The sequence below is a fragment of the Marinobacterium weihaiense genome (assembly GCF_019061305.1).
Lineage (GTDB): Bacteria > Pseudomonadota > Gammaproteobacteria > Pseudomonadales > Balneatricaceae > Marinobacterium > Marinobacterium weihaiense.
This window is the reverse complement of sequence record NZ_JAHQZT010000020.1, coordinates 1-50,908: the sequence shown is the minus strand read 5'-3', so window position 1 is coordinate 50,908 and position 50,908 is coordinate 1. Positions and strand designations below refer to the sequence as shown.

49 protein-coding genes are annotated in these 50,908 nt (G+C 60.4%); 26 read left to right on the top strand and 23 right to left on the bottom strand.

Going from position 1 to position 50,908, the window contains the following annotated elements:
* The 8 genes from KTN04_RS13370 to pilM form a co-directional block, all read right to left on the bottom strand.
* A partial coding sequence (locus KTN04_RS13370; RefSeq protein WP_217335736.1) for an AAA family ATPase occupies positions 1-1,082 on the bottom strand: 1,082 nt, incomplete at its 3' end.
* 14 nt (positions 1,083-1,096) lie between these two features.
* A complete protein-coding gene (aroB, locus tag KTN04_RS13365; RefSeq protein WP_217335735.1) occupies positions 1,097-2,185 on the bottom strand; it encodes a 3-dehydroquinate synthase in 1,089 nt (362 codons plus the stop codon).
* A gap of 19 nt (positions 2,186-2,204) precedes the next feature.
* Entirely contained in the window at positions 2,205-2,732 is a 528-nt protein-coding gene (gene aroK, locus KTN04_RS13360) for a shikimate kinase AroK (RefSeq protein WP_305799474.1), read from the bottom strand.
* A gap of 20 nt (positions 2,733-2,752) precedes the next feature.
* Positions 2,753-4,909, bottom strand: coding sequence for a type IV pilus secretin PilQ (gene pilQ / locus KTN04_RS13355; protein ID WP_217335734.1), 2,157 nt, complete (start codon positions 4,907-4,909; stop codon positions 2,753-2,755).
* Between the two features lie 5 nt (positions 4,910-4,914).
* Complete coding sequence (locus KTN04_RS13350; protein ID WP_217335733.1) at positions 4,915-5,457, bottom strand: pilus assembly protein PilP; 543 nt, start codon at positions 5,455-5,457, stop codon at positions 4,915-4,917.
* A 1-nt stretch (position 5,458) separates the two neighbouring features.
* Complete coding sequence (locus KTN04_RS13345; protein WP_217335732.1) at positions 5,459-6,064, bottom strand: type IV pilus inner membrane component PilO; 606 nt, start codon at positions 6,062-6,064, stop codon at positions 5,459-5,461.
* Complete coding sequence (locus tag KTN04_RS13340) at positions 6,064-6,612, bottom strand: PilN domain-containing protein (protein WP_217335731.1); 549 nt, start codon at positions 6,610-6,612, stop codon at positions 6,064-6,066. The genes KTN04_RS13345 and KTN04_RS13340 overlap by 1 nt, the downstream gene beginning before the upstream one ends.
* 18 nt (positions 6,613-6,630) lie before the next feature.
* Entirely contained in the window at positions 6,631-7,689 is a 1,059-nt protein-coding gene (gene pilM, locus KTN04_RS13335; RefSeq protein ID WP_217335730.1) for a type IV pilus assembly protein PilM, read from the bottom strand.
* A gap of 158 nt (positions 7,690-7,847) precedes the next feature.
* Between pilM and KTN04_RS13330 the strand changes: the two genes are divergently transcribed.
* Positions 7,848-10,331: a penicillin-binding protein 1A gene (locus KTN04_RS13330; RefSeq protein WP_217335729.1), complete on the top strand. Its 2,484-nt coding sequence runs from the start codon at positions 7,848-7,850 to the stop codon at positions 10,329-10,331.
* Between the two features lie 84 nt (positions 10,332-10,415).
* Here KTN04_RS13330 and KTN04_RS13325 read toward each other — a convergent pair whose 3' ends face one another.
* The 3 genes from KTN04_RS13325 to rpmE all read right to left on the bottom strand — a co-directional run bounded on the left by KTN04_RS13325 (position 10,416) and on the right by rpmE (position 12,786).
* Complete coding sequence (locus KTN04_RS13325; RefSeq protein ID WP_217335728.1) at positions 10,416-11,660, bottom strand: malic enzyme-like NAD(P)-binding protein; 1,245 nt, start codon at positions 11,658-11,660, stop codon at positions 10,416-10,418.
* A gap of 99 nt (positions 11,661-11,759) precedes the next feature.
* The gene (locus KTN04_RS13320) at positions 11,760-12,491 is read right to left on the bottom strand and encodes a thermonuclease family protein (protein ID WP_217335727.1); all 732 of its coding nucleotides are present in this window, start codon (positions 12,489-12,491) and stop codon (positions 11,760-11,762) included.
* Positions 12,492-12,570: 79 nt separating this feature from the next.
* Positions 12,571-12,786: a 50S ribosomal protein L31 gene (rpmE, locus tag KTN04_RS13315; RefSeq protein WP_217335726.1), complete on the bottom strand. Its 216-nt coding sequence runs from the start codon at positions 12,784-12,786 to the stop codon at positions 12,571-12,573.
* Positions 12,787-13,011: 225 nt separating this feature from the next.
* Between rpmE and KTN04_RS13310 the strand changes: the two genes are divergently transcribed.
* Positions 13,012-15,216, top strand: coding sequence for a primosomal protein N' (locus KTN04_RS13310; RefSeq protein ID WP_217335725.1), 2,205 nt, complete (start codon positions 13,012-13,014; stop codon positions 15,214-15,216).
* A 5-nt stretch (positions 15,217-15,221) separates the two neighbouring features.
* Here the strand turns inward: KTN04_RS13310 and KTN04_RS13305 are convergent, their stop codons facing one another.
* Positions 15,222-15,779: a cysteine hydrolase family protein gene (locus KTN04_RS13305; RefSeq protein WP_217335724.1), complete on the bottom strand. Its 558-nt coding sequence runs from the start codon at positions 15,777-15,779 to the stop codon at positions 15,222-15,224.
* 96 nt (positions 15,780-15,875) lie between these two features.
* Between KTN04_RS13305 and KTN04_RS13300 the strand changes: the two genes are divergently transcribed.
* The 8 genes from KTN04_RS13300 (at position 15,876) to KTN04_RS13265 (ending at position 23,318) form a co-directional block, all read left to right on the top strand.
* Complete coding sequence (locus KTN04_RS13300; RefSeq protein WP_217335723.1) at positions 15,876-16,829, top strand: GlxA family transcriptional regulator; 954 nt, start codon at positions 15,876-15,878, stop codon at positions 16,827-16,829.
* A 157-nt stretch (positions 16,830-16,986) separates the two neighbouring features.
* The gene (argS, locus tag KTN04_RS13295; protein ID WP_217335722.1) at positions 16,987-18,744 is read left to right on the top strand and encodes an arginine--tRNA ligase; all 1,758 of its coding nucleotides are present in this window, start codon (positions 16,987-16,989) and stop codon (positions 18,742-18,744) included.
* A gap of 3 nt (positions 18,745-18,747) precedes the next feature.
* Positions 18,748-19,371 (top strand): SPOR domain-containing protein, encoded by a 624-nt coding sequence (locus tag KTN04_RS13290; protein WP_217335721.1) that lies wholly within the window; start codon positions 18,748-18,750, stop codon positions 19,369-19,371.
* A gap of 126 nt (positions 19,372-19,497) precedes the next feature.
* Positions 19,498-20,040, top strand: a complete 543-nt coding sequence (gene hslV, locus KTN04_RS13285; protein WP_217335720.1) for an ATP-dependent protease subunit HslV — start codon at positions 19,498-19,500, stop codon at positions 20,038-20,040.
* A 2-nt stretch (positions 20,041-20,042) separates the two neighbouring features.
* Positions 20,043-21,383 (top strand): ATP-dependent protease ATPase subunit HslU, encoded by a 1,341-nt coding sequence (gene hslU, locus KTN04_RS13280; protein ID WP_217335719.1) that lies wholly within the window; start codon positions 20,043-20,045, stop codon positions 21,381-21,383.
* Between the two features lie 47 nt (positions 21,384-21,430).
* Positions 21,431-21,811, top strand: a complete 381-nt coding sequence (locus KTN04_RS13275) for a gamma-butyrobetaine hydroxylase-like domain-containing protein (RefSeq protein WP_217335718.1) — start codon at positions 21,431-21,433, stop codon at positions 21,809-21,811.
* Positions 21,812-21,876: 65 nt separating this feature from the next.
* Positions 21,877-22,635 (top strand): bifunctional demethylmenaquinone methyltransferase/2-methoxy-6-polyprenyl-1,4-benzoquinol methylase UbiE, encoded by a 759-nt coding sequence (gene ubiE / locus KTN04_RS13270; RefSeq protein ID WP_217335717.1) that lies wholly within the window; start codon positions 21,877-21,879, stop codon positions 22,633-22,635.
* A 47-nt stretch (positions 22,636-22,682) separates the two neighbouring features.
* Positions 22,683-23,318 (top strand): ubiquinone biosynthesis accessory factor UbiJ, encoded by a 636-nt coding sequence (locus KTN04_RS13265; protein ID WP_217335716.1) that lies wholly within the window; start codon positions 22,683-22,685, stop codon positions 23,316-23,318.
* Between the two features lie 416 nt (positions 23,319-23,734).
* On the opposite strand, the gene KTN04_RS13260 is transcribed toward KTN04_RS13265, so the two are convergent.
* Genes KTN04_RS13260 through KTN04_RS13250 form a run of 3 tightly spaced genes read right to left on the bottom strand, consistent with a single transcriptional unit; the run spans position 23,735 to position 26,110 of the window.
* On the bottom strand, positions 23,735-24,148 hold the full coding sequence (locus KTN04_RS13260) for a CopD family protein (protein ID WP_217335715.1): 414 nt from the start codon (positions 24,146-24,148) through the stop codon (positions 23,735-23,737).
* Between the two features lie 55 nt (positions 24,149-24,203).
* A complete protein-coding gene (locus tag KTN04_RS13255; protein ID WP_217335714.1) occupies positions 24,204-24,869 on the bottom strand; it encodes a fumarylacetoacetate hydrolase family protein in 666 nt (221 codons plus the stop codon).
* Between the two features lie 44 nt (positions 24,870-24,913).
* The gene (locus KTN04_RS13250; RefSeq protein WP_217335713.1) at positions 24,914-26,110 is read right to left on the bottom strand and encodes an MFS transporter; all 1,197 of its coding nucleotides are present in this window, start codon (positions 26,108-26,110) and stop codon (positions 24,914-24,916) included.
* Between the two features lie 107 nt (positions 26,111-26,217).
* Between KTN04_RS13250 and KTN04_RS13245 the strand changes: the two genes are divergently transcribed.
* The 3 genes from KTN04_RS13245 to serA all read left to right on the top strand — a co-directional run bounded on the left by KTN04_RS13245 (position 26,218) and on the right by serA (position 28,884).
* The gene (locus KTN04_RS13245) at positions 26,218-27,105 is read left to right on the top strand and encodes a LysR family transcriptional regulator (RefSeq protein WP_217335712.1); all 888 of its coding nucleotides are present in this window, start codon (positions 26,218-26,220) and stop codon (positions 27,103-27,105) included.
* Positions 27,106-27,178: 73 nt separating this feature from the next.
* The gene (gene ppnP / locus KTN04_RS13240) at positions 27,179-27,460 is read left to right on the top strand and encodes a pyrimidine/purine nucleoside phosphorylase (protein WP_217335711.1); all 282 of its coding nucleotides are present in this window, start codon (positions 27,179-27,181) and stop codon (positions 27,458-27,460) included.
* Positions 27,461-27,651: 191 nt separating this feature from the next.
* On the top strand, positions 27,652-28,884 hold the full coding sequence (gene serA, locus KTN04_RS13235) for a phosphoglycerate dehydrogenase (RefSeq protein ID WP_217335710.1): 1,233 nt from the start codon (positions 27,652-27,654) through the stop codon (positions 28,882-28,884).
* A 47-nt stretch (positions 28,885-28,931) separates the two neighbouring features.
* Here the strand turns inward: serA and KTN04_RS13230 are convergent, their stop codons facing one another.
* Positions 28,932-29,981: an alpha/beta hydrolase gene (locus KTN04_RS13230; protein ID WP_217335709.1), complete on the bottom strand. Its 1,050-nt coding sequence runs from the start codon at positions 29,979-29,981 to the stop codon at positions 28,932-28,934.
* Positions 29,982-30,054: 73 nt separating this feature from the next.
* Between KTN04_RS13230 and KTN04_RS13225 the strand changes: the two genes are divergently transcribed.
* From KTN04_RS13225 to KTN04_RS13185, 9 genes are all read left to right on the top strand, one after another.
* Positions 30,055-33,273: a mechanosensitive ion channel domain-containing protein gene (locus tag KTN04_RS13225; protein ID WP_217335708.1), complete on the top strand. Its 3,219-nt coding sequence runs from the start codon at positions 30,055-30,057 to the stop codon at positions 33,271-33,273.
* Positions 33,274-33,340: 67 nt separating this feature from the next.
* Positions 33,341-34,231, top strand: a complete 891-nt coding sequence (locus KTN04_RS13220) for a LysR family transcriptional regulator (RefSeq protein ID WP_217335707.1) — start codon at positions 33,341-33,343, stop codon at positions 34,229-34,231.
* A 116-nt stretch (positions 34,232-34,347) separates the two neighbouring features.
* Complete coding sequence (locus tag KTN04_RS13215) at positions 34,348-35,577, top strand: CaiB/BaiF CoA transferase family protein (protein WP_217335706.1); 1,230 nt, start codon at positions 34,348-34,350, stop codon at positions 35,575-35,577.
* Complete coding sequence (locus tag KTN04_RS13210) at positions 35,577-36,536, top strand: hydroxymethylglutaryl-CoA lyase (RefSeq protein WP_217335705.1); 960 nt, start codon at positions 35,577-35,579, stop codon at positions 36,534-36,536. The genes KTN04_RS13215 and KTN04_RS13210 overlap by 1 nt, the downstream gene beginning before the upstream one ends.
* Positions 36,537-36,576: 40 nt before the next feature.
* Positions 36,577-37,563, top strand: a complete 987-nt coding sequence (locus KTN04_RS13205; RefSeq protein WP_217335704.1) for a TRAP transporter substrate-binding protein — start codon at positions 36,577-36,579, stop codon at positions 37,561-37,563.
* 81 nt (positions 37,564-37,644) lie between these two features.
* A complete protein-coding gene (locus KTN04_RS13200; RefSeq protein ID WP_217335703.1) occupies positions 37,645-38,208 on the top strand; it encodes a TRAP transporter small permease in 564 nt (187 codons plus the stop codon).
* The gene (locus KTN04_RS13195) at positions 38,208-39,479 is read left to right on the top strand and encodes a TRAP transporter large permease (protein WP_217335702.1); all 1,272 of its coding nucleotides are present in this window, start codon (positions 38,208-38,210) and stop codon (positions 39,477-39,479) included. The genes KTN04_RS13200 and KTN04_RS13195 overlap by 1 nt, the downstream gene beginning before the upstream one ends.
* Before the next feature lie 201 nt (positions 39,480-39,680).
* Entirely contained in the window at positions 39,681-40,040 is a 360-nt protein-coding gene (locus tag KTN04_RS13190; protein ID WP_217335701.1) for a DUF4870 family protein, read from the top strand.
* A 283-nt stretch (positions 40,041-40,323) separates the two neighbouring features.
* Positions 40,324-42,501, top strand: a complete 2,178-nt coding sequence (locus KTN04_RS13185) for a malate synthase G (RefSeq protein WP_217335700.1) — start codon at positions 40,324-40,326, stop codon at positions 42,499-42,501.
* A gap of 80 nt (positions 42,502-42,581) precedes the next feature.
* Here KTN04_RS13185 and KTN04_RS13180 read toward each other — a convergent pair whose 3' ends face one another.
* The 3 genes from KTN04_RS13180 to KTN04_RS13170 are packed head-to-tail and all read right to left on the bottom strand — an operon-like array spanning position 42,582 to position 44,218.
* Positions 42,582-43,031 (bottom strand): c-type cytochrome, encoded by a 450-nt coding sequence (locus tag KTN04_RS13180; protein WP_217335699.1) that lies wholly within the window; start codon positions 43,029-43,031, stop codon positions 42,582-42,584.
* Positions 43,032-43,040: 9 nt separating this feature from the next.
* On the bottom strand, positions 43,041-43,697 hold the full coding sequence (gene grxB / locus KTN04_RS13175) for a glutaredoxin 2 (protein ID WP_217335698.1): 657 nt from the start codon (positions 43,695-43,697) through the stop codon (positions 43,041-43,043).
* An 11-nt stretch (positions 43,698-43,708) separates the two neighbouring features.
* The gene (locus KTN04_RS13170; protein WP_217335697.1) at positions 43,709-44,218 is read right to left on the bottom strand and encodes a CZB domain-containing protein; all 510 of its coding nucleotides are present in this window, start codon (positions 44,216-44,218) and stop codon (positions 43,709-43,711) included.
* Positions 44,219-44,475: 257 nt separating this feature from the next.
* Between KTN04_RS13170 and KTN04_RS13165 the strand changes: the two genes are divergently transcribed.
* On the top strand, positions 44,476-45,129 hold the full coding sequence (locus KTN04_RS13165) for an LON peptidase substrate-binding domain-containing protein (protein WP_217335696.1): 654 nt from the start codon (positions 44,476-44,478) through the stop codon (positions 45,127-45,129).
* Positions 45,130-45,141: 12 nt separating this feature from the next.
* Here KTN04_RS13165 and KTN04_RS13160 read toward each other — a convergent pair whose 3' ends face one another.
* The 4 genes from KTN04_RS13160 to KTN04_RS13145 form a co-directional block, all read right to left on the bottom strand.
* The gene (locus KTN04_RS13160; protein WP_254262552.1) at positions 45,142-45,771 is read right to left on the bottom strand and encodes a methyltransferase family protein; all 630 of its coding nucleotides are present in this window, start codon (positions 45,769-45,771) and stop codon (positions 45,142-45,144) included.
* A 113-nt stretch (positions 45,772-45,884) separates the two neighbouring features.
* The gene (locus tag KTN04_RS13155) at positions 45,885-46,286 is read right to left on the bottom strand and encodes a GFA family protein (RefSeq protein WP_217335695.1); all 402 of its coding nucleotides are present in this window, start codon (positions 46,284-46,286) and stop codon (positions 45,885-45,887) included.
* 14 nt (positions 46,287-46,300) lie between these two features.
* Positions 46,301-46,567, bottom strand: coding sequence for a hypothetical protein (locus KTN04_RS13150; RefSeq protein WP_217335694.1), 267 nt, complete (start codon positions 46,565-46,567; stop codon positions 46,301-46,303).
* 19 nt (positions 46,568-46,586) lie between these two features.
* Positions 46,587-47,132, bottom strand: a complete 546-nt coding sequence (locus KTN04_RS13145) for a DUF6624 domain-containing protein (protein WP_217335693.1) — start codon at positions 47,130-47,132, stop codon at positions 46,587-46,589.
* A gap of 113 nt (positions 47,133-47,245) precedes the next feature.
* Here KTN04_RS13145 and pgaD point away from each other — a divergent pair, with 113 nt between their 5' ends.
* The 3 genes from pgaD to KTN04_RS13130 all read left to right on the top strand — a co-directional run bounded on the left by pgaD (position 47,246) and on the right by KTN04_RS13130 (position 50,783).
* On the top strand, positions 47,246-47,737 hold the full coding sequence (gene pgaD / locus KTN04_RS13140; protein WP_217335692.1) for a poly-beta-1,6-N-acetyl-D-glucosamine biosynthesis protein PgaD: 492 nt from the start codon (positions 47,246-47,248) through the stop codon (positions 47,735-47,737).
* Between the two features lie 348 nt (positions 47,738-48,085).
* Positions 48,086-49,546 (top strand): cell division protein ZapE, encoded by a 1,461-nt coding sequence (gene zapE, locus KTN04_RS13135; protein ID WP_217335691.1) that lies wholly within the window; start codon positions 48,086-48,088, stop codon positions 49,544-49,546.
* 75 nt (positions 49,547-49,621) lie between these two features.
* Positions 49,622-50,783 (top strand): IS3 family transposase gene (locus KTN04_RS13130; RefSeq protein ID WP_217335690.1). Its coding sequence is split into 2 segments (ribosomal slippage): positions 49,622-49,884 and positions 49,883-50,783, totalling 1,164 coding nucleotides; the frame shifts between segments, so codons are not numbered across the junction.
* The last annotated feature ends 125 nt before the right edge of the window (positions 50,784-50,908 follow it).

Below are 50,908 nucleotides of genomic sequence, written 5' to 3'. Positions count from 1 at the left end.
TTGGGCTCTGGTTTGGGCTCTGGTTTGGGCTCTGGTTTGGGCTCTGGTTTGGGCTCTGGTTTGGGCTCTGGTTTGGGCTCTGGTTTGGGCTCTGGCTTGGGCTCTGGCTTGGGCTCTGGCTTGGGCTCTGGCTTGGGTTCCGGCTCGGTCACTGGCCGGGGCGTCGGCACAACATCAGCCGGAGTACTCTGGTATACGGGTGCCACACGAATCTCTTCCGCTTCAGGTCGCGCGGTCGCCACCGTATTGACGGCCAACGGCAGCGTCACACGCTCTGTCACCGCTGTATCAGCCTCATCCTCCGGCAGGTACTGCCAGAGCGCGATTGCAAACACCAGCAGCAGAATAACAAAGGCAGCGCTGATATGTTTCGGCGGCATGCTGAAGCGGGCAGCAGGGCGCTCGGGCTCCCCCTTGCGCAGCACGTCGGCCACCGCCTGACGCAGGCGTGCCGGCCGACCCGCCGACTGTTCGACCAGCAGGCGCAACTGGCGCTCTTTAAGCACCAGCCCGTCCGGCAACAGGGATTCGATGAACTCGGCTGACTCCTCTGCCGTAAAGGGCGCCAATGCCTCGATGTGCAGATGACCGTCCATGCGCTGATCCAGTTCCAGCGCCTTGAAACGCTCCTCAAACGCAGGCGTGCCCGCCAGAATGATACGCGGCGCCGCGGGCTCATCGATGGTGGCAAAATTGACCAGCAGCTCCAGGGCATTGTTGGTCAGGTAATCGGCATCATCCACCAGCAATACCAGTGAGCGCTCATCCTCGGACAGCTGGCGCGCCAGTGCATGCAGCAGCGACAGGCGATCCTGATTGTTGTCCGCATCCAGATCCAGCGCATGTGTCAGCGCCTGTAGCAGGCCGGTCACATCCGCCGTCGCCTCGAATCCAACCTGGGCTGCACGACCGCTGGCCGCAGCCCCTTCACTGGCCAGTTTGTGCAGCAGCGTACTCTTACCGCAGCCCTCCGTAGCGACGATCAACAGCAGAAAGTCGGAAAAGCGCACCAGGTGCTGCAGCTTTTCCGACAACTGCAACCGTGAGCCAGGCTCATGATAATAACTGGGTACACTTGTCACAACGAGGCCCTCGTTTAACCTTGTCCCAGCCGGGGGCCGGCCGTGAGCGTCGATTGCAGCTGCGCCATCGGGAAGTCAGCGGTCACCACCGCCTGTCCCAGCTGCTTGAGCAGTACCAGACGCAGGCTGCCGTCAATCACCTTCTTGTCGACCGCCATCAACTCAAGAAAACGGTCGGCACTCATGCTATCTGGCGGCAGAATCGGCAAGCCGGCTGCCTCCAGCACCCGGCGCACGCGATCAAGGTCAGCCTGGTCCAACCAGCCCAGGCGCGCCGATAGGTCAGCTGCCATCATGGTCCCCGCGCCCACGGCTTCGCCATGCAGCCACTGACCATAGCCCTGATCCGTTTCAATGGCATGACCGAAGGTGTGCCCCAGATTCAGCAGAGCGCGCACGCCGGACTCCCGCTCGTCCAGAGCGACCATCTCGGCCTTGATCTCACAGGATCGATAGATCGCACATGCCAGCGCCTCGGGATCACGCTGACGCAATGCCGGCATATTCTGTTCCAACCAGATCAGAAAATCGGCATCATGGATCAGACCATACTTGATCACTTCAGCCAACCCTGCCGACAACTCACGCTCGGGCAGCGTCGATAACACCGCCGTATCGGCCAGCACCAGCTGAGGCTGATGGAAGGCGCCGATCATGTTCTTGCCCAGGACGTGGTTGACCCCGGTTTTGCCACCCACGGACGAATCCACCTGTGACAGCAGCGTCGTCGGCACCTGAATGAAGGCAACCCCGCGCTGGTAACAGGCCGCGGCAAAACCGGTCATGTCACCCACTACGCCGCCCCCCAGCGCCACTAGCGTAGTGGTCCGGTTATGGCGCTTGGACAGCAGGGCGTCAAAGATGCGGTTGACGTGATCCAGATCCTTGTAGGCCTCGCCATCCGGCAGGATGACAGTATCGACCTGAAAACCGCCCAGTTGTGCCCGCAGGCGGTCCAGGTACAGCGGTGCAACGGTCTCGTTGCTGACCACCATGACCTGTCGACCCTTGATGAAGGGTCCCAGCAGAGGCTGGTCCAGCAGGTTTTGACCGATGTGGATGGGGTAGCTGCGCTCCCCGAGATCAACATTCAGCGTTTGCATCAGGCTCTCCGAAGGCGCATTAATCGGTGTTTTTCAAGGGCTGCTGTCGCTTGAGAAAGCGCACAATGTCGTTCACGACACCGCGTGGATGGCGCCGATCCGTCTTGATCAGCAGGTCGCAACAACTGCGGTACAACGGGTCACGCTCCGCAATCAGCGCTTCCAGCACGGCCCTGGGGTTTTCGGTTTGCAACAGCGGCCGGTTACGATCCTTGGCAGTGCGTTCCAGCTGTTGATCGATGGAGGTATGCAGATAGACCACAGTGCCACGGCTCTGCAGATGACGGCGATTGCTTTCACGCAGCACGGCACCGCCTCCGGTAGCCAACACGATATTGTCCAGCCGGCTCAGCTCATCAATGGCCGCTTCTTCGCGCTGGCGAAAGCCGTCTTCGCCTTCGACATCGAAAATCCAGGGAATGTTGGTGCCGGCGCGCGCCTCGATTTCACGATCCGAATCGTGAAAGGCCAGCGCCAGCTCCTGAGAAAGCAAACGCCCTATGGTGCTTTTGCCAGCACCCATAGGGCCAATAAGGAACACGTTCAAATTGTTACTGCTCTTTGTACTTATCGTCTCAGTGAGTCGCGGATCATCTGTGGAGTGATGAACACCAGCAGCTCACGCTTTTCACTGCTGCCCGTCCGGCTCTTGAACAGGTTGCCCACCACCGGCAGGTCACCCAGGAACGGTGTCTTGGAGACACTCTCGCTGCTCTGTTTCTGCAGCACGCCGCCCAGCACAACCGTTTCACCATCACTGACGACAATCGAGGTTCTGAGTTCCTGCTTGTTGATCAGGCGGTTACCCAGCTCATCATACACTTCCCCAACCGTATCTTCAGTGATAATCAGTTCAAGCAGCACCTTGTCGCCCGGGATAATTTGCGGCACGACATCCAGTTTCAGCACCACTTCCTTCCACTCGACGGTTGCCTTGCCATCTGAATCAACCGTACGTGTCGGAATCTCCTGACCCGCCTTGATCACGGCCGGCTTGCCGTTGGTGGTAATCACTTTCGGCTGGGAGACGATTTCCAGCTTGCCATCGGTCTGCATGGCCAGCAGCTCGGCCGACAACAGGAAACTGTCGTCCAAGAAGCCAAAGGCAATACCTGAGGTTGCGTTCTGGATACCCAAGTCAACCAGCAGGTTGCTTGGCACCTTGATAGATTCCTTGTACGCATCGGCATCTTCAACCGCCTCCGCTTCCTCTTTGGTCAGCAGCGGATTATCAACGTACGGTGTCGGGTCAGCGTTCGGAGAACCACCAACCTTGAAGTTATCACCCTTGTAGCCTGCACCCCAACGAATGCCCAGCTCCTTGGCCGCGGTATCCGACGCTGTTACCAGGCGCGCCTGTACCATCACCTGAGCGACTTCAACGTCAAACTGCTTGATGGTCTCACGAATATCTTCAATCTGCTTGACGGTCTCGCGTACCATCAACGTATTGGTTTCGTCGTCGGCCATGGCAAAGCCGCGCTCGGAAATCATCTTGGCCTCGATCAGGCGTTCCTTGATATCCGACGCCTTACGGTAATCGATCTGAATGAAATCGGTCACCAGCGGCGCAACCGTAATCTCGTTCTGCTGGCTCTGCATTTCGACCGCTTCACGCTCGGCGATCTCAGTCACGGTGCCGACCAGCAGCACATTACCCGCTTCACGCTTGTCCAGGCCCTTGGTCTTGAGCACGATGTCCAGGGCCTGATCCCAGGGCACATTCTTCAAGCGCAGGGTGATGTCGCCCTGAACATTGTCGCTCACCACCAGGTTCTTTTCCGCCACTTCCGCAATGATCTGCAGTACGGTACGGATTTCGACATTCTGGAAGTTCAGGTCGATTTTTTCACCGTCGTACGGGAACAGGTCCTTCTGTGCTTCACGGTCTTCCTGCGTCAACGACTTGAAGTCCAGCACCAACTGACTGCCACTCTGGTAGGCCATGTAATCATAGGGCGCGGAGGTCGGCTTGATCAGCACGGTACTGCTGTTGCCATCGACCATGGTGTCAATGAAGTTGATGGGCGTGGCAAAATCCTGCACATCCAGGCGCTGTTGGCCACCCGCCAGCTGTACGCCGGACAGGTTGACCACCACGTTATTGCCTTCTTCGACAATATCCAGGCCCGCGGCCTCAGTGCCAAGATCAATGGTAATGCGACCACGATCGCCTTCCAGACGGTGGAAGTCGATGCCCTTCACCTGCGTTTCGGTGCCCTGATCATTGACCGCCGGTGCGGCCGGTGCCTGGTTGGCCTGAGCTGCGACCGGTGCTTCGACGGCCGCCATTTCGCCACCGATTTCCAGGTACAGGCTATTGCCGTCGGTACGCACGTTGTAGCCGGCCACCTCATTCAGATTGGCCACCACACGGGTACGACCGTTCGCCTCGGCAAAGTGCAAGCTATCCACGTCTCCGGATTTGACCGCCAGCACTTTCTGCTCAAGATCACTGCTGGTATCCCAAAGGTCCAGCACCAGCCGCGGCGGTGTTTCAATCATGTAGGCCTTGGGTTCCGGTGCAGCACTGTCAAATTGCATCTGCACTTCGACCTTCTTGCCCGGCAGTGATGCAAAGCTCACATCCTGCAGTTCAGCGGCCAGCACGGACTGGGAGCCCGCCAATGCGATCAGCGCACTCAGCAGGAGCCGCTTGGGCGCCGGGCTTCGGGTCTGCATCCGGTTGGTTTCGGTCCGTCTAGATTTGTTCACGGTCTGCATCCTTATCAATCCTGCTGTTCAAGCGTCAGCGTCCGCGGGCGTGTCATCCACCCGCCCCGTCCGTTTGAGATGATTTCTACCAATTCCAGCCCACGTTCGCTGATTTCAACAATTTCGCCATAGTCGTTGCCCAGGAAATTGCCGGCCATGACGCGGTGGACTTCATTGTTCGGGTCCTTGATCAGGGCCCACAAGGTGGTGTCGCCGGGCTGGGTGATAATGCCAACCATGTTCAGCTCGTCGACGGAGAATTCTTCCAGGTACTCTTTCGGACGCTCGGTGTCCGGCTGGAGGGATGAGTCTCCGGTGATGTCTTCACGCGTGCCTGTGTTGCGCACCAGCATGCGGAAAGGGTCACGCAGGCTGGCCCCTTCATATACAAAACTCTCATAGGGCTTGAACGTCGGCAGTGGCTCGATATTGCCGCTGGGGCGTGCCTGCTGCTCACGCGTGTAACGCTGCAAGTCTTCGGTATCATCCACCCAGAGACAGCCGGACATGGGCACTGCCACTGCCAGTGCCAGCCCCAGCCGCAATCCCTGTCGCATCTTATTTCGTATCGTCATAGCGGTAGGTCTTCGCACTGATTTCCATGGACAGCAGGCCGCCTTCTTCCGGTTCAAGCGAGAAGTCGTGCAAGGTCACGATACGCTTGATGGCAGCCACACCACTGACAAACTCACCCATCTGGTGGTAGTTGCCGCGCACCATGATGCGAATCGGCAACTCGACATAGAACTGCTCCTTGCGCTCCGGCTGCAGCGCTATCAGATCGAACTCCAGACCAGCGGCACGACCGATTTCGGTAATATCCTCCAACAGGCCCGGTACTTCCTTGTCGGTCGGCAGCTGTTTGAGCAACTCGGCAAAGCGGTTTTCAACGTCCGCCATTTGCTTGCGCAGTGCATCCAGGCTGGCCACCTGAAACGCCTTGGTACGGTACTCGTCCTTGAGCTCGCGCTCTTTGGCGATTTCACGCTCCACTGCAACGTGCTTGTCCTTGATCATGAAGTGCACGCCACCCCCGACCACCAGTACAAACACCAGCAGATACACGATGATCTTGACGCCAATCGGCCAACTGCCGGCCTGATTGAAGTCGACATTATTGATATCGAACCCCTGAAACGCTTGCTTGAAGGCATTACTGTTCATTATTTCGCCTCCTCTGCATCAGGGCGCGTCATGCCGACCTGCATGTTGAAGTTCTTGACGTCTTCGTTCTTGTCGACCTGACGCAGATCCGGCTCTTTGAACCAGATCGAGTTGTCCAGGCGGCGCATCAGCTCGGACACGTCGTTGTTCTGTTCGGCGACACCGTTGATGGTGATGGTTTCGTCACGACGCACCAGCGAGTCATAGTGCATGCCATCCGGCAATACACGCACCAGTTCGTCAAAGTTGCGCACGATTACCGGGCGGTTACCCTGCAGCTGCTGAATGGCATTGAGACGCTCCAGCAGGCGTTCGCGCTTGGCACGCAACTCCTGAATTTCACGGATCTTTTGATCCAGCTTGACGATCTCACCCTTGAGGTAATTGTTGCGTACGTTCTGGCGATCCATCTGAACGTCGTAATAGTAGCTGATACCCAGCACTACCAGGCCACCCAGCAGGGCTGCGCCGACAATATTGCCGATGAAGCGTTTATGCAGCCGTTCGTTCCGTTCTTCTCGCCAGGGCCTGAGGTTAATACGTGCCATACATAATCCCTATGATCCCTAAATATCGAAGCTTCGTTGTGCCAGGCCGCAGGCCTTCAACAGGCTGGGGGCATCCTTCTGCAGTCGGGTTGCATTCACCTTGGATGCAACCTGCATGTTCAGGAAGGGGTTGGCCACCAGCGTCTGGATACCCACTTCTTCTGCTGCCATCTCGGCCAATCCATCAATCCCGGACACACCACCGGCCAGATACAGCTTGCCAAGCTGCCCCTGAGAGCCGGACGAGTAATAGAATTGCAAGGCACGGGAGATCTGCTGCACAACGGTCTGTCGGAACGGCAGCACCAGCTCGTTCATGATCTCTTCACCGAGCTCACCGGCATGTAGCATGCGTTCGACTTCAGCGACTTCAATGCCTTTGAGCTGATGGATCATGTTGGTCAGATCGTTGCCACCAAATGCCTGCTCACGGTTGTAGATGATGGTCTTGCCCTTGAACACATTCAGCGTCAGGGTTGCGGCACCAATATCGACGATACCGACCACTTGCCCGCCGGGCTCGCCATGCTCCAGCAGCGGCAGTGTGCGCTCGATGGCATAGGTATCGATATCGATGACTTCACATTTGAGGCCGGAACCATTGATCGCGTCTTCCCGGCTGTCCGCGTCATCACGACGGCAGGCCACCAGCAAAATGTCATTCAGCTCGGGCGCCTTTTCCACCGGCCCCTGAATTTCAAAGTCCAGTGCGACTTCTTCCAGCGGATAGGGGATGAACTGATCCGCTTCGACCTGTACCTGCTCCTCCAGCTCCATCCCCATGAAGGCATTGCTGATTTCGAGGTGTTTGGTGATAACAGCGGAAGAAGGTACCGCGGTAACGGCATGAGACAGCGGTATGCCACAGATTTTGAGCCCGCGCTTAATGGCATCCGAGACTTCATCCGGTATTTCGACATTGCCATCGACCACGGCGGTCGGAGGCAGAGGAACGACCGCGTAGCCTTCAATCTGATATGACTGTCCATGTTGGGTGAGTGCTACCAGTTTGACGGAAGCGGACCCTATATCCACTCCCACCCAGCCGGCAGTCTTCGGCTTTAAAAAGCTGAGCACGACATTTTCCTTATATCAGTCAGGTGAAGTCCCGCAAACGGTCACAATGTAGCCTGATTCAAGGACAATTTAAACTGCCAGTGCACTGTAGACCACGCACTCTACACCTATATAATGATCCAGCTCTATTTTTTCCCACCGGATTCTTGCAGGTCAGCATGCGCATTCTGAAACGGTTATTTAAATGGCTCTTGACTCTGTCGCTGATCGGCGTCTTTACTGGCGCTGCGACCTTTGCCGGAGTGTACTATTACTTCAGCCCGGAACTGCCCGACGTCGAAACCCTGCGTGACGTACAGTTTCAAACACCGCTGCGCATATATTCGGCGGACGACAAGCTGATTGCCGAATTCGGGGAAAAGAAACGCCGACCACTGACCTTTGAGGCCATCCCCGATCCTTTTATCAAAGCACTGCAGGCCGCTGAAGACGCACGCTTTTTCGACCACTTCGGCATTGATATCAAGGGCCTGAGTCGCGCCGCTTTCCAACTTGCCTCCACCGGCAGCATTCAGAGCGGCGGCTCCACCATTACCATGCAGGTGGCCAAGAACTTTTTCCTGACTCGCGAACAGACCTTCAAGCGCAAATTTATCGAGATCCTGCTGGCCTTGCAGATCGAGCAGGAGCTGAGCAAGCAGGAGATCATGGAACTGTATGTCAACCAGATCTACCTGGGGCACCGCGCCTATGGCATCCAGGCGGCGGCCAATACCTATTATGGTCAGGACATCGACAGCCTGACCCTGGCCCAGCTGGCCATGATTGCAGGCTTGCCCAAGGCACCTTCGGCTTTCAATCCGATCACCAACCCGGAACGCGCGCTGGAGCGCCGCGACTGGATCCTGGGCCGCATGCTGACACTGGGCTACATCGATCAGCAGGCACACGACGAAGCCGTGGCTACGCCGGTGACCGCCCGTTATCACCGCAGCGATATCGAGCTCGATGCCCCTTATATTGCCGAAATGGTACGCCAGCAGCTGTTCGCCGTGTACGGTGAAGCGTTGTACACGGATGGCTATCGCGTCTGGACCACGGTCGACAGCGACATGCAGGCTGAAGCTATACAAGCGCTGCGCCGCGGCTTGCTGGATTACACCGAGGACCATGGTTACCGTGGCGCCGAAGCCAGCATTGAACTCGATACACTGAACGCCGAAGACCAGCTTAATGCCCTGCGCCAGCATACCGCCTACGCGGGGCTGGAGCCGGCGCTGGTGCTGGCCGTCGACGCTGAAGGTGCCGACCTGTTGCGCACGGATGGCCGTCACGACCGCCTGCCGTGGGAGGGCATTAAGTGGGCACGCCCCTTCCGCAGCGTATACTGGAATGGCCCGGCGCCCAAACGACCGGCTGACGTGCTTTCACCCGGCGATGTCATCCGCGTGATGCGGGATGACAAGGATCAGTTGCGCCTGACCCGCATGCCGGATGTACAGGGTGCACTGGTGGCACTGGACCCGCACGATGGCGCCATTCGCTCGCTGGTGGGCGGCTTCAGCTTCTATCACAACAAGTTCAACCGCGCGACCCAGGCCTATCGCCAGCCCGGCTCCAGCTTCAAGCCCTTCCTGTACACGGCAGCACTGGAAAACGGCTTTACCCCGGCCTCCATCATTAATGATGCGCCCATCGTGTTTCATGATGTCAGCCTGGAAGATAGCTGGCGCCCGGAAAACGCCAACGGCACCTTCAATGGTCCCACCCGCCTGCGTGAAGCCCTGTACCGCTCGCGCAATCTGGTCTCCATTCGCCTGATGCGCGCACTGGGCATTGAGCAGGCACGCGCCTTCATGCTCAAGTTTGGCTTTGATCCGGACCAGGTACCCGCCAACCTGTCCCTGTCGCTGGGCAGTGCCGGTGCTACGCCGCTGCAGGTCGCGCGCGGTTATGCCGCCCTGGCCAATGGCGGCTTTCTGGTTGACCCCTACCTGATCAGCCGAATCGAAAACGACCAGGGCGAAGTACTGCTGGCGGCCAACCCGTTGCGCGCCTGCGAGGAATGCCCTGAGGCCACTACGGTGGCCGAGGCAGAGCCAGAGACCAGCCCGAACACACCCGATACCAGCCGGGACGAAAACGCGGGCGACAATGTCCTGCTCAACAACCTGCTGCCTCCAGAACAGCTGGAAGCTGCCACGCCCACGGCCGCACCGCGCATCATTTCCCGTCGCAACGCCTTTTTGATCTACGACATCATGCGTGATGTCATCAACCGCGGCACCGGCACCCGCGCCCGGGTGCTCAAGCGTTCGGACCTGGCCGGCAAGACCGGCACCACCAACGAGCAGAAGGATGTCTGGTTCAGCGGCTTCAATCAGGATCTGGTGGCCACGACCTGGGTGGGTTACGACCAGCCGTCGCCACTGGGGCGCGGTGAGTACGGCGGCAGCCGCACCCTGCCGATCTGGATGGATTTCATGGAAGACGCGCTGATCGATATGCCGGACAACCGCCCTTCCGCCCCGCAGGGTGTGGTCCGCGTGCGCATCGATCCGGCCAGCGGCAAGCGTGCCTATTCTGGCCAAACAAACGCGATCTACGAATACTTCCGCAGCGAAGACGTGCCGCGTGAACGTGCTCGCAGCCCCGAACAACAGCTGGAGGCGCCAGCCACCGAGGCCATCTTCGGCTACTGAGCCGTGCCTGGCGGCAGCCGGGCACATCCGCCGGACATAAAAAAACCGCTGCGAGGCAGCGGTTTTTTGGACCCCAATACGGGATTACAGCGGATAGTGCTCCGGCATCGGCAGACGTGCCACACCGCTGTCGATAGCCGCCTTGGCCACGGCATAGGAGATGGCACCCAGCAGACGGGAGTCGGTTGCCTTCGGCAAAATGTAGTCACGACTGAAGGACAATTCCTGCAGGCCGTAAGCCGTTAGAACTTCCGGCGTGACCGGCTCTTTCGCCAGGTCGGCCAGGGCACGTACGGCCGCCGCTTTCATCTCTTCGTTGATGGCCGTTGCGCGAACGTCCAGCGCACCACGGAAGATGAACGGGAAGCCCAGCACGTTGTTGACCTGGTTCGGGTAATCGGAACGACCGGTCGCCATGATCACATCAGAACGGGTCGCGCGTGCCAGATCCGGCTTGATTTCGGGATCCGGGTTGGCGCAAGCGAAGACGATCGGGTTGTCCGCCATCTTCAGCAGGTTCTCCGGTGACAGCAGGTCAGGGCCGGACAGACCAACGAATACGTCAGCGCCGGTAACCGCGTCTTCCAGAGTACGCTTGTCGGTTTCAGTGGCAAATGCCGCTTTTTCCGGAGTCAAATCTTCACGACCGGAGTGGATCACACCCTTGCGGTCCAGCATGAAGATGTTTTCGACCTTGGCACCCATGTTGATCAGCAGCTTCATGCAGGCACTGGCAGCAGCACCGGCACCCAGACATACGATCTGTGCTTCTTCCAGCGTTTTGCCGGCCAGTTCCAGCGCGTTGATCATGCCCGCCGCGGTTACAATCGCGGTGCCGTGCTGATCATCGTGGAATACCGGGATCTGGCAACGTTCGATCAGAGCGCGCTCGATCTCGAAGCATTCGGGGGCCTTGATGTCTTCCAGGTTGATTCCGCCAAAGGTTTCAGCAATACGGGCAACCGTATCGATGAAGGCCTGCGGGCTCTCGGCGTCCACTTCGATATCGATGGAATCGATATTGGCGAAACGCTTGAACAGCAGTGCCTTGCCTTCCATGACCGGCTTGGACGCCAGCGGTCCCAGGTCACCCAGACCCAGAATGGCAGAACCGTTGGAGATCACGGCAACCAGGTTACCCTTGGCAGTGTAGCGATACGCTGCATCGGGATCCTTGGCGATCTCACGGACCGGTTCGGCCACGCCCGGCGAATACGCCAGGGACAGATCGCGCGAAGTCTCAGCAGAGGTAGAAAGCTCTACACTGATCTTACCCGGACGAGGAAACTCGTGGTAATCGAGGGCAGCTTGTTTAAAATCTTGAGACATGGTTGCTGTTTCCAACTAAGGTTGTAAAAAGACGGACTTGCATCATATATAAAAGCAATATCCACAACAACCGTGCTTCAGACGATGCCAAATGCGACTTCAGTCGCCCCTCAAATGAAGCGAATGCGTCAAATCAAGACGCCAGCGCTGCTGGCCCGGACGCAAGGATTTATGCCGCTGCAGGCGGTCCACCACCCACCCGCGCACCTGCAGGCGCCGCCCGATTTGCCAACGGGGCGAACCGGCCATGACGGATGTGGACACGAAGACCGCCAAATGATCATCCAGATCAATATAGGTGCCTCGACGTGTGGGTGTGATGCGGCTGATGCGCCCCTGCAGCACGGCGAAGCCACTGCGCCGTACCCGCTCCGCAGCCAGCGGCGCACTCTGCCAGACTCCCAGGCCGGCCCGCCGGGCTGAGGTCTCGGCCGCGAACAAGCAGGCTGTCAGCTCGGGCCGGGCGCTGCGTGCCAGCACATATCCAAGCCCCCGCGCCACCAGCAACTCAGCCGCCAGCGTGCCATCCGGCAGATACAGGTGTGCCAGCCGCCGACCATAGCGGTCCGCGCGCTCGGCGCCCGGCAGCAGATAGACCCGGCGCCCCTGTACCGCACGCCGCAGCCACTGCCGGGCCGCCTCGGCATGAGGCTCGTCCGCACGCCCATCACGTCCAAGCTCAGGCGTATTGATATCGACCAGTCGCACCTTGCGACCATCACTCAGACGCAGCGTATCACCGTCATAGACCTGCTCGACCCGGGCCTGGAAGCCACCGGGTAGGCGCGGGCACTCGGCCGCAAGAGCCTGACGCCCAGACACCAGGCCCATAAGAGCTGATATGCAAACGACAGATACAAAAAAGGCACTCGCCATGAGTGCCTTTTTAGAATCGTACAAGCGCAATCGCTTACGATTTGAAACCACGAGAACCGAAACGCTTTTTGAAGCGGTCAACACGGCCGCCGGAAGTCGCTTCCTTCTGCTTGCCGGTGTAGAACGGGTGGCACTGGCTGCATACGTCGACCAGCATGTCTTCACCCAAAGTGGAGCGGGTGTTCATGACATTACCGCAGGAGCAGGTAACTTTGATTTCGGTGTATTCCGGATGGATACCAGCTTTCATCTTGAACCTCGATAAAATTGGCGTGCCGCCACCCGGTCGTATCTGACGCCAGGCACCGCACATTTAATGGTGCGCTTTTAATAAGCACAGTGTGTATAACTAAGGCGCGAAATTATACGCCCCCCCCAGGCGACGGGCAAGGAAAAACAGCCATTCCCAGTCCCGTCCAAAACCCCTAGACTGCACCCATTGCTGCCTGCCCACAGCCCTTGTCGAGGTTCCGATTTGATTTTCCGTGTTGCCATCCCGACACCGCTTTATCGCCTGTTCGACTACCGGCCGCCCATATATGGCCCGGAAACGGCACAGCCGGGCTGCCGCGTACGCGTTACCTTTGGTCGACGTGAGGTGATCGGCTTGCTGGTGGCAATAGCCACCGAGAGTGAGGTGCCGCCCGACAAGCTCAAACCGGCCCTGGAACTGCTCGATACGGCACCGGTGCTGACACCGGACCTGTTTGCTCTGGCTCACTGGGCGGCGCGTTATTATCAACACCCATTGGGCGATGCCCTGCAACAGGCCCTGCCGGTACTTCTGCGCCAGGGGCAGCCGGACCGTTTTCAGCATCAAACCTTATGGCGTGCCAGCGCCACCGCCGATATCGAGGCGCTTTCCGCTCGCGCCGGACGCCAGCGCGAGCTGCTGACCCTGCTACAGGAACATCCACAAGGTATCAGCACCGACGCGCTGCGGGCCGAGGGCGGCAACCCCGCACTATTGAAGGCGCTGTCGGAAAAGGGGCTGGCCGAGTCGTTTGAACACCAGCCGGCCCTGCTCCACGCCAATGACACCGGCCTGGATATTCTACGCGAAGCGCCACTGACACTGCATGACGAACAGCTGGCCGCTGTCAACGCGGTGCACCAGGCACAAGGCTTTACTCCCATGCTGTTGGAAGGCGTTACCGGTTCGGGCAAGACCGAGGTCTATCTGCAGGCGATCCAGCACTGCATCGAGGCCGGCAAGCAGGCGCTGGTCCTGGTGCCCGAGATCGGTCTGACCCCCCAGACCATTGCCCGCTTCAAGGCGCGCTTTCGGGTGCCGGTACTGGCGCTGCATTCGGGCCTGACCGACCGCCAGCGGCTGGACGCCTGGCTCTGGGCCCGAGAAGGCAGCGCACGGATTTTGATCGGCACCCGCTCGGCGATTTTCACCCCGCTCAAGTCGCCGGGATTGATCATCGTCGACGAAGAACATGACGGCTCGTTCAAGCAGCAGGACGGCTTCCGCTATCACGCCCGCGATCTGGCCATTTTTCGCGCCCGCGCGCACGACATCCCGATCCTGCTCGGCAGTGCCACCCCGGCGCTGGAAACCCTGCACAACGCCCTGAGTGGTCGCTTCCAGCACCTGCGCCTGACCCGCCGTGCAGGCAATGCCAAGCCGCCCAGGTTCGAGCTGCTCGACATCCGCCAGCAGCAGCTGGACGCCGGACTATCCGCACCGCTGATCAGCCGCATCCGCGAACACCTTGACCGCGACACCCAGGTACTGCTGTTTCTCAACCGGCGCGGCTTCTCGCCGGCGCTGGTGTGCCACGACTGCGGCACCCCGGTGGACTGCACCCGCTGCGATGCGCGCATGACCCTGCACCGCCAACCGCCGCACCTGCACTGTCACCACTGCGACCGGCAGACACCGATTCCGCGCGGCTGCGCCCAGTGCGGCAGTCAGCAGCTGCGCCCGGCCGGCAGCGGCACCGAACGGGTGGAAGACCGCCTCGCAACGCATTTCCCCGATACCCCGATACTGCGCGTGGATCGTGACAGCACCCAGCGCAAGCACGCGCTGGATCAGATCATGGATCAGGTACACACAGGCAAACCCTGCATTCTGGTCGGCACCCAGATGCTGGCCAAGGGGCACCACTTCCCCCGCGTGACACTGGTCGCCATTCTCGATGCGGATGCGGGACTGTTCAGCGCCGACTTTCGCGGCATGGAGAAAACCGCCCAGCTGATCCTGCAGGTAGCCGGGCGTGCCGGGCGCGCCGATTTGCCCGGCGAGGTGGTGCTGCAGACCTTCAATGCCGAGCATCCGATGCTCAAAACCCTGGTGCATGCCGGCTACGACGCCTTCGCCCGTGAGGAACTGCGCCTGCGCCGGGGCGGTCATCTGCCGCCGTTCGCCCACCACACGCTGATTCGCGCCGAAGCCACCCGCCAGGGACTGGCAGAGAACTTTCTGCTCAGCCTGCGCCAGCTCAGCGACCAGCAACAGTTACTGCCGGCCGGGGTTCAGTGTATCGGTCCCTTCCCCTCATTGATGGAGAAGCGGGCCGGCCTGTTCCGCGCCCAGATGCTGCTGCAAGCGGGCCAGCGCAAGCCGCTGCATCAGGCGCTGTCGGTGCTGATCGGGCTGATGCAGGCGCACCCGGAAGCGCGCCGGGTACGCTGGACCCTGGATGTGGATCCGGTCGACAGTTACTAGGGCAATCAGGCCGTGGCCAGCCAGCGGTCGGTATCGGTCACCTCGGCATAGGCGAAGGCCAGCGCCGACATGAAGGCGGCATGGACCTGGGCCGCCGGCACCTGAACCCCATTGAATTCCAGATCCAGCGTGGCACAGGCATCCTCGATCAGCGTGTTCTGATAGCCCAGATCCGCCGCCGCCCGCGCCACGGCGTCAATGCACATGTGGCTCATGGCGCCGACAATGACCAGTTTTTCAATGCCGCGTGCCTGCAGGGCGTCATGCAGCTCGGTCCCCTTGAAACTGTTCACTTCGTGCTTGAGCACCGTCACTTCCTGCGCGCTGTCCCGCGGCTGCATGCTGGCATGAATGCGCGCGCCTTCGGTGTCGGGGGCAAAGAAGGGCGCGTCAGCCGCGGCAAACTCGTGACGGATGTGAAAGATCGGCAGTTCGCGCTCACGAAAACGAGCCAGTACACGAGCCGCGTTGGCGGCCGCCGCTTCGATGCCCACCAGCGGCCAGCGGCCCTGCGGGAAATAGTCGTTCTGCAGGTCAACGATGATCAAGGCGGTATTGCTCATGAGTGATGCTCCGTAAAAAAGATTGAGCACTGATCATGACAGCTCATGTTACCCTGCACCGGTGGCAACCCTGACATTTATAAGGCAAAAACCGACATGGCGCGCACCCTTTCCGTCATCATCCTCACCCTTGAAGGCACCGCCCGCTCGGCGGTGTATGGTCTCGAGGACCTGTTTCACAGCGCCAACAAGATCCTGACCGAACTGCAGAACGTGCCGGCACTGCACTTTGACGTGCACCTGCTGGCGGCCGAGACCCTGAGCCGGCAACCGCAAGGCACCCTGCCTCACCCCGAGCTGGTCATCGTACCGCCCATTTTGCAAGGACAGGCCTATCTCGCCCCCCTGCCCGACGTCTGCCGGGCCCTGCGGGACTGGCACGGACAAGGCTCAGTGATCAGCTCGGCCTGCGCCGGTGCCTTCGTGCTCGCCCAGGCCGGACTGCTGGAGGGCCGCTGCGCCACCACCCACTGGCAGCTGGAAGGCCTGTTCCGCTATCACTTTCCGCACCTGGATCTGGATACCAACGCCCTGCTGCTGTCCGACTCCGACCTGGTCACCGCCGGCGGCGTCATGGCCTGGATGGACCTGGCCCTGCACCTGATCGGTCGCTACGTTCCGCCCTCCGTGGTGCAGGCGTTGGGGCGCTTTCTGGTGGTGGATACCGGTACCCGCCAGCAGCGCTACTACCGTTCCTTCATGCCGGTGATGAGTCATGGCGACGCCCCCGTCCTGCGCGTGCAGCATCAGCTGCACCAGCACTACCAGCGGCGCCTGGCCGTACGTGACATGGCCGCTATCGCCGGCCTCACCGAACGCACCTTCATGCGCCGCTTCCAGCGTGCCACCGGCCTGCGGCCGGGCGAATACCTGCAGCAGCAGCGCCTGCACAAGGCGCGCGAGGCGCTGGAAAACAGCCGCGACCCGATCGAGCGCATCGCCTGGCAGGTCGGTTATGAAGACGTCAGCGCCTTCCGCAAAATGTTCCTCAAGCAGACCGGCCTCAGCCCGAGCCAGTACCGGGAGCGCTTCGGCGGGGGAGCACCCTGAGCTCAAGTTGCTACACGTTGACACCCTCATCACCCTGAACAGGCGGTGATTCCTCCTGCGAGACGCTCATGACTGATTGGCAATTGACCACCGCGGCGGCGTATAATATCCGGTTTATTGCCTCATTCTGATCTTCAATTCCAGCCAGAGTACCCCGATGAAAGAACAGATTGCCCAACTGATCGACGCGGCTCTTTCCACCCTGATCGCCAACGGCACCCTGCCCGCCGACATCACCCCGAACATCCAGGTTGAGAACACCCGTGACAAGGCGCACGGCGACTTCGCCAGCAACATCGCTCTGACTCTGGCAAAACCGGCCCGACGCAATCCGCGTGAACTGGCCCAGCAGCTGTGCGACGCTTTACCGACCAACGGCAGCATCGAGAAAACCGAAATCGCCGGCCCCGGCTTCATCAACTTCTTTGTCAGCCAGGCCTCCATCTTCACCGTGCTGGGCGACATCCTCGAGCAGGGTGACGCCTTCGGTCGCGGCCAGGCCAACTCCGGCCCGCGCATGCAGGTGGAATTCGTATCAGCCAACCCCACCGGCCCGCTGCACGTGGGCCACGGCCGGGGTGCCGCCTACGGTGCCACCGTGGCGGACCTGCTGGAAGCCGCCGGTGTCGAAGTGGAGCGTGAGTATTACGTCAATGACGCCGGTCGTCAGATGAACATCCTCGCCGCCAGCGTCTGGCTGCGTTACCTGGAACAGCACGAGCAGGAACTGACCTTCCCCAGCAACGGTTACCAGGGCCATTACATCCGCGACATCGCCCACGATCTGGTCAAGGATCACGGTGACCGCTTCAATCGACCGGTCGCGGACGTCGTCGCCGACATCCCGGCGGACGAACCGGCCGGAGGCGACAAGGAAGTGCACATCGATGCCCTGATCGAGCGTGCTCAGCAGCTGCTGGGGGACGACTACGAGATGGTTTTCGATGCCGGCCTCAATTCCATTCTGGGTGATATCCGCGAAGATCTCGGCGAATTCGGCGTCAATTACCAGGAATGGTTCTCCGAGCGTTCCCTGACCAGCAGCGGCGACGTCAGCCGTGCGCTAGAGCAATTGGAGGCCAAGGGCTACCTGTACGAGCAGGACGGCAACCTCTGGTTCCGCTCCACCGACTTCGGTGACGACAAGGACCGCGTGGTCAAGCGCGCCAACGGCCAGACCACCTACTTTGCGTCCGACATCGCCTACCACATGAACAAGTTCGAGCGCGGTTTCGACAAGGTGGTGAACATCTGGGGTGCCGACCACCACGGCTATATCGCCCGCGTGAAGGCGGCGATCCAGGCCATGGGGTACGACCCCGAAAAACTGGAAGTACGCCTGGTGCAGTTCGCCATTCTGTACCGCGGCAGCGAACGCGTGCAGATGTCCACCCGCTCCGGCTCTTTCGTCACCCTGCGCGAGCTGCGCAACGAAGTGGGCAACGATGCCTGCCGCTTCTTCTATGTGACCCGCAAGGCCGACCAGCACATGGACTTCGATCTGGAGCTGGCCAAAACCGAGTCCAAGGACAACCCGGTGTACTACATCCAGTACGCCCACGCCCGTGTCTGCTCGGTCCTGCGCAAGCTGGAGAGCGAAGGCATGGCCTGGGACCAGGCCGCCGGTCTGGCCGCCATGGAGCGCCTGGAAAGCGAAACCGAGAAGGATCTGGTCAAGCAGTTGGCCAAGTACCCCGAAACCCTGCAGCACGCCGCGCTCAACTTCGAGCCGCATGTGCTGGCCAACTACCTGCGTGATCTGGCCGGTGACTTCCACACCTGGTACAACGGCCACAAACTGATCATCGACGATGCCGAGCTACGCAACGCCCGTCTGACCCTGAGTGTCGCCGTGCGTCAGGTGCTGGCCAACGGCCTCAAGCTGCTGGGCGTGTCCGCACCGGAGCAGATGTAAGCGATGGCCAAGCAGGACTTCGCCCGCAAGCGTCGCAGCGGTACCAGCGCCAGCCGTACGCCGAGCCGCAAGCCGGCCCGGCAGGCGGCGCCCAAGCGTACGGCACCGCCCCCACGACGCACGCCTTGGAAGCTGCTGCTGGTCACCCTGGCGGTGTTCGGCGGCCTGGGCTACCTGGTCTACACCCTGCTGCAGACACCGCCGGAACCTGCGCCGGCGGTGGTAACACCGGCATCGCAGCCGAAACCGGCACCCAAGCCGACCCCGAAGCCCGCCCCCGAGCCGGAACCCGAAAGGAGCAAGTTCGAGTTCTACGAGATGCTGCCCAAGACCGAAGTGGTGGCGCCCAAGGTGGATGTCTACAAATCCACCCCCAAGGACGCCAAGATGGAGCATCAGTACCTGCTGCAGGCCGGCTCCTTCCGCAATGACGCTGATGCTGAGCGCATGCGTGCCAAGCTGATCCTGCAAGGCTTGCCAGGCGTCAGAACCGATCGATCCGAGGGCAGCAACGGCATCTGGTACCGCGTTCGGCTGGGGCCGTTCGACAACAGGACCGAGATGAACCAGGCGCGCAACAAGCTGGGTAAGCTCAATATCATCCCCATGGCGATCCGGATCGACTGATCCGGAACCGCCCCCCCCTTGAAATCCTCGCATCCGCATCCATATCTGTAGCCATCAGGTTACCTGCCTTAACCGTAGCGAACGGTTTACGGGTGCCCACTATCGGACCGACAGGATTTTTTCTTTATGACAACTATTGTTTCCGTGCGCCGTGGCGACCAGGTCGTGGTCGGCGGTGATGGCCAAGTTTCCCTGGGCAACACCGTCATGAAAGGCACCGCCAAAAAGGTCAACACCCTGCCCAAGCATCAGGTCATTACCGGCTTCGCCGGCAGTACGGCTGATGCCATCACCCTGCGTGACCTGTTCGAACAACAGCTGGACAAGCATCAGGGCAACATCGTTAACGCGGTGATCCACCTGGCCCGTGAATGGCGTTCCGACCGGGCACTGCGTCGCCTGGAGGCGCTGATGCTGGTGGCCAACCAGGAAAAGACCTACTTGATCTCCGGCAACGGTGATGTCATTGAGCCGGAAGACGGCGTCATCGCCATCGGCTCCGGTGGCAACTTCGCCCTGGCCTCGGCCCGTGCACTGGTGGAAAACACCGAGCTGAGCGCCCGCGACATCGTCGAAAAGAGCCTGCACATTGCCGCCGGTATCTGCGTCTTTACCAATGACAACCTGACCATCGAAACGCTTGCCAACAAGGCCCTCGAGGAGAGCTGAACATGTCCAACATGACCCCGCGCGAGATCGTGCACGAACTCAACCGCCATATCATCGGTCAGGACGATGCCAAGCGCTCCGTGGCCATCGCGCTGCGCAACCGCTGGCGTCGCATGCAACTGGACGACGAACTGCGGCCGGAAGTTACGCCGAAAAACATCCTGATGATCGGCCCCACCGGGGTCGGCAAGACCGAGATCGCCCGCCGCCTGGCCAAGCTGGCCAATGCCCCATTCATCAAGGTGGAAGCGACCAAATTCACCGAAGTGGGTTATGTCGGTCGCGACGTGGAAACCATCGTCCGCGACCTGGTCGAGATGGCCGTGAAGCTGGTCCGCGAACAAGCCATGGAACAGGTGCGCTTCCGTGCCGAGGAAGTCGCCGAAGAACGTATCCTGGACGCGCTGCTGCCGCCGGCCCGCGCCACCGGTTTCGGCCAGGAAGAAGAGCCGAGCAAGACCGACAGCGCCACCCGTCAGATCTTCCGCAAGAAGCTGCGCGAAGGCCAGCTGGACGACAAGGAGATCGATGTTGAAGTCTCCCAGCAGCCGATGGGCGTTGAGATCATGGCCCCTCCCGGCATGGAAGAGATGACCAGCCAGCTGCAGAACATGTTCTCCAGCATGGGCCAGGAGCGCAAGAAGTCCCAGCGCCTGAAGGTGAAGGATGCCTTTAAGCTGCTCACCGACGAAGAAGCCGCCGGCATGATCAAGGAAGATGAGACCAAGCAGAAGGCCGTCGAGCTGGTGGAGCAGAACGGTATCGTCTTCCTCGACGAGATCGACAAGGTGTGCAAGCGCGGTGACAACAACGGCGGCGGCGACGTCTCCCGTGAAGGCGTACAGCGCGACCTGCTGCCGCTGATCGAGGGCTGCACCGTCAACACCAAGTACGGCATGGTCAAGACCGACCACATCCTGTTCATCGCCTCCGGTGCCTTCCACCTGGCGCGCCCGTCCGATCTGATCCCCGAGCTGCAGGGCCGTCTGCCGATCCGGGTCGAGCTGAACGCGCTGACCCCGGATGACTTCCGTCGCATTCTGACCGAGCCCAAGGCGTCCCTGACCGAGCAGTACAAAGCGCTGCTGGCCACCGAAGGCGTCAACGTGGAATTCACCGAGGACGGCATCGCCCGCATCGCCGAACTGGCCTACGAGGTCAACGAGCAGACCGAAAACATCGGTGCCCGTCGCCTGCATACCATGATGGAGCGTCTGCTGGACGAACTGTCTTTTGTCGCTGCGGACAAGGCCGGTGAAACCGTTCAGGTCGATGCCGCGTATGTGAACTCACAGTTGGATGAACTCAGCCATGACGAGGACCTGAGCCACTACATCCTCTGATGTCCATACCGGGGGCTGCAGCCCCCGGTCATCCACGGAGCCCTGCCATGAACACTTCGGTTCCCCTGCCGTCCGATATCAAGCTGCACTTGAAGTCCCGCACCCTGGAACTGGTCTACGCGGATGGCACTTTCGAACTCACCGCCGAATTCCTGCGCGTGCATTCGCCCTCCGCCGAGGTGCGTGGCCACGGCATCGGCAACGGCGTGCTACAGACCGGCAAGCAGCATGTCGGCTTTAAGGGCGTCGAGCCCGCCGGCAACTACGCCCTCAAGATCATCTTTGATGACGGTCATGACTCTGGCCTCTACACTTGGGAATACCTGCACGATCTGGCGCATAATCAAGCCGATTACTGGCAGCGTTATCTGACGCAGCTGGACGCGGCTGGTGCTTCGCGCGACAACGGCCTGATCGCCCGCGGCTGAGCGACAAAGCTGCAGCCGCAGGGTAGAATGCAAGCAACCTTCGGATAACAGTCGGACAGAGAACCATGCCAGAGCAGAACGGAAAGAAAACCACTCACTTCGGCTATCAGGACGTGCCGGTCGAAGAGAAGGTCAAACGCGTCGCCGATGTCTTCCACTCGGTGGCGGGCAAGTACGATCTGATGAATGACCTCATGTCCGGCGGCGTCCACCGCCTGTGGAAACGTATCACCATCGACCAGAGCGGCGTGCGCCGTGGCCACAAGGTGCTCGACATTGCCGGCGGTACCGGTGACCTGACGCGCAAGTTCGCACGCATGGTTGGCCCCGAAGGCAAGGTGGTGCTGGCCGATATCAACGACTCAATGCTCAAAGTCGGTCGCGACAAGCTACTCAACTCCGGCGTCGCCGGCAACGTGGAGTATGTTCAGGCCAATGCCGAATGCCTGCCGTTCGAGGACAACACCTTTGACGTTATCACCATCGCCTTCGGCCTGCGCAATGTCACCGACCAAAATGCCGCCATTGCCTCCATGCTGCGCGTGCTCAAGCCCGGCGGCAAACTGATGATTCTGGAGTTTTCCAAGACCGACAACCCGGCGCTGACCAAGCTGTACGATTTTTACTCGTTCAACATCCTGCCACAGATGGGCAAGGTGATTGCCGGGGATGCCGACAGTTACCGCTACCTGGCCGAGTCGATCCGCAAGCACCCGGATCAGGACACCCTGAAAGGGATGATGGAGCAGGCCGGTTTCGTCAACTGCCGCTACCAGAACATGACCGGCGGCATCGTTGCCCTGCACACCGGCATCAAGCCCTGAGGACAGCGCAACCGCCGCACTGAATCCAGCCCAGAGGAGCGAGCGCCATGACACCCCCGACAGGAACCGGCACCGGAATGATCAACGCCACCCTGCTGACGCTGGCAGAAGCAAGCCTCAATGCGGTGCTGGCGCGCGATCCGGTAACGCTGGCCCGACTGGGCGAGCTGAACGGCACGGAAGTGCGTGTCGAGTGCACCCGCCCCGAGTGGCACTGCACCCTGCTGCCCCACGATCATGGCATTGATCTACTGGCCGAGTGTGGCGGCGAACCCGACGCCTGCATCCGCGGCACAGCGCTCGACCTGATACGCCTGCCCCAAGCCGGCAACCAAGTACTCTTTGGCCACGGCGTCAGCCTCGAAGGCAACAGCGGCCTGGTCCACCGACTGCAACAGATTCTGGCCGACAGCCAGATCGACTGGGAAGCCTGGCTGGCCGACCTGATCGGCGACACCGCCGCTCACCCGCTGGCCAACCTTGTCCGCTCTGCCGCCCATCAACTGGGTTACGGCAGCCGCAGCCTTGTCCACAGCCTAGAAGAATATCTACACGAGGAAGCCCGCCTGCTGCCGACGCAGGTCGAGATCGATATCTGGCAGGAGCAGGTGGAAGAACTGCGCGACGCCACAGACCGGTTGGAAGCCCGTATCGCGCGGCTGGAGCAGCGGCAGTCTAATTAGCCCTAGGCAAGACAACCACACTACACTAATGCTACTCGGGCAATGGGATCAGGTCTGTCTGACACGCCATAAACCATCCCTGGGGCTCGTCTGCGGCCTTTCTTGGCCGCAGACGGTCAGCCAGACCTGATCCCATTACGCCTGACCGATCACTTCCGTGCAGCACTGTTGCAAGTACAGTCACTCAAACCACAATTGAGCCGGTGATCTGGCTTTGTAATCGCAAGGGTGCCGAACCATGAACAGGCTGTGGTGCCGAGTATGTGCGACCGTCTGACGCCAAGGATGGCGTCAGTCGAGCGGTCATGGATGACGCAAAGCGTGTCGCACATGCTCGGCACTACACGCCTGCTGTCAGTGACAAACTGTGCAATTGCCCAACCTACCCAAAATATCAGCGGTACACATCTGCCGAATCAAAACGGCTTGACCACCACAAAGATCAGGATCGGGATGAAGATCAGCAGCGGCAGTTCGTTGTAGAGGCGGAAATAACGCCCACTGCGGCTGAGTTCACCGCGCTGCATCTGTTTCAGGTAGGCACGGCACCAGAGGTGGTAGCCGATCAGCAACGCCACGAACAGCAGCTTGGCGTGCAGCCAGCCGCCGCTGAAGCCGTATCCCAGCCAGAGCCAGAGTCCCAGCCCGAGGGTAAACACGGCCATGATGGTCATGAAACCATAGAGCTTGCGCGCCATGATCTCCAGTCGGGCTACATCCTGCCCCGCTTCGCGGCCTTCCACGTAATGCACGAAGATGCGCGGCAGATAGAAGATTCCCGCCATCCAGCTGGTCATGGCCAGAATATGCAGCATTTTATACCAGAGCATTCACGTCCCCTTATTGCAGGCACCCGGTGCCTTGATGATCCATTAATGGCTGTGTTCAGTCCTGCACAGCCGTGTCGACGCGCAGCAGGTCTACCAGCTCCACACGCAGCTGATCCCCCGGCTGCACTGGCCCAACGCCGGCCGGTGTGCCGGTCAGCACCACGTCACCCGGCTCCAGCGTGAACCATTCACTGGCATGGGCCAGCAGCTTGAGCACCGGCGTCAGCATCTGCGCCGAGTTGCCGTCCTGACGCACCTCGCCGTTGACGCTTAAACGAATCTGCACATCGGTCAGATCATTGACCGAAGCCGGTGACAGGAAGGTCGACAGCGGGCAGGCACCATCAAAGCACTTGGACTTTTCCCAGGGCTGGCCCTTTTCCTTCAGGCGGCTCTGGACTTCGCGCAGGGTCATGTCCAGCCCCAGCCCGATGCCGGCAATGGCGTGCATCGCCTGCTGCTCATCCGCGTTTTTCAGGGTTTCACCGATCAGAATCGCCATTTCGGTTTCGAAATGCACCTCACCCTTGCCTGCGGGGACAGAGAACGGCTGCTCCATCGGTACCACCGAGGTGGCCGGTTTGATGAACAGGATTGGTTCCTTGGGAATGGGGTTGTTCAGTTCCAGGGCATGATCGGCGTAGTTGCGGCCGATGCAGACCACCTTGCCCAGCGGCAGCTCCAGAGCATGGCCGTCAGTTACACGATGTTGATAACGCATGGCAAGCCTCGTTCACAGCAGAATAATGGCTACAGTTTATCAGATCAGCCCACTGACGCGCCCGAACGCTGCTGCAAACGATACAGCACCAGGCTCAGCGTCAGGGTTAGCGCCAGCACCAACAATGAGCCGACAATGACTCCTGTCCAGGCCAGCCACTCCCAGAACGGGTGCAGGTAGAAACCGCCGGTACTGGCCCCTGTATAGTAAAACAGCAAATACAGCGACGACGCGCTGGCACGGGCGTGGTGTGCATTCTGGCTGACCCAGCTGCTGGCGCTGGAGTGGGCGAAGAAGAACCCGAAGCTGTTGACGAAGAACCCCAGCACGATCAGCCACAGCTGGTCGGACAGCGTCAACAGGCTGCCGCTCATCAAAATCAGAATCCCCAGTGCCATGCACAGCGGCTGCGCCAGCCGCTGGCCGACCTTACCGGCAATGGCCGACCCGACAGTACCGGACAGATAGGTCAGGAACAGCAGCCCCAACAGGCTGGCCGGCAGGTTGTAGGGCGCCTCCGCCAGCACGAAGGTGATATAGCTGTACTGGTTGACGAAGATGAAAAAATTGAAGCCCCCGATCAGGTAGGCCAGCAGCAGCACCGGGTTGCGCAGGTGCGTGCCCAGATCGGCCAGCATGCGCCTCGGTTTCAGCGGCTGGGGCGTGAAATGTTCGGACCGGGGCAGCAGCAGCGCAAACACCACCAGACATACCAGACTGAGCAGCGTCATGACTTGAAATGCCTGCGCCCAGCCCAGCCAATCGCCGACAAAACCGCCGATCAGGCGCCCGCTGATACCACCCAGACTGTTGCCGCCGATGTACAGCCCCACGGCCACCAGCATGGCCGGGCGCTCGAACTCATCGCCCATCCAGGCAATGGCGATTGCCGGCAGACCGGCCAGCAGCACCCCCTGTATCGCCCGCAGCACCAGCATGGCGGTGTAGCTTTCGATCAGCGACAGCAGCAGCGTCACCAGCGTGGCGCCGCTCATGGTCAGCAGCATGATCCAGCGCCGCCCCAGCGCATCGGACAGCGGCCCCCAGATCAGCAGCGACAGCCCCAGCGTCAATGTGGTGACCGTGAAAGTCCAGCCCGCCTGCAAGGCCGACACCTCGAACGCCTGCGCCAGCATCGGCAGCAGCGGCTGAGTGATATAGACATTGGCAAAAATCATGTAGGACCCCAGGCACAGAGCCAGGGTGGCCCGCCAGAAGGCGGCACTGCCGGACGTAATCATGGACACAACCTGCATGGAAAATGGTACGGAATACTGACGCGACCATAACAGCGGCGCTAGAATCATTAAAATATATAGTTTTTATTTAATGCATAACGATTATTGATATGGACCTACGCAGCCTGCGTTACTTTCTCGCCGTCGCCGAACAGGGCGGCTTCACCGCTGCGGCCGAGCGGCTGCACATCGCCCAACCCGCCGTCAGCATGGCCATCCGCAAGCTGGAGCAAACGCTGGATCTGCAGCTGTTTGACCGCCAGGAGCGGCGTGTTCGCCTGACCGACGAAGGCGAGGTGCTGGCACGCCATGCCCGTCATATCCTGCAGGCGGTCAACGATGCCGAGCGTGAGCTGCACGAACTGCACGGCCTGAGCCGCGGCGAGGTGCGGGTCGGCATCCCCAGCATGCTCGGCTCCTACTATTTCCCGCCTATCCTGATGGCCTTTCGCCAGCGCTACCCCGGCATCCGCCTAGAAGTGGTCGAAGCCGGCACCCGCAAGCTGCAGCAGATGATCCATCAGGGCGACATCGATATGGGCGTGATCGTGACCGACACCCCGCCGGACGACCTGGAAACCCACTCCTTCCTGCGCGACCAGATGATGGCGATCCTGCCCCGCGACCACCCGCTGGCACACGCGGACAACGTCAGCTATGACGCCTTCTTTGCCGAGGAACTGGTGCTGTTCAAGGAAGGCTACTTTCACCGCGAAGTGATCGACCGCATCAGCCGCGAAGCCGGCGTCACGCCGCACATCGGCTTTGAAGCCAACCTGATTCCGCTGATCAAGCAGATTGTCAGCCACGGCTACGGCATCACCACCCTGCTGGCGATGGTGGTGGCCGACGATCCGACCCTGGTGGCGCGCCCCTTCTCGCCGCCGGTCTGGCTCGACCTGTCCCTGGCCTGGCGCCGCGGGCACCGGCTGTCGCGGGCCAACCAGACCTTCGTCGATCTGGTGCTGGAGCAGGCGACCCACCGTCGTGACGGATGACAGCCCGCCGACACCGGATTATGATGCAGAACATCATCATTCCGGCCTGACGGCCCCTGTTCGAGGACAGCCCATGCTCAGCACCAACACCTACTTCGACGGCAAAGTCGTTTCCATCGCATTCGAAACCCCGGAAGGCCCCGCCACCTCGGGCGTCATGCTGCCGGGCGAATTCACCTTCGGTACCAGCCAGAACGAGCGCATGATCATGACCGCCGGCCAGCTGACCGTGCGCCTGCCGGGCCAGGATGACTGGACCGCGTTTCCCGCCGGCACCGAATTCAACATCACTGCCGGCGATTCCTTCGACGCCCGCATCGAAACCCCGACCGCCTACCTCTGCTACTACAGCTGAGCCGTGTGCCGATCCGGGCGGCCGTCACGGCGCCCTGATCTTCGGTTCGACTCAAGCCTGGCTGAATATTTTTCCGCGCGGCAACGCAGTGTAGCCCCGACACCCGAGCGAGTTTGTGCTAGACTTGCCAACCTCAATTTTTCCCTTGGCTGGACGAGTTCTCCGCCCAGCTGCAGCATGAGTCGCAGAAGATGAGCAAAACTACTTCTCTGGATAAGAGCAAGATCAAGATTCTGTTGCTGGAAGGCGTGCACCAGTCCGCGATCGACACGCTGAACGCGCAGGGCTACACCAATATCGAATTCCACACCGGCTCGCTGCCGGAAGAAGAGCTGATCGAAAAGGTTCGTGACGTTCACTTCATCGGTATTCGCTCCCGCACCCAGCTGACCCGCCAGGTGTTCGAAGCAGCCGAAAAGCTGGTAGCCGTGGGCTGTTTCTGCATCGGCACCAACCAGGTCGATCTGCAGGCCGCGACCGAAGGCGGCATCGCGGTCTTCAACGCGCCCTACTCCAACACCCGCTCCGTGGCCGAACTGGTGCTGGCGGAAGCGATTATCCTGCTGCGCGGCGTGGCGGAAAAGAATGCCAAAGCCCACCGTGGCGAATGGCAGAAGAGCGCCAAGAACTCCTACGAAATCCGCGGCAAAAAGCTGGGCATCGTCGGTTACGGCAGCATCGGCTCCCAGCTGAGCGTGCTGGCCGAAGGCCTGGGCATGGATGTCTACTTCTACGACGTCATCACCAAGCTGCCGCTGGGCAATGCCAAGCAGGTCAGCTCACTGCCGGAACTGCTGGGCATGTGTGACATCGTCACCCTGCACGTACCGGAAACCGCGGCCACCAAGGACATGATGGGCGCGACCCAGTTCGAGCAAATCAAGCAGGATGCCATCTTTATCAATGCGGCACGCGGTACCGTGGTCGATATCGACGCCCTGTGCGAAGCACTGAAAGCCGGCAAGCTGCTGGGCGCGGCCATCGACGTTTTCCCGGTCGAGCCGCGCAGCAACAATGACGAATTCATCAGCCCGCTGCGTGAGTTCGACAACGTGATCCTGACGCCGCACGTGGGCGGCTCCACCATGGAAGCTCAGGAAAACATCGGCTACGAAGTAGCCGAAAAGCTGGTCAAGTACAGCGACAACGGTTCCTCCATCACCTCCGTGAACTTCCCGGAAGTGGCCCTGCCGGAGCATCCGAACAAGCACCGTCTGCTGCACGTGCACGAGAACATTCCGGGTGTGCTCACTCAGATCAACACCGTGTTCTCCGAGAACGGCATCAACATCTCCGGTCAGTACCTGCAGACCAACGAAACCGTTGGCTACGTGGTGATCGACGTCGATGCCGACTACTCCAAGCTGGCGCTGGAGAAGCTGCAGCAGGTTAACGGCACCATCCGCTGCCGCCGTCTGTTCTGATACCTGCTTGATCCCCGAAAAGGCAGCCTGATGGCTGCCTTTTTTCGTTATATACCGGCTATTTGCGCCAAGGCACCACCCGAGTGCGGGCCCCCCGAATGCGGGCCATCTGTTGAACGGCGTCGAAGGCGTTCACTGATGCAGGTGAAGACACGGCTGCGCCAGGGCTCCGCCTCATTGACCAGATGGTGCCGCGCCGCTGTCAGCCGCTCGACACAGGCACCCGGCAACAGCCGATCCAGCACCTCCAGGTTATGCTCCCACTCCAGTGTCTGATCATCGGTCCCCTGAATCACCAGCGCCGACACCTCAAGGGCCGCCGCCGCCTCCACCTGTGCCACCCAATGCAGCATCGCGCCGACCCAGCCGACATCGACGAAATGGCCCTGCAGCGGGTCCTGCTGGCGCAGAAAGCGAATGAACTCGGGATCGTTGGAGCTGTCTCCATGTTCTCGGTGTACACGCTTGATGCACCAGTGCAACCAGCGATAACTGCGCTCGATACGCTGAAACTGGCGCGGCCTAATCAGCGGTGACAGCAGAATCCGATCCCGCAGCGGCAGCCCTTGCAGATGCCCATCCAGCTCGGCCTGCAGCAGAATGGCACTGCCGGTGCTCTGGCCAACGCCGACCCAGGGCGCAGTCAGGCCGGATTCATGGTGCCGCAGTAGACTGGCCAGCTGGCGCGCATAGGTATTGAAATGATCAATGGCAAAACGCTGCCCCGCCGACAGGCCGTGGCCCGGCAGGTCATAGATCAGCACATCCCAGTGCTGCTGTAACAGGTGGGCAATCAGGTGTCCGTACAGCCCGGTATGATCGGTATAGCCATGCACGACCAGCACGGTGCCACGACTATGTGGCCGACTGAAATGCTGCACCACCAGCGTGGTGTCCCCCACCAGTTCGGTGCCAATGCTGTAGCGTGCCATGGCTGCGACCCGGTCCAGGCCATAGTGCGTCAGGTAGGCCTGTAATTCGCTGCTGCACAGGGTTTCGACACCCGGCACAAAGTGATCCAGCGACTCGCGCAGCCGGCAGGGGTGAAAGGGCGAGGCGGAGTTATCCCCCGAGGACGTTATTGTTGTTCTGGTCAAGGTGCTACTCCTGTAATCGAATTATGCCTATGCTGATTATCAACCCTCTCCATGTGGCGATTCTGACGGTACGATGACAAAACCATTACTGATGCGCGGGCTTTTGCTCCTGGCGCTGCTGCTGACAGCTTCCTTGAGTGTAGCGGCTGAAACGGACGACAACCTGACACGTCTGGAACAGCAGCTGCAACAGCTGACCGAAAGTGACAGTGACACTCCGGCCCTGCGCGAGCTGTATCAGAAAACCCTGAGTGCCCTGAAAACCCGCCAGCAGTACCAACGCCGCGCGGATGAATTGCAGCAGCAACTGGAAGCCCAGCCCGAACAGCTGCGGGATCAGCAGCAGCAGCTGGAGACGCCGTTGCCACCGGACACTACCGATTTCATGCGCATGGACAGGGCCACGCTGGAGCAAGCCATTACGCTCAAGCAGGCCGCTCGACTGGAGCTGGAACAGCAGCGCGAGCAGCTCACACAGCAGATCGATATGAATGAACAGAAGCTGCTCAGCCTGCGCGAACAGCTGGCCGACCTGAAGCAAAGCCCGCCGGAGCTGCCGCCCCTACTGCCTGAGCAGAGCGACCGTGAAATTGCCGATGCTCGCCTGCAGTTGAAGAATGCTCTGCTGGAGCGGCGCAGCAGCCATGTCCGCGCCCTCGAACTGGAATTGCTGGCGCTGCCCGGGCAGACCGATCTGGCACGCTTGCAGTTGCAGCAGTTGCAACGCCAGCTGCAGCAGGCCAAACAGATCCTCGAGGCCATGCAGACGCAACGGGATCAACTCCAGCGCAGCGAACTGGAAGACACGCTGAGTAACCTGCTCGGCCCCGAAGACAGCCTACCCGAGCATCCGCTGCTCAACGAGATGACCCAGCGCAACCAGCAGCTCAGTGAGCAGCTGCGCACGCTGATCGAACAAACCCGGGTGACCCAGACCGAACGCGGGACCTTAGAGCAGGAGCTGGCGCTGATCACCCAAAGCTTCAAGACCATTCAGCAGCAACTGGAGCTAGAGACCTACAGCGCCAGCCATGAACTGCGCCGCTTTACCCAGGAGCTGTCGCGCCCAGTCGATGCCGCCAGTACCCGCCAGGCCCTTAACAGCCTGCGTCTGAGCAGCCTGGAGTTCAATCGCCAACAGCAGAGCACCCACGTACCGGACGCCATCCTGGATACCCTGAGTACACCTCAGCGACTGCGTCTGGAGCAGCTGCAGCAGAGCCAGGCCACCCTGCGGGACCGCCTGCAGGACAATCGCCAGCAACTGGTCAACGAGCTGGCCCAGCTGCTGGCGGTCAAGGAACAGCTGAATGACCGCCTGCAGCAGGCCCGGCGCCTGATCGAACAGCAGCTGCTGTGGCTGCCGGTGGCCCCGCCGGTTTCCTGGCAGTGGCCCGGCGAGATTCTGGCCGGCAGCGAGCAGCTGCAACCACTGATCAACCGTCTGCTGACGACCCCGGTGCTGGCCAACGGCGCCGCCGTACATGCCCCGCTAGGCATCTTTGCCCTGCTGCTGGCACTGGGCCTGAGCGTATACCGCTACCAGAAGCAGCACCGCAAGCGCTGGCGCATGGAGCTGGGCAACGTGGTGCACGACCGCTTTTCGCGAACCCTGCGCCTGCTTCTATCCGGTGTCATCGCTGCCCTGCCCATACCGGTCCTGCTGCTGCTGTTGCGTCATTACAGCCTCACCCCCGATCACCCCGATCGGCTGCTGCTGGAGCAACTGCTGCTGCTCTGGGCCTTCAGCCTGCAGTTTTACGGCATGGCGTTGGTCTGGCTAAGCATCCCCGATGGCCTGATGTGCGGGCACTTTGCCATGCCCGAAAAGCTGGCCCGCACGCTGCGCCGCCAGTTGCATCTACTGTTCTGGGTTTCACTACCGCTGCTGTCGCTGCTACTGGTCGCCGACAGCCACAATGCTCCGGCACTGCAAGGTGGTCCGGTTCGGCTGCTGTTCCTGTTGCTGACCCTGAGCCTGATGCTGTTCTGGCGCGGCTTCTGGCCGCTCGGCAATGCTGTCAGCCAACTCAGCCGCAACCCGCGCTGGTGGCACAATGCCCGGCTCTGGTCCGGGCTGCTGATGCTGTTCAACGCCGTCATGCTGGTGCTGGGACTGCTGGGTTATATCCTGACGGCGCTGTTTTTCATGCTGATCCTGCTGGTGGTAATCCTGCAGGCCATCGTGGCATTCGTGGTCTTCAAACTGGGGCTGCGCTGGCTGCTAATCGAGGAGCGGCGCCTGGCCTTCAGCCGCGCCCGGGCGCGCCGAGCGGAAATTCAGGCGGCGCGGGAAAACAACGAGGACATACCGCCGCTGAAGGAAAACTACCTCGACATGCAGACCATCTCCGATCAGGCCCGGGCCCTGCTGAAAGCGTCCGTGGTCCTGCTGCTGGGCCTGACCCTGTGGCTGACCCTGGGTGACTTCCTGCCCACGCTGCAGATCCTGGAAAGCGTGCAGCTGTGGAGCACTCTGGTCACCACCGGCGGGCAGGAAGTGCTGACGTACGTCACCCTGCGTGACCTGGTCGTCGGCGCACTGGTCCTCGGCATCAGCCTGATGGCGGCCCAAAACCTGCCCGGCCTGCTGGAACTGCTGGCTCTGCGCCACCTCAGCCTGACCCCCGGCACCGGCTATGCCATCACCACCTTGCTGCGCTACAGCCTGATCATGATCGGCATCCTGGTAGCGGTCAGCCAGCTGGGCGTGCAATGGGACAAGCTGCAGTGGCTGGTGGCCGCCCTGGGTGTGGGTCTGGGCTTTGGCCTGCAGGAGATCGTGGCCAACTTCGTGTCTGGCCTGATCATCCTGTTCGAAAAGCCGGTGCGTATCGGTGATACCGTCACCCTGGGCGGCGTCACCGGTTCGGTCTCGCGCATTCAGATTCGCGCCACCACCATTACCGACTGGGACCGCAAGGAAGTAATCATTCCCAACAAGACCTTCATCACCGACCAGCTCATCAACTGGTCGCTCAGCGATGCCACCACCCGCGTAGTGATCAGCGTGGGCGTGGCCTATGGCAGCGATACCGACCTGGCCTGTCAACTGCTGGTGCAGGCGGCCCGAGACAACCCCCGTGTGCTTGAAGACCCGGAACCGGATGCCTATTTCCGCGAGTTCGGCGCCAGTACGCTCAACATCGACTTGCGCGTTTATGTCAGCACCATGGCCGACCGGGTGCCGGTGACCAACGAGCTGAACACGACTATCGACCGGTTGTTCAAGGAACACGAAATCGAGATCGCCTTCCCGCAGCTGGACGTACGTTTGCATCGAGGCGGTTGATCATGGATTCCCCTTTGGGAAACAAGCGCATAGAATCACTACCGTTGTCTGCATACGGAGTCGTTCCATGCGCCTTGACCCCACCTCTCTGCGCCTGTTTGTACGTGTTCTTGAAACCGGTACCATTGCCGCGGCGGCCGAGCAGGAGCATATCGCTGCCTCAGCCGTCAGCAAGCGCATCAGCGAACTGGAAGCCTGCCTCAACGCTCAGCTGCTGACCCGCACCAACCGGGGCGTTGAAGGCACCCAGGCCGGCAAGGCCCTGGCGCAGCTATCCCGCGGCGTGTTGCACCAGCTCGATGAAGTGCATGCCCGTATGCACGAATACTCCCAAGGCGTGCGCGGGGAAGTGCGCATTGTCGCCAACATCTCGGCCATCACCCAGTTTCTGCCGCGCCAGCTGAAGGCTTTTCTCGACCAGCATCCGCTGATCCAGATCCAGCTCGAAGAACGCATCAGTTCGGAGATCATCGAGACCGTGGCGCAGCATCAGGCGGACATCGGCATTTTTACCGAGGTGCTGGGCAACACCGACAGTCTCACCATCCACCCCTACCAGTCGGACCGGCTGGTGCTGATCACCGCCAACCAGCACCCTCTGGCCAGTGCCCGGCAACTGCATTTTGTCGACACCCTGGCCTATGACTATGTCGGCCTGCACACCGGCAGCGCGATCAACAACAAGCTGCTGCATGCCGCCGCCGCCGTGGAAAAGCCGTTTCGGATGCGGATTCAGGTCACCAGCTATGAAGCCCTGCTGCGCATGGTGGAGCAGGATCTGGGCATCGGCATCATGCCGCAGGATATTGCCCGCCCCTACGTCAACACCCAGCGCATCACCGCCATTCCGCTGGAGGATGCCTGGGCACGCCGTAATCTCAAGCTGTGCACCAGCAATCAGCACCCCATGTCACAGGCCACGCGGCGTCTGCTGGAGCATTTGACCCTGGCCGACTGACGCCAGCCATCGCGAATGACGATGGCAGCCTCGCATTTAACCATTTTGTCATTTGCCACTTCGGGATCATCATCAAACACAGTGTTGTAGTCATGTGATCCGAAGACGAGGTAAAAATGACCGAGGAACAGTCCTGCGCCAAGGAACAGGCCGATCAGCCGCTGCCGCTGGCGGGTGTACGCGTACTCGAACTGGGCTCGCTGATTGCCGGGCCTTATGCCGCTAGCATTCTGGCCCAGTTCGGCGCCGAAGTGATCAAGGTCGAGCCGCCGGGCACCGGCGACCCCCTGCGCCGCTGGCGCAAGATGCACAAGGACACCTCGCTCTGGTGGTATTCCCAGAGCCGCAACAAGAAGTCGCTGACGCTGAACCTCAAGGACACCGAGGCGCAGGACGTGATCCACAAGCTGGTGGAAGAGTGCGACATCGTGATCGAAAACTTCCGCCCCGGCACCCTGGAAAAGTGGAACCTGGGCTGGGAGCAGCTGTCCGCGATCAACCCGTCACTGATCATGATCCGCGTATCCGGCTACGGCCAGGATGGCCCCTATGCCTCGCGTCCCGGCTTTGCCGCTATCGCCGAATCCATTGGCGGCCTGCGCTACTTGGCCGGTTACCCGGACCGCCCGCCGGTCCGTGCCGGCGTCAGCATCGGTGACACCCTGGCCTCCCTGTACGGCGTTATCGGCGCCATGATGGCGATGCACCACCTCAAGGTGAACGGCGGCAAAGGCCAGTATGTTGACGTGGCCCTGTACGAGGCGGTGTTCGGGGTGATGGAAAGCCTGATCCCGGAATACGGCATGTTTGGCTTCGTGCGCGAGCGTACCGGCGCCAGCATGCCAGGCATCGCGCCCTCCAGCACTTACCGCAGTGCCGATGACCGCTATATCGTCATCGCCGCCAACAGCGACAGCATCTTCAAGCGCCTGATGCACGCCATCGATCGCCCCGATCTGGCGGACGACCCGGAGCTGGCACACAACGATGGCCGTGCCCGCCGCAGCGACGAACTGGATCAGGCGATCGAGGCCTGGACTTCCAGCCGTAGCCTAAAGGACGCCCTGCAGGTACTGGAAGAGGCGGCCGTGCCCTCCAGCGGCATCAACACCGCCGCCGAGATTTTCGAAGACCCGCACTTCCGTGCCCGCGGCATGATTACCGAGCAGCCGCTGCCGGACGGCGAGGAAATCTCCCTGCCCGGCATCGTGCCCAAGCTCAGCGCCACCCCCGGCACCACCCGTTGGCTGGGTCCCAAGCTGGGTGAGCACAACGAGGAAATCCTGGCCGGCATCGGCTATGACGCCGACGCCATCCAGCGCCTGAAGGACAAGGGGGCCCTCTGATGTTTGCCCATTTCCCGCAGCAGATCAGGGTCAACGAAGTGGTCACCCGCGACGGCTTTCAGAGCGAACCCGCGTTTGTCCCTACCGAGACCAAGATCGAGCTGATCAATGCGCTGGCACGACTGGGCCTGTCCAAGGTGGAAGTCACCTCCTTTGTCTCCCCCCGCGCCGTCCCCAATCTGCGCGACGCCGAGGAGGTGATGCGCGGCATCACCCGTGACACCGACACCACCTGGGTCGCGCTGGTGCCCAACGAGAAGGGCTGTGCCCGCGCGCTGGAGCTGGCGGTGGATGAAATCAACCTGGTGATGTCGGTCAGCGAAAGTCACAACTTGGCCAACATGCGCATGACCTGCGACCAGTCGCTGCAGCAGTTTGCCCGCATTGCCGAGATGAGCGCCGGTACGCCGATGCGCCTGAACGGCTCGCTGGCCACGGCCTTCGGCTGTCCCTTCGAGGGCGCCCAGGCGACCGAGCGGGTACTGGGCTTCATCGACGCCTACCTGGAACGGGGACTGCACAGCATCACCCTGGCCGACACCACCGGCATGGCCGTGCCCAACCAGGTGTACGACCTCTGCCAGGCGGTACGCGCACGCTGGCCCGAACTGGACGTCACCCTGCACTTCCACAACACCCGTGGCCTCGGCCTGAGCAATGTGCTGGCGGCGCTGGCCGCGGGCATGGATCAGTTTGACGCGTCCCTGGGCGGGCTGGGCGGCTGTCCCTTTGCCCCTGGCGCCACCGGCAACATCTGCACCGAAGATCTGGTGCACATGCTGCACGAGATGGGCCTGAACACCGGGGTTAGCCTGGACGGGCTGCTACAGCAGTCGCAGCGCCTGAGCGAGATCGTCGCCCATGATCTGCCCGGCCAGATCGGCAAGGCTGGTCCCCGGGGCCGTACCCGCCCACTGCCCGAATCGGTACAACAGTTGATGCAAAACGGCCGCACCTGATCAGGCCCACCACAACGAGAACGATAAACAAGGAATGATCATGAAACTGAAAAACCTGCTCTGCTCGGGCATGCTGATGACCGCCCTGACCGCGATGCCCGCACTGGCGGAAACCACGCTCAAGGTCACCCTGCAACTGCCGCTGAAACATCACTTGGGCCAGAACCTGGTGGACTTCAAAAATGAAGTTGAAAGCACCAGCAACGGTGACATCAAGATCCAAATCTTCCCGGCAGCCCAGCTGTACAAGGACAAGGAAGTGCATAACGCCGTCAGCTCCGGCGCCATCGAAATGGGTGTGATGAGCGTGACCCAGCTGGCCGGCACCATCCCGGCCGTGGACGTATTCTATGTGCCCTTCATGTTCCCCACCTACGACAAGGTGGTGAAGGCAACCGCACCGGGCAGCGAGCTGCGCAACCTGCTGGATGCCGAAATCATCAATACCGGCGCCCGTCCGCTGTGGTGGCAGGCCTACGGCGGTGTTGCCCTGCTGTCCAAGAAAAAGCCGATTCATCTGCCCGAAGATATGGATGGCATGAAGGTGCGCGTGTTCGGCAAGACCCTGGGCGAGTTCGCCAAGTCGGTTGATGCCGCCCCGACCGTGATGGCCGGTTCCGAGCAGTTCCTGGCCTACCAGCGCGGCACCGTCGATGCCGGCATGACCGGTGTGACCGCCGTGGGCCCGCGTAAACTGTATCAGGTCATGGACCATCTGACCCTGACCAACCATGCCAACATCGAATTCATGACCATCATCAACGAGAAGGTCTGGCAGGGCCTGACTGACCGTGAGCGCGAGATCCTGCAAAACGCGGCGGTGAAGGTCGAGCAGCAGCTGCGCGAGAAGATCCAGACGCTGGAAGCCAACGCCGTGGCCAATGCCAAGAATGAAATGAACGTGATCGAGCTGAGCGCAGACGACGTGGCCAAATGGCAGCAGGCAACCCGCCCGGTGCTGGACAGCTTCATCGAGAATGCCGGCCCGCTGGGTCAGCAGGTCATCGACGCCGCCCGCGCCCTTTGATCCCGGTTGTTACCCCCCTTGACGGGCCTCTTCTTGCGAGGGGGTCCGTCTTTTTCCGTTTACCCGTTGTCGGAAGTACCCATGTCAGATGTAAACGCCCCCCCACATGACAAGCAGGCCTGGCGCGCGCAACACGCGTCGCGCTGGGTTCGTTTCAACCACGCCGTCGTGACCCTGTGCGGACGCCTGGCAGCCGCCCTGTTCGCCACCATTGCGGTGATGATCACCTACGAGGTGGTCGCACGATACGTATTCCTGTCCCCCACCATCTGGGTGGAAGACCTGTCCCTGCTGTGCCAGATCTGGGCCTCCTGTCTGGGCGCCAGCTGGCTGCTGCAGCACCAGGCCCTGATTCGCATCGACATGCTGATCAACCGCTTCGGACCGCGCCTGCGGATTCTGGCCGAACTCTGGTCACTGCTGGTGGTGGGCCTGTTCTCGGCCTGGGTCGCCTGGTACGGCACCGAAATCGTCATTGAATCCGTCGCCATGGGCTCGGCATCGGCCTCCATGCTGGGGCTGCCGATGTGGATCACCAAAAGCGCCATTCCGGTCGGCTTCGGCCTGCTGTTCATTCAGTGCCTGACGGAAGCGGCACTGGTGCTGACCGGCCACCTGCAGGCAGCAGAAGAGGTAAATATCTGATGACGGTTGCACTGATCATTTTCGCCCTGCTGATGCTGCTGCTGACCGGCGTACCGGTCGGTTTTGTCCTCGGCGGGCTTGGCCTGGCCATGCTGCTGCTGGCGGATATCTCGCCGCTGATGGTGCCCATGGCGCTGTATTCCTCGTTCGACAGCTTCATCCTGCTGTCGGTGCCGCTGTTCCTGCTGATGTCCAACATCCTGCTGCAAGGCGGCGTGGGCAAGGACCTGTTCAACGCAGTACAGAGCTGGGTCGGTCACTGGCCCGGTGGCCTGGGCATCGCCACTATCTCCTCGTGCACCATTTTCTCGGCCATCTCCGGCTCGTCGGTGGCCACCGCCGCCACCATCGGCAGCGTCGCCATCAAGGAGATGACCGACCGCGGCTACCACCGCCCCTTCGTGCTCGGCCTGATCGCCGCCGGCGGCACCCTGGGCATTCTGATCCCGCCCTCGATTCCGATGATCGTGTATGGCGTCATCACCGAAGAATCGATCGTGGACCTGTTCCTGGCCGGCGTGGTGCCGGGCCTGCTCATGGCCGGCAGCTTCATCGGCTTCAGTTTCCTGTATGCCATCTTCGGCAAGGCCTGCACCCCGGTCGCCAAGGCATCCTGGGGCGAACGTCGCGGCTCAACCCTGCGTGCCCTGCCGACCCTGTTGCTGGCCGCGCTGATCATTGGCGGTATCTACGCCGGCGTGTTCACGCCGACCGAATCCGCCGCCATCGGCGTGACCCTGTCGCTGGTGATCGTGCTGGCACTGCGCACCCTGACCTGGAGCGGTTTCAAGGCGGCCTGCATGGATACCATGAAGACCTCCATCACCATCTTCCTGATCATTGCCGGGGCCAAGGTGTTCGGCAAGGCGATCACCCTGTACCAGATTCCGCAGGAGATCTCGATGTTCGTCAGCCTGCACATCGGCGAAGCCGGTCTGTTCATCCTGGCGGTGTGCCTGGTATTGCTGATCATGGGCTTCTTCCTGGAATCGATCTCCATGCTGCTGATCATGATGCCGGTGCTCTACCCCTCGCTGGCGCCGCTGGGGATCGATCCGATCTGGTTCGGCATCATCTTTGTCATCATGATCGAGTGTGCCCTGATCACGCCACCGGTGGGGCTCAACCTGTTCGTGATACAGGCCGTGGCCGGCGGGCCGGTCATGGATGTGGTGCGCGGTGTCTGGCCGTTCATCCTGCTGATGTTCGCCTGCCTGTTGATCGTATTCTTCTTCCCCAAGGTCGCCCTGTACCTGCCGTTCTACCTGTGACCAGGCCGAGCCGGGGCAGCGATGCCCCGGCACACCTTCAGATGCCCCGTCGGTGCTGTGCCGACGGGGCATCGCTGATACCACTTAACAAACCCCTCAACAAACGGTTTAATGAGCCCCGCATCAAGCCGGCCGGCATCCTGCCGGCTGTACTGCATCGCGCCAGACCAGGACATGCGAGCACTGACCAAGGAGAGACGAATGACCGAACAAACCACCGACATCCAGCAGCACACCGGCGAGCCGGGCAATGCCAAGATTGTCTACATCCTGTACTTTATCAGCCTGGTTGTGGGGATCACGGGCCTGGTGGGACTGGTGATGGCCTACATCTACAAGAGCGATGCTCCCGACTGGCTGCGCGATCACTACCGCTGGCAGATCCGCACCTTCTGGATCGGTTTGCTGTACGGTTTTATCGGTGTAGTGACCGCAATGTTCCTGGTTGGCTACCTGATTCTGCTGTTCACGCTGGTATGGTTTATCGTGCGCTGCGTGAAGGGGCTTCAGCGCCTGGAGAAACGTCAGCCGCTGGCGGATTCCGGCAGCTGGATGTTCTAAAATTACGACAAGCGGTCAATTCTGTTTACCGCGTATACAAGGGGCCGCTGACAGGCCCCTTTTTTGTAAAAAAATAACGAAAAAGTCTCGAAAAACTGTCAACACCCGCCGATCTTTCACGAAACTGCCACCATCGATCCACTCCCTCATACTTTAGCCGCAAAAGTGGGACAGGCATTTTTTTTTGCGCTATTTTTCGCACTGCAAAATCCTTTAATGGACCGATTATCGTCACGGCCCCGCCTTCATCGGGGTGAACGAGCAGACAAATTGAGGCAAGAAAATGAGCCAACGGGTACAGGTCGGTGGCCTGCAGGTCGCCAAAGAGCTTTACGATTTCATCAACAACGAAGCACTGCCGGGCACCGGCGTCGAAGTGGAAGCCTTCTGGAGCAACTTCGACAGCATCGTACACGACCTCGCACCGCGTAACCGTGAGCTGCTGGCCAAACGTGATGCTCTGCAGGCGCAGATCGACGCCTGGCATCGCGACAACCGCGGCGACGCCTTCAACTTTGATGCCTACAAGTCGTTCCTGCAGGAGATCGGTTACCTGCTGCCGGAAGGCGAAGACTTCACCGCCACCACCGAGAACGTGGACCCGGAAATGGCCACTCTGGCCGGTCCGCAGCTGGTGGTACCGGTGATGAACGCCCGTTACGCCCTGAACGCGGCCAATGCGCGCTGGGGCAGTCTGTATGACGCCCTGTACGGTACCGATGCCATCTCCGAAGACAACGGCGCCGAGAAGGGCCAGGGCTACAACCCGGCACGCGGTGCCAAGGTCATCGCCTTCGGTCGTGACTTCCTCGACGAAAGCGCCCCCCTGGCCGGTGCCTCGCACAAGGATTCCGCCGGTTACAGTATCCAGAACGGTCAGCTTTGCGTCGCCCTGCGTGATGGCGGCGAAACCGGTCTGGCCAGCCCGTCACAGCTGGCCGGCTACACCGGCAGCGCCAGCAGCCCGACTGCCATTCTGCTGAAGCACAACGGTCTGCACTTCGAGATCCAGATCGACCGCGACAACCAGATCGGTAAGTCCGATGCCGCCGGCGTCAAGGACATCCTGATGGAAGCCGCGCTGACCACCATCATGGACTGTGAAGACTCCGTGGCCGCTGTTGATGCCGAAGACAAGGTCCTGGCCTACAAGAACTGGCTGGGCCTGATGAAGGGCACCCTGACCGAAGAGATCCAGAAGGGCGGTAAAACCTTCACCCGCCGCATGAACCCGGACCGTGAATACACCGCGCCCAACGGCGACCGCCTGACCCTGAAGGGCCGCAGCCTGATGTTCGTGCGCAACGTGGGTCACCTGATGACCAACCCGGCGATCATCGACCGCGACGGCAACGAGATCCCTGAAGGCATCATGGATGGCGTGGTCACCACGCTGATCTCCATCCACGACCTCAAGGGCGAAGGCCCGTTCCGCAACGCCACCACCGGTTCCACCTACATCGTGAAGCCGAAGATGCACGGCCCGGAAGAAGTGGCCTTCGCCAACGAACTCTTCGGTCGCGTGGAAGATGCTCTCGGCCTGCCCCGCTTCACCATGAAGATGGGCATCATGGACGAAGAGCGCCGCACCACTGTCAACCTGAAAGAATGTATTCGTGCCGCCAAAGAGCGCGTGGTGTTCATCAACACCGGCTTCCTCGACCGTACCGGTGACGAGATCCACACCTCTATGGAAGCGGGCCCGATGATTCGCAAGGGCGAGATGAAAGGCGCCGCCTGGATCAAAGCCTACGAAGACTGGAACGTGGACACCGGCCTGGCCTGCGGCCTCAGCGGCCGCGCCCAGATCGGCAAGGGCATGTGGGCAATGCCGGACCTGATGGCCAACATGCTGGAGCAGAAGATCGGTCACCCGCTGTCCGGCGCCAACACCGCTTGGGTGCCGTCACCGACCGCGGCCGCCCTGCACGCACTGCACTACCACAAGGTGGATGTGTTCGCCCGTCAGCAGGAGCTGAAGACCCGCGAACGTGCCAGCCTGGACGACATTCTGACCATCCCGGTGGCGCAGAATCCGAACTGGAGCGCTGAAGAGATCCAGCAGGAGCTGGACAACAACGCCCAGGGCATCCTCGGCTACGTAGTGCGCTGGGTTGATCAGGGTGTGGGCTGTTCCAAGGTTCCGGACATCAACGATGTCGGCCTGATGGAAGACCGCGCCACCCTGCGTATCTCCAGCCAGCATATCGCCAACTGGCTGCACCACGGCATCTGCTCCCAGGAGCAGGTGATGGAAACCCTGCAGCGCATGGCGGCGGTTGTGGATCGTCAGAATGCGGACGATCCGACCTACCAGCCAATGGCACCCAACTTCGATGACAGCATCGCCTTCCAGGCGGCCTGCGAACTGGTCATCAAGGGCTGCGAGCAGCCGAGCGGCTACACCGAGCCGGTCCTGCACCGTCGTCGCCTGGAACTGAAAGCCCAGCAGGCCGGCTGATCCGGGCCTGAAGGCATAAAAAAGCCCCGCTGGCATTCGCCCGCGGGGCTTTTTTGTTGGGCTCCATAATGCCGCCGCGACTAATCGCGGAAGCGGTCATGACAGGCCTTGCAACTCTGCCCCAGTTGTCCCAGCAGCGGACGCAACGCCTCGCGAGGCTTGCCGGCACGGGCAGCATCGCTGAGCGCCTTGCTACGCGCCTGCATGTCGGTCATCAGTTCGTCGAACTGGTCCCGGTTAGTCCAGACACGATAGGACGCGCGCGTATCACCACGTCCACTGTCGGCATCCGCAAACCCTTCTGCCACAATCGAACCCAGCAAACGAATGCGTTCGCTCCGCTCGGCAAAGGCCGCGGCATCGAATTCGACGCGCCCCTGTACCATTGCGGCCAGCGGGCTCAGGTTCCAGTCCATGGCGCGATACACACCCTGACGATAGTCGATGGCTTTTTCCACATCGGTCTGCGCCTGGACCAGAGACGCCCAAAGGGTCAGTACTCCGGCCCCCAGAGTCGCGGCAATTTTCATCGTTTCTCCTTAAATTGCACGGTCGAAATAGAGCTCGACGCCCGCCAGGGCGGCCACTTCCTCCAACCATTGGCGCAGCCGTGGCGGGAGCGTCAGCCCGTCCACCAAGGTCAGACTGCGCAGCGGAGGAAAGTTCATCACGTCATTCCAGCTCAGGGTATCGTCCTGTTCGGACGGCAATGTCAGCGCCGGCAACTGCGCCAGCACCGCCTCGACGGCGGCCTGATGCGGCGCCGTATCCGCCAGCGCCTGCTCGAAAGAGTGGCCCAGCAGGACTTCCTTCTTGACGCGGAAATAGTCCCGCGCCGATTCAGTGGCAAACTCGGGCAGGCCGATCCGGGTCACGCGCGCAAACGTCAGCGCCCGGGTGCTCGCCTCCACCGACTGCAGCTGCGGCAGAATGGCTTCGCTCAACTGCAGCGGGCGCAACCTGCGCACGCCCGCCCCCAAGTCATCCAGCAAACGCGCAATGGCCATGCTCTCGACAATGGCGATCCCCTGATGTTCGAAGATCGGCAGCACCTTGCCACCGGCCAGGCGCTGGCATGTTACCTCATCATCGTAGGCCAGCATTACCGGCTCTAGGTCATCTACTTGGCGGTAGTGTGCGACCATCCGAGTGCGTACGCAAAGCGGGCAATGATCGTGAAGATAGAGTCGGGACACGTATTTCCTCGTTAGTCAGTCTGGGCTTTGAGGCGAGTATACATTTGCGCCAGGCGCAGCACGACTTCACGTGAAATGCGGGCAAAATCCCCCTCGTGGATCTCGGTCTCGGCATCACTGCGACGGCCGCTCTGTGCCAGCAGCAGGACGTGACCGGCACACACATGAAAGTGCGCATGCTGGCGCTTGAGCTCCGCGAACTCTGGCTGCCCGGAAAACTGCGCACCGCCATTGCCGTGAATCCACTTGCCCAGGGCACAGCAGTCGTCCCGCGCCACGGTAGAAGGATCCAGCGTTTCTTGGGAACGGCCCTGTATGACGTCGTTCAAACGACTTTTCCAACGCTGGTGTGCCTCAATGGCACTTTTGAAGTCCAACCCGGCCGCTTCGGCCTCCAGCGGGTCTTCAGGCTCGGGTAACGGTTCCTGAAACGCCTCAGCGTCCAATGTGGGAATGGTATCGGTATTATTGGGTGTGGCCTGCCCGCCCAGGGCCTTGATCAGCCAGCGCCTGAACCCCATAAGTCAGCTCCTTTCATAACCGGCGTCATCCTGTCCATTTGCCGGCGTGTTGGGTTGTTATCATTGTTATGCGCCGATTTTATACTGCGCCTGCGTGCAATTGGCAAAGCCGGTGGGTCAAAAGGGGCCCGGCGCCCAGCCTTTGATGCCAAGGCACGACAGTTTCAAGGCTATCCGGCATGCCTCGGCCAGCTGAACTACCCTGACACCAAAGACGTAGAACAACTTCATCTTCAACTGGCAACGGGAGGTCCCCGGTGATCGATATCTGCATGTTTCCCATTCCCGGCTGCGTCACCTTTCCGGGGACAGTCTTCCCGCTTCACGTATTCGAGCCGCGCTACCGCGACATGGTTCACCACTGCCTGGAAACCGACACACCAGTGGCCATCTGCCACACCGTAAAGGAACTGAGCCCGGGCAAGCACACCGATGACCTCAGTGAAGCGCTCAGCTCCAATCAGGCCACTTATCGGCCTCAGGATGTGTTTAGTGCCGGCCGCTGCCAATTGCTGGAAACCGCACCGGATGGCCGCCTACTGCTGAACGTGCATATCGAGCAGCGCTACCGACGTGATCATGAAGTACAGCTGCTGCCCTACCAGATTCATACCTGCACGCCCTTCCCCGACCGGGCACCCACCCGGGACGAGCAGACCGAGATGGCTGTACTGCGCGACAAGATCCTTCACCGCCTGCAAGCCCTGAGCTATGCCGAGCCGGACATCCGCCGGGCCATCAACCACATCACCACGGCCCCGGAGTGGCAGGCCAAGTCGGATGCGGACTTCAGCATGGCGCTGTTCGGCGTGGTGCGTTTCGAACCGGAGTTGATGCAGGAACTGCTGGAAATGGACAGCGCCCATCAGCGCCTGACGCAGGCACTGGCGCTATTGAATGCCGTCGATTGACGGCAACGGAGGTTATAGCCAGCGCGGCACGCGGGCGGCGTAGCGCGCGTAGTCATCGGCGAAGACCGCCGCCAGGTGCTGCTCTTCCGCGCGGACCTGCCGCTGCAGGGTATACAGCCCCAACAACAGGCACACCAGCGCAAACACCGACGGCAACGCCAGGAAAAACCCCAGCTGCGCCAGCGCAATGCTCAGGAACATGGGGTTGCGCGAGTAGCAATACCAGCCGCTCACCTGCAACCGCGCCGGGCCGCCCGGATCAATGCCCGAGCGCCAGCCCTGGCCCAGGCTGAAGTGCACCAGCAGCGTCATCGCAAACCCCAGCGTCAGCAGCACTGCACCGGTCAACAACACCGGCACCCCCTGCAGCGGTGCAAACAGCCCCAGCGCCACATCCACGCCAGGCACATACAGCCGTGCCAGACACAGCAGCCAGATCGCGGCCCGAAACAGGCGAAACGCCATGTGATTCCACCAGGATGCACAGAACGCCGTCCCCGGAAACACCAGCCCCTGCCCCAGGCACCGCTGCAGTAATAGCACGCGTCCGGTATAAAAGACGGCGACAACGGTGAAAAACAGCGCCAGATAGACGCGATTGAAGGCCGTAACCTCGGCCAGTTCAGGGATAGACAGGGACAATTTCCTTTGTCGGTATCAAAAGAGGCATGGCTGGATTCTGCGCCATCTCGGTGCAGGAGACCAGCCCGATCAGCGGCAGGCTCGAACGCACCCACCATCAGGCCGAAACCACATCACTCCGGCAGCCCGCCAAACTCCGGCACGGCTTCCAACGCATCATCCCAGCCGGCCCGACTGGCCGTAAACAGGTGCGCATCAGGAACCATGGCAAACTCCGTATCCAGGCACCCCGCGGGGACAACGAGCATGCCTTCCACCCGGTCATCAGGCAGGGCCGAACCACACCGCTGACAAAAGCACTTGCCATGGCGCGTGCCCGGCAGGGTAAAAGCCGTGATGGCATCGGCCCCCGAGTGCCATACCACGCGTGCCGAACGCGAGAACAGATTGGCGGCATGGGCCGAGCCCGTGTCCTTCTGGCAGTGCCGGCAGTGGCACAGGTAAAAGTGATCAAAGCGACCCTGCACCACAAAGGTGACGGCACCGCACAGACAGGCTCCCGCATACTCGGTCATGTCCCCCTCCTCCGTTACCACCAGTGCCAGACACGTGCCATGAGCTGCCAGACCCGTCCCAGCAGGGCCGGAAACAGCGTCGGAAACAGCAGTGCCAAAACAGCAAACACGGCGATGCAAACCATCAGGCTGCGACTATCGAGGAAGCCGCCCCAGAACGATAGTTCCCGGTTCAGCCACAGCCAGGCCAACACCGCCGTCGGCACCGAGAAAAAAAGGGACGCCAGCAGGCTCATCAGCCGTGCCTCTATCGGTCCCTCCGGGCCCTGTTGTCGTGCCATCGTCGGTCTCCTCCTGATCTTAACCCGTCGGGCCGGCTTGGGCACGGCGCTGCCGTTCCCGCTCGGTCAACTCGGCCTGACGCTCCTCCAGCGAGCTCAGCCCCAGGCACGCACGACGCTCGTTTACCCCGGCCGCATCCTCGATCGGAAAGGGCACGGGCCAGCCGTCTGCATCCACATCGAACTGAGTGCCATAGTACTGGGGCCTGCCGGACAGCGTACACACCCGGTCCTGCAAAAAGGCCAGCTGCCAGCCCGCCACATCCTGCCGCGCTACCGCCGCCTTCAACCGCTCGGCACATTCGGTCATGAACGCGAGATCCGAGACCGCATGCTGCGCTACCAGCCACGCAGCCTTGGCAGCCTCCTCCCCGACCAGAGCAATGCCTGGCCAGCCATGCATCGCGATGATTGCCTTCAGGCGCGCGGCATGCCGTTCATGCAACGCCTTCATCCGCGGATGGTAGGCATCGGATGGCAACTCCCCGGCTTCGAACAGCTGCTGCAACAGGCGCTGATCGTCCGTCATCATGGTGATCAGTTCATGTGCAAGTTCTGAGTGCATGGATACCCCGTTGATTAATGTCGCGATATCGCCATTCAAGCAGATATCGTCGCCAGTGCCCAAGAAAATGACGGCCTACCGCACCATCCCGGGCACAGTAAAAGAACTTGAACATGAAACTGATTCAGACCCAACAGCACTGGTTTCCGCGCCTGCTGAACATTGCCGCCACCCTGCTGGCATGGGGAGTATTGGCGTACCTGATGGTTGACGGGGTGAACACCCTGCTCCAAGGCGGGCCACGGCCCACAACCCTCAGCCTGCCGGGCCAGTTTTTCGCCACACGCCACAGCCTGCTCTGGTATCTGGTGATGGCTGTCGTATTGTCGGCCGCTCTGCTGGGCTGGGCCAAGTACAACCAGCGACGCGCCGCACGCTACAGCCGCCGCAAGCGCGCCCCGAACATCAGCAACGCACAGCTTGCGGCCAGTTTTGGCGTCAACGAGGATGTATTGCAGAGAATGCAACAGGAGCAGGTGCTCGTGCTGTTCAATGCCGCCAACGGCAAGCTGTCAGAGGTTTCTCTGGTACGGCAGGGACAGCAGAGAATCGATGTGCGCACATCAAAGGCATCGCATACCAAGGAAGAACCTTTGGCGGCTTAGCGCACATTGCAGTCGTTAGCTCCGCACAGAGTCTGAAGGCGTTTTTCGGTAATGCGGACATAAGGCGTGTCATGCGGAAGGGCGAGGTTCCCGCAAAAGCGGACGGTTAAATAGCGTGATTCCTTCGGTCGGCTCACACCCCAAAGCGGGCCTTTCCTGATGAATTTGATCGCTAGCCCATAGTTCGAAAATCTTCAGATAAGACTAGGCAGCTTTATCTAGGTAAATTGCGAATAAGTCCCTAGACCTGAGACAATCGAAAAAAGCGGGAAGAAGCGGACTTGATCGTACTTTCCTTACCATGTTGATAAACTCATCAGGTCGATGATGAAGACGGTGATGAAGAATATGGCTGCACAACATCGCGTCGCTCGGCGGTCCCTCCCGACAGGCCCCGTGACAGCGGCGTATGAACGCAAGGTGGATGCGGGGGAGGTGCGACGAGATGACGCGCAAGTCGCTCTGGCGGCAAAACTCGATGCCCTGTACGAGTCTCTTACCTCGCTCCCACCAGTACCCGTGCGCACCGACAAACCGACAGAGAGCAGCTCTACAAGCAGCAGTCAGCTGTTACTGACGCGATCCTTGGCATCCGCTCAGTCCTTTCTTCGAAAGAAGTTCCATTTGTGGTCTTTTGGTCCACCACCGCGAGGCATGTACATTCATGGACCGGTCGGGGTCGGCAAGAGCTTTCTAATGGATCTCTTTTACGCGTCGGTTAATGTTCCTGATGACGATTCTTGCTGTAATAATGACAGCCACAGCCTCAAACACGCAAAAATTACCAAACGCCGCGTCCACTTTCATGAATTCATGCTAGACGTCCATCATCGAATCTTTGTCTACAAACAGAAGCACCCACGAGATGATGCGATACCTATCATAGCGCAGCAATTGGCACAGGAAGCCCAACTCCTCTGTTTCGATGAATTTCAAGTAACAGACGTTGCAGATGCCATGATTTTGAAACGACTTTTTGTATTATTATTGGATTGGAATGTCGTAGTGGTGGCTACCTCGAATCGCTCCCCCGATGCCTTGTATGAGGGAGGCATTAACCGATCTCTCTTTTTGCCATTCATAGACATGTTAAAACACACGTTCGACATTATCTCCATGGAGGATTCCGCCAAGGATTATCGACTCGAAACTCGAGCTGATGGTCAATCCTATTTTTGGTCAAACAAGGATGTTCACGGCGATAATAATAGTGATAACAACATGCAGGCGCAGTTGAAAGAAATATTTGGTGGCACAGCAACCGGAACTGAGGCCGAGGTCATTCAGGTACTCTTCGGTCGCACCGTCCAGGTCGCCCGATTGAATGAGCGGTGCGCCTGGTTTGACTTTTCCGAGTTATGCTACCAACCGCTCGGCGCGGCCGATTATCTTTCCCTCTGCGACCGATTTCCGGTCCTCATCATGGACCGCGTGCCGCAATTAGACGCCAATCACCTCGACGAAGTGCGACGATTCGTGACCCTCATTGACGTGTGTTATGAAACTCGCACCCGCTTGGTGCTGGCGGCAAAAGTCCCGCTCGATGAATTATTTGTCGAATTTGAAGCGCAAGTTGAAAGCAGTGATGGAAATGAAGAATTGTTTGTCAGTGAGAAGGGGGGAAACTCGAGTTCCTTTGCGACAACCATGATTCGCACCAAAGAGGGTGAAGAATTTGAGTGGTCGGCGACGGGTCGAAGTGGCGTGTCACTGGCACAATTATCGGCCGCCAATGATCTCGCTTTTTCCTTTCGGCGAGCCGCGTCTCGGTTGGTAGAAATGGGTGGAAAGGAATGGGGACGGCAATGACGAAAGCTTGATCTGGCTATAGTTTCCCGGACACACAGACGCAGGTAATATCACCTGCCTATCAAGGTGTGTGTCATGAGTCAGAAAAAGAGCAATTCCTATACAGCTGAATTTAAAGAAGCCGCAGTCAAATTGGCGGTGGAGTCTGACCAATCGGTCGCCCAAACCGCTCGGGAGCTGGGTGTGAACGTCAACACTCTGCATACCTGGATCAGTAAATTTCATGACAAGCAGGCGAGCGATTCAAGCGGTGTGGTTGACGACAAGCACCTGTATGAAGAGCTGAAGCAGCTTCGGCGTGAGAACGCCCGACTGAAGGAGGAGCGTGCGCTGTTAAAAAGGCGGCTGCCTTCTTCGCCAAAGAATCGAGCTGAGGTACGGCTTTATCGAGGCACATCAGGGCGCGTTCAGCATTGCCCTCATGTGCCGAGTATTTGAAGTCTCCCGCAGTGGCTATTACGAGTGGCGCACCAGACCGCCCAGCCAGCGTGTTCAGCAGGATCAGGCGTTGAAGGCTAGTATTCGCAAGCATCATGAAAAGAGTCGCGCAACCTACGGGGCACGGCGCATTCAGAAGAAGCTGGCTGAGGACGGCAATACCATCAGTCGCCGTCGAGTGGGCCGATTAATGGATGAAGAGGGCCTTGAGTGCAAGATGCGGCGCAAGTTCAAGGCGACGACCAACTCGAAGCATGATAAACCGGTAGCCCCAAACCTCTTGGGCCGGAATTTCACGGTATCAGAGCCTGATCAGGCCTATGTTGGTGACATTACCTATATCCCGACACGGGAGGGTTGGCTGTACTTGGCTGTTTTCATTGACCTTTGCTCACGTGCAGTCGTCGGATGGTCGATGAATAGCCGGATGCCGGCAGCGTTGGTGAACGATGCGCTGACGATGGCGATGTTTAAGCGCCGACCTGAAGCTGGCTTACTGGTTCATAGCGACCGCGGTAGCCAGTATGCCTCAGATAGTTTCCAGGGCTTGCTCAAGCAGCATCAGTTCAGGTGCAGCATGAGCCGCAAGGGGAATTGTTGGGACAATGCCCCGTCAGAGAGCTTCTTTCATACGCTGAAGACTGAGCTGGTGTATCACGAGGACTTCAAGACGCGAGAGGAAGCGAAGCAGGCCATCTTCGAGTACATCGAGGTGTTTTATAACCGGGAGCGACTGCACTCACGCAACGACTATATGAGTCCGGCGGACTATGAATCGAAGCTACGAGCAGCTGCTTAAAAAACTGTCCGGAAAACTGTTGCCAGATCACTGTGACCCTCAAAGTCCTTGGCAGAGGGGATCAAACGAAAATACCAACCGTCTGCTCAGGCAATACTTACCGAAAGGAACTGATCTATCAGTTC

Bases quoted from the DNA above. Each gene is read 5' to 3' on its own strand.
- aroB (WP_217335735.1), bottom strand. From the start codon at position 2,185: ATGCAAACGCTGAATGTTGATCTCGGGGAGCGCAGCTACCCCATCCAC.
- pilQ (WP_217335734.1), bottom strand. From the start codon at position 4,909: ATGCAGACCGTGAACAAATCTAGACGGACCGAAACCAACCGGATGCAG.
- KTN04_RS13350 (WP_217335733.1), bottom strand. From the start codon at position 5,457: ATGCGACAGGGATTGCGGCTGGGGCTGGCACTGGCAGTGGCAGTGCCC.
- KTN04_RS13345 (WP_217335732.1), bottom strand. From the start codon at position 6,064: ATGAACAGTAATGCCTTCAAGCAAGCGTTTCAGGGGTTCGATATCAAT.
- KTN04_RS13340 (WP_217335731.1), bottom strand. From the start codon at position 6,612: ATGGCACGTATTAACCTCAGGCCCTGGCGAGAAGAACGGAACGAACGG.
- KTN04_RS13330 (WP_217335729.1), top strand. From the start codon at position 7,848: ATGCGCATTCTGAAACGGTTATTTAAATGGCTCTTGACTCTGTCGCTG.
- KTN04_RS13325 (WP_217335728.1), bottom strand. From the start codon at position 11,660: ATGTCTCAAGATTTTAAACAAGCTGCCCTCGATTACCACGAGTTTCCT.
- KTN04_RS13320 (WP_217335727.1), bottom strand. From the start codon at position 12,491: ATGGGCCTGGTGTCTGGGCGTCAGGCTCTTGCGGCCGAGTGCCCGCGC.
- rpmE (WP_217335726.1), bottom strand. From the start codon at position 12,786: ATGAAAGCTGGTATCCATCCGGAATACACCGAAATCAAAGTTACCTGC.
- KTN04_RS13305 (WP_217335724.1), bottom strand. From the start codon at position 15,779: ATGAGCAATACCGCCTTGATCATCGTTGACCTGCAGAACGACTATTTC.
- KTN04_RS13300 (WP_217335723.1), top strand. From the start codon at position 15,876: ATGGCGCGCACCCTTTCCGTCATCATCCTCACCCTTGAAGGCACCGCC.
- argS (WP_217335722.1), top strand. From the start codon at position 16,987: ATGAAAGAACAGATTGCCCAACTGATCGACGCGGCTCTTTCCACCCTG.
- KTN04_RS13290 (WP_217335721.1), top strand. From the start codon at position 18,748: ATGGCCAAGCAGGACTTCGCCCGCAAGCGTCGCAGCGGTACCAGCGCC.
- hslV (WP_217335720.1), top strand. From the start codon at position 19,498: ATGACAACTATTGTTTCCGTGCGCCGTGGCGACCAGGTCGTGGTCGGC.
- hslU (WP_217335719.1), top strand. From the start codon at position 20,043: ATGTCCAACATGACCCCGCGCGAGATCGTGCACGAACTCAACCGCCAT.
- KTN04_RS13275 (WP_217335718.1), top strand. From the start codon at position 21,431: ATGAACACTTCGGTTCCCCTGCCGTCCGATATCAAGCTGCACTTGAAG.
- ubiE (WP_217335717.1), top strand. From the start codon at position 21,877: ATGCCAGAGCAGAACGGAAAGAAAACCACTCACTTCGGCTATCAGGAC.
- KTN04_RS13265 (WP_217335716.1), top strand. From the start codon at position 22,683: ATGACACCCCCGACAGGAACCGGCACCGGAATGATCAACGCCACCCTG.
- KTN04_RS13260 (WP_217335715.1), bottom strand. From the start codon at position 24,148: ATGCTCTGGTATAAAATGCTGCATATTCTGGCCATGACCAGCTGGATG.
- KTN04_RS13255 (WP_217335714.1), bottom strand. From the start codon at position 24,869: ATGCGTTATCAACATCGTGTAACTGACGGCCATGCTCTGGAGCTGCCG.
- KTN04_RS13250 (WP_217335713.1), bottom strand. From the start codon at position 26,110: ATGATTACGTCCGGCAGTGCCGCCTTCTGGCGGGCCACCCTGGCTCTG.
- KTN04_RS13245 (WP_217335712.1), top strand. From the start codon at position 26,218: ATGGACCTACGCAGCCTGCGTTACTTTCTCGCCGTCGCCGAACAGGGC.
- ppnP (WP_217335711.1), top strand. From the start codon at position 27,179: ATGCTCAGCACCAACACCTACTTCGACGGCAAAGTCGTTTCCATCGCA.
- serA (WP_217335710.1), top strand. From the start codon at position 27,652: ATGAGCAAAACTACTTCTCTGGATAAGAGCAAGATCAAGATTCTGTTG.
- KTN04_RS13225 (WP_217335708.1), top strand. From the start codon at position 30,055: ATGACAAAACCATTACTGATGCGCGGGCTTTTGCTCCTGGCGCTGCTG.
- KTN04_RS13220 (WP_217335707.1), top strand. From the start codon at position 33,341: ATGCGCCTTGACCCCACCTCTCTGCGCCTGTTTGTACGTGTTCTTGAA.
- KTN04_RS13215 (WP_217335706.1), top strand. From the start codon at position 34,348: ATGACCGAGGAACAGTCCTGCGCCAAGGAACAGGCCGATCAGCCGCTG.
- KTN04_RS13210 (WP_217335705.1), top strand. From the start codon at position 35,577: ATGTTTGCCCATTTCCCGCAGCAGATCAGGGTCAACGAAGTGGTCACC.
- KTN04_RS13205 (WP_217335704.1), top strand. From the start codon at position 36,577: ATGAAACTGAAAAACCTGCTCTGCTCGGGCATGCTGATGACCGCCCTG.
- KTN04_RS13200 (WP_217335703.1), top strand. From the start codon at position 37,645: ATGTCAGATGTAAACGCCCCCCCACATGACAAGCAGGCCTGGCGCGCG.
- KTN04_RS13195 (WP_217335702.1), top strand. From the start codon at position 38,208: ATGACGGTTGCACTGATCATTTTCGCCCTGCTGATGCTGCTGCTGACC.
- KTN04_RS13190 (WP_217335701.1), top strand. From the start codon at position 39,681: ATGACCGAACAAACCACCGACATCCAGCAGCACACCGGCGAGCCGGGC.
- KTN04_RS13185 (WP_217335700.1), top strand. From the start codon at position 40,324: ATGAGCCAACGGGTACAGGTCGGTGGCCTGCAGGTCGCCAAAGAGCTT.
- KTN04_RS13180 (WP_217335699.1), bottom strand. From the start codon at position 43,031: ATGAAAATTGCCGCGACTCTGGGGGCCGGAGTACTGACCCTTTGGGCG.
- KTN04_RS13170 (WP_217335697.1), bottom strand. From the start codon at position 44,218: ATGGGGTTCAGGCGCTGGCTGATCAAGGCCCTGGGCGGGCAGGCCACA.
- KTN04_RS13155 (WP_217335695.1), bottom strand. From the start codon at position 46,286: ATGACCGAGTATGCGGGAGCCTGTCTGTGCGGTGCCGTCACCTTTGTG.
- KTN04_RS13150 (WP_217335694.1), bottom strand. From the start codon at position 46,567: ATGGCACGACAACAGGGCCCGGAGGGACCGATAGAGGCACGGCTGATG.
- KTN04_RS13145 (WP_217335693.1), bottom strand. From the start codon at position 47,132: ATGCACTCAGAACTTGCACATGAACTGATCACCATGATGACGGACGAT.
- pgaD (WP_217335692.1), top strand. From the start codon at position 47,246: ATGAAACTGATTCAGACCCAACAGCACTGGTTTCCGCGCCTGCTGAAC.
- zapE (WP_217335691.1), top strand. From the start codon at position 48,086: ATGGCTGCACAACATCGCGTCGCTCGGCGGTCCCTCCCGACAGGCCCC.